At 38.8% G+C, this 56,614-nt stretch carries 67 protein-coding genes (1 of these 67 cut by a window edge); 65 read left to right on the top strand and 2 right to left on the bottom strand.

Annotation, left to right across the window (positions count from 1 at the left end):
- Window positions 1-198: 198 nt before the first annotated feature.
- From PULV_RS01620 to PULV_RS01845, 46 genes are all read left to right on the top strand, one after another.
- Window positions 199-897 (top strand): replication initiation protein, encoded by a 699-nt coding sequence (locus PULV_RS01620; protein WP_193330739.1) that lies wholly within the window; start codon window positions 199-201, stop codon window positions 895-897.
- Between the two features lie 343 nt (window positions 898-1,240).
- Window positions 1,241-2,674 (top strand): hypothetical protein, encoded by a 1,434-nt coding sequence (locus tag PULV_RS01625; RefSeq protein ID WP_193330740.1) that lies wholly within the window; start codon window positions 1,241-1,243, stop codon window positions 2,672-2,674.
- 286 nt (window positions 2,675-2,960) lie between these two features.
- Window positions 2,961-3,689, top strand: coding sequence for an EAL domain-containing protein (locus PULV_RS01630; RefSeq protein ID WP_193330741.1), 729 nt, complete (start codon window positions 2,961-2,963; stop codon window positions 3,687-3,689).
- A 3-nt stretch (window positions 3,690-3,692) separates the two neighbouring features.
- Window positions 3,693-4,784, top strand: a complete 1,092-nt coding sequence (locus PULV_RS01635; protein ID WP_193330742.1) for a hypothetical protein — start codon at window positions 3,693-3,695, stop codon at window positions 4,782-4,784.
- Window positions 4,785-4,873: 89 nt separating this feature from the next.
- A complete protein-coding gene (locus tag PULV_RS01640; protein ID WP_193330743.1) occupies window positions 4,874-5,716 on the top strand; it encodes a ParA family protein in 843 nt (280 codons plus the stop codon).
- An 8-nt stretch (window positions 5,717-5,724) separates the two neighbouring features.
- Window positions 5,725-6,942 (top strand): ParB/RepB/Spo0J family partition protein, encoded by a 1,218-nt coding sequence (locus PULV_RS01645; RefSeq protein ID WP_193330744.1) that lies wholly within the window; start codon window positions 5,725-5,727, stop codon window positions 6,940-6,942.
- 127 nt (window positions 6,943-7,069) lie between these two features.
- The gene (locus tag PULV_RS01650; protein ID WP_193330745.1) at window positions 7,070-7,486 is read left to right on the top strand and encodes a hypothetical protein; all 417 of its coding nucleotides are present in this window, start codon (window positions 7,070-7,072) and stop codon (window positions 7,484-7,486) included.
- Window positions 7,473-8,285: a hypothetical protein gene (locus tag PULV_RS01655; protein WP_193330746.1), complete on the top strand. Its 813-nt coding sequence runs from the start codon at window positions 7,473-7,475 to the stop codon at window positions 8,283-8,285. The genes PULV_RS01650 and PULV_RS01655 overlap by 14 nt, the downstream gene beginning before the upstream one ends.
- A gap of 67 nt (window positions 8,286-8,352) precedes the next feature.
- A complete protein-coding gene (locus PULV_RS01660; protein ID WP_193330747.1) occupies window positions 8,353-9,321 on the top strand; it encodes a hypothetical protein in 969 nt (322 codons plus the stop codon).
- Between the two features lie 110 nt (window positions 9,322-9,431).
- A complete protein-coding gene (locus PULV_RS01665; RefSeq protein WP_193330748.1) occupies window positions 9,432-11,267 on the top strand; it encodes a DNA topoisomerase in 1,836 nt (611 codons plus the stop codon).
- Entirely contained in the window at window positions 11,264-11,695 is a 432-nt protein-coding gene (gene pilL2, locus PULV_RS01670) for a PFGI-1 class ICE element type IV pilus protein PilL2 (protein WP_193330749.1), read from the top strand. The genes PULV_RS01665 and pilL2 overlap by 4 nt, the downstream gene beginning before the upstream one ends.
- On the top strand, window positions 11,688-12,641 hold the full coding sequence (locus PULV_RS01675) for a hypothetical protein (protein WP_193330750.1): 954 nt from the start codon (window positions 11,688-11,690) through the stop codon (window positions 12,639-12,641). The genes pilL2 and PULV_RS01675 overlap by 8 nt, the downstream gene beginning before the upstream one ends.
- 229 nt (window positions 12,642-12,870) lie before the next feature.
- The gene (locus tag PULV_RS01680; RefSeq protein ID WP_193330751.1) at window positions 12,871-13,596 is read left to right on the top strand and encodes a hypothetical protein; all 726 of its coding nucleotides are present in this window, start codon (window positions 12,871-12,873) and stop codon (window positions 13,594-13,596) included.
- Window positions 13,550-14,059, top strand: a complete 510-nt coding sequence (locus PULV_RS01685; protein ID WP_193330752.1) for a lysozyme family protein — start codon at window positions 13,550-13,552, stop codon at window positions 14,057-14,059. The genes PULV_RS01680 and PULV_RS01685 overlap by 47 nt, the downstream gene beginning before the upstream one ends.
- Complete coding sequence (locus PULV_RS01690; protein WP_193330754.1) at window positions 14,034-14,537, top strand: DUF2859 domain-containing protein; 504 nt, start codon at window positions 14,034-14,036, stop codon at window positions 14,535-14,537. Before PULV_RS01685 ends, PULV_RS01690 begins: the two co-directional genes overlap by 26 nt.
- Window positions 14,534-16,642: a type IV conjugative transfer system coupling protein TraD gene (gene traD / locus PULV_RS01695; RefSeq protein ID WP_193330755.1), complete on the top strand. Its 2,109-nt coding sequence runs from the start codon at window positions 14,534-14,536 to the stop codon at window positions 16,640-16,642. The genes PULV_RS01690 and traD overlap by 4 nt, the downstream gene beginning before the upstream one ends.
- Window positions 16,632-17,333 carry a DUF4400 domain-containing protein gene (locus tag PULV_RS01700; RefSeq protein ID WP_193330756.1) on the top strand — a complete coding sequence of 234 codons (702 nt, stop codon included), beginning with the start codon at window positions 16,632-16,634 and terminating at the stop codon, window positions 17,331-17,333. The genes traD and PULV_RS01700 overlap by 11 nt, the downstream gene beginning before the upstream one ends.
- Window positions 17,334-17,461: 128 nt before the next feature.
- Window positions 17,462-17,749, top strand: a complete 288-nt coding sequence (locus tag PULV_RS01705) for an RAQPRD family integrative conjugative element protein (protein WP_193330757.1) — start codon at window positions 17,462-17,464, stop codon at window positions 17,747-17,749.
- 6 nt (window positions 17,750-17,755) lie between these two features.
- Complete coding sequence (locus PULV_RS01710; RefSeq protein ID WP_193330758.1) at window positions 17,756-17,986, top strand: DUF3262 family protein; 231 nt, start codon at window positions 17,756-17,758, stop codon at window positions 17,984-17,986.
- 2 nt (window positions 17,987-17,988) lie between these two features.
- Window positions 17,989-18,360 (top strand): DUF2976 domain-containing protein, encoded by a 372-nt coding sequence (locus tag PULV_RS01715; protein WP_193330759.1) that lies wholly within the window; start codon window positions 17,989-17,991, stop codon window positions 18,358-18,360.
- Window positions 18,360-18,773: a DUF3487 family protein gene (locus tag PULV_RS01720; RefSeq protein WP_193330760.1), complete on the top strand. Its 414-nt coding sequence runs from the start codon at window positions 18,360-18,362 to the stop codon at window positions 18,771-18,773. The genes PULV_RS01715 and PULV_RS01720 overlap by 1 nt, the downstream gene beginning before the upstream one ends.
- Window positions 18,763-19,386: a DUF2895 family protein gene (locus PULV_RS01725; RefSeq protein ID WP_193330761.1), complete on the top strand. Its 624-nt coding sequence runs from the start codon at window positions 18,763-18,765 to the stop codon at window positions 19,384-19,386. Before PULV_RS01720 ends, PULV_RS01725 begins: the two co-directional genes overlap by 11 nt.
- Entirely contained in the window at window positions 19,379-20,158 is a 780-nt protein-coding gene (locus PULV_RS01730) for a DUF3438 family protein (RefSeq protein ID WP_193330762.1), read from the top strand. The genes PULV_RS01725 and PULV_RS01730 overlap by 8 nt, the downstream gene beginning before the upstream one ends.
- Window positions 20,159-21,610, top strand: a complete 1,452-nt coding sequence (locus tag PULV_RS01735) for a hypothetical protein (protein ID WP_193330763.1) — start codon at window positions 20,159-20,161, stop codon at window positions 21,608-21,610. It begins immediately after the preceding gene.
- Between the two features lie 61 nt (window positions 21,611-21,671).
- Window positions 21,672-21,926 (top strand): hypothetical protein, encoded by a 255-nt coding sequence (locus tag PULV_RS01740; protein ID WP_193330764.1) that lies wholly within the window; start codon window positions 21,672-21,674, stop codon window positions 21,924-21,926.
- A complete protein-coding gene (locus tag PULV_RS01745; protein WP_193330765.1) occupies window positions 21,926-25,021 on the top strand; it encodes a TraC family protein in 3,096 nt (1,031 codons plus the stop codon). The genes PULV_RS01740 and PULV_RS01745 overlap by 1 nt, the downstream gene beginning before the upstream one ends.
- Window positions 25,022-25,160: 139 nt before the next feature.
- Entirely contained in the window at window positions 25,161-25,898 is a 738-nt protein-coding gene (locus tag PULV_RS01750; protein WP_193330766.1) for a hypothetical protein, read from the top strand.
- Window positions 25,898-26,371 carry a hypothetical protein gene (locus PULV_RS01755; protein ID WP_193330767.1) on the top strand — a complete coding sequence of 158 codons (474 nt, stop codon included), beginning with the start codon at window positions 25,898-25,900 and terminating at the stop codon, window positions 26,369-26,371. Before PULV_RS01750 ends, PULV_RS01755 begins: the two co-directional genes overlap by 1 nt.
- The gene (locus PULV_RS01760; protein ID WP_193330768.1) at window positions 26,361-28,184 is read left to right on the top strand and encodes a hypothetical protein; all 1,824 of its coding nucleotides are present in this window, start codon (window positions 26,361-26,363) and stop codon (window positions 28,182-28,184) included. Before PULV_RS01755 ends, PULV_RS01760 begins: the two co-directional genes overlap by 11 nt.
- Window positions 28,185-28,192: 8 nt before the next feature.
- Window positions 28,193-29,200, top strand: coding sequence for a type II secretion system protein (locus tag PULV_RS01765; RefSeq protein ID WP_193330769.1), 1,008 nt, complete (start codon window positions 28,193-28,195; stop codon window positions 29,198-29,200).
- A gap of 39 nt (window positions 29,201-29,239) precedes the next feature.
- The gene (locus tag PULV_RS01770; protein ID WP_193330770.1) at window positions 29,240-29,848 is read left to right on the top strand and encodes a type II secretion system protein; all 609 of its coding nucleotides are present in this window, start codon (window positions 29,240-29,242) and stop codon (window positions 29,846-29,848) included.
- A gap of 24 nt (window positions 29,849-29,872) precedes the next feature.
- Window positions 29,873-30,670 (top strand): hypothetical protein, encoded by a 798-nt coding sequence (locus tag PULV_RS01775; RefSeq protein WP_193330771.1) that lies wholly within the window; start codon window positions 29,873-29,875, stop codon window positions 30,668-30,670.
- Window positions 30,671-30,672: 2 nt separating this feature from the next.
- The gene (locus PULV_RS01780; protein ID WP_193330772.1) at window positions 30,673-32,568 is read left to right on the top strand and encodes an ATPase, T2SS/T4P/T4SS family; all 1,896 of its coding nucleotides are present in this window, start codon (window positions 30,673-30,675) and stop codon (window positions 32,566-32,568) included.
- The gene (locus PULV_RS01785; RefSeq protein ID WP_193330773.1) at window positions 32,565-33,563 is read left to right on the top strand and encodes a type II secretion system F family protein; all 999 of its coding nucleotides are present in this window, start codon (window positions 32,565-32,567) and stop codon (window positions 33,561-33,563) included. The genes PULV_RS01780 and PULV_RS01785 overlap by 4 nt, the downstream gene beginning before the upstream one ends.
- Window positions 33,564-33,565: 2 nt before the next feature.
- Window positions 33,566-34,816 carry a hypothetical protein gene (locus PULV_RS01790; protein ID WP_193330774.1) on the top strand — a complete coding sequence of 417 codons (1,251 nt, stop codon included), beginning with the start codon at window positions 33,566-33,568 and terminating at the stop codon, window positions 34,814-34,816.
- Complete coding sequence (locus PULV_RS01795; RefSeq protein ID WP_193330775.1) at window positions 34,813-35,358, top strand: hypothetical protein; 546 nt, start codon at window positions 34,813-34,815, stop codon at window positions 35,356-35,358. Before PULV_RS01790 ends, PULV_RS01795 begins: the two co-directional genes overlap by 4 nt.
- Window positions 35,355-35,885 (top strand): hypothetical protein, encoded by a 531-nt coding sequence (locus tag PULV_RS01800; protein ID WP_193330776.1) that lies wholly within the window; start codon window positions 35,355-35,357, stop codon window positions 35,883-35,885. The genes PULV_RS01795 and PULV_RS01800 overlap by 4 nt, the downstream gene beginning before the upstream one ends.
- Window positions 35,882-36,451 (top strand): hypothetical protein, encoded by a 570-nt coding sequence (locus PULV_RS01805; RefSeq protein WP_193330777.1) that lies wholly within the window; start codon window positions 35,882-35,884, stop codon window positions 36,449-36,451. The genes PULV_RS01800 and PULV_RS01805 overlap by 4 nt, the downstream gene beginning before the upstream one ends.
- Before the next feature lie 7 nt (window positions 36,452-36,458).
- The gene (locus PULV_RS01810; protein ID WP_193330778.1) at window positions 36,459-37,307 is read left to right on the top strand and encodes a hypothetical protein; all 849 of its coding nucleotides are present in this window, start codon (window positions 36,459-36,461) and stop codon (window positions 37,305-37,307) included.
- Between the two features lie 95 nt (window positions 37,308-37,402).
- Window positions 37,403-38,122 carry a complement resistance protein TraT gene (locus PULV_RS01815; RefSeq protein WP_193330779.1) on the top strand — a complete coding sequence of 240 codons (720 nt, stop codon included), beginning with the start codon at window positions 37,403-37,405 and terminating at the stop codon, window positions 38,120-38,122.
- A 94-nt stretch (window positions 38,123-38,216) separates the two neighbouring features.
- Window positions 38,217-38,711: a hypothetical protein gene (locus tag PULV_RS01820; RefSeq protein WP_193330780.1), complete on the top strand. Its 495-nt coding sequence runs from the start codon at window positions 38,217-38,219 to the stop codon at window positions 38,709-38,711.
- Entirely contained in the window at window positions 38,704-39,150 is a 447-nt protein-coding gene (locus PULV_RS01825; RefSeq protein WP_193330781.1) for a DUF1525 domain-containing protein, read from the top strand. Before PULV_RS01820 ends, PULV_RS01825 begins: the two co-directional genes overlap by 8 nt.
- Entirely contained in the window at window positions 39,134-40,120 is a 987-nt protein-coding gene (locus tag PULV_RS01830) for a TraU family protein (RefSeq protein WP_193330782.1), read from the top strand. The genes PULV_RS01825 and PULV_RS01830 overlap by 17 nt, the downstream gene beginning before the upstream one ends.
- Window positions 40,114-41,481 carry a hypothetical protein gene (locus PULV_RS01835; RefSeq protein ID WP_193330783.1) on the top strand — a complete coding sequence of 456 codons (1,368 nt, stop codon included), beginning with the start codon at window positions 40,114-40,116 and terminating at the stop codon, window positions 41,479-41,481. Before PULV_RS01830 ends, PULV_RS01835 begins: the two co-directional genes overlap by 7 nt.
- Complete coding sequence (locus PULV_RS01840; protein WP_193330784.1) at window positions 41,478-41,825, top strand: hypothetical protein; 348 nt, start codon at window positions 41,478-41,480, stop codon at window positions 41,823-41,825. Before PULV_RS01835 ends, PULV_RS01840 begins: the two co-directional genes overlap by 4 nt.
- Entirely contained in the window at window positions 41,822-43,561 is a 1,740-nt protein-coding gene (locus PULV_RS01845; RefSeq protein WP_193330785.1) for a conjugal transfer protein TraG N-terminal domain-containing protein, read from the top strand. The genes PULV_RS01840 and PULV_RS01845 overlap by 4 nt, the downstream gene beginning before the upstream one ends.
- Before the next feature lie 34 nt (window positions 43,562-43,595).
- On the opposite strand, the gene PULV_RS01850 is transcribed toward PULV_RS01845, so the two are convergent.
- A complete protein-coding gene (locus tag PULV_RS01850) occupies window positions 43,596-43,745 on the bottom strand; it encodes a hypothetical protein (RefSeq protein ID WP_193330786.1) in 150 nt (49 codons plus the stop codon).
- Window positions 43,746-44,486: 741 nt separating this feature from the next.
- Here PULV_RS01850 and PULV_RS01855 point away from each other — a divergent pair.
- The 19 genes from PULV_RS01855 (at window position 44,487) to PULV_RS01945 (ending at window position 55,861) form a co-directional block, all read left to right on the top strand.
- Window positions 44,487-44,903 carry a hypothetical protein gene (locus tag PULV_RS01855; RefSeq protein WP_193330787.1) on the top strand — a complete coding sequence of 139 codons (417 nt, stop codon included), beginning with the start codon at window positions 44,487-44,489 and terminating at the stop codon, window positions 44,901-44,903.
- 133 nt (window positions 44,904-45,036) lie between these two features.
- On the top strand, window positions 45,037-45,381 hold the full coding sequence (locus tag PULV_RS01860) for a hypothetical protein (RefSeq protein WP_193330788.1): 345 nt from the start codon (window positions 45,037-45,039) through the stop codon (window positions 45,379-45,381).
- Window positions 45,382-45,522: 141 nt separating this feature from the next.
- Complete coding sequence (locus PULV_RS01865) at window positions 45,523-46,491, top strand: adenine nucleotide alpha hydrolase family protein (protein WP_193330789.1); 969 nt, start codon at window positions 45,523-45,525, stop codon at window positions 46,489-46,491.
- 118 nt (window positions 46,492-46,609) lie between these two features.
- Entirely contained in the window at window positions 46,610-47,044 is a 435-nt protein-coding gene (locus PULV_RS01870; protein WP_193330790.1) for a hypothetical protein, read from the top strand.
- Between the two features lie 117 nt (window positions 47,045-47,161).
- Window positions 47,162-47,467, top strand: a complete 306-nt coding sequence (locus PULV_RS01875) for a hypothetical protein (RefSeq protein WP_193330791.1) — start codon at window positions 47,162-47,164, stop codon at window positions 47,465-47,467.
- A 103-nt stretch (window positions 47,468-47,570) separates the two neighbouring features.
- Window positions 47,571-48,020 carry a hypothetical protein gene (locus PULV_RS01880; protein ID WP_193330792.1) on the top strand — a complete coding sequence of 150 codons (450 nt, stop codon included), beginning with the start codon at window positions 47,571-47,573 and terminating at the stop codon, window positions 48,018-48,020.
- 31 nt (window positions 48,021-48,051) lie between these two features.
- Window positions 48,052-48,333 (top strand): hypothetical protein, encoded by a 282-nt coding sequence (locus tag PULV_RS01885; RefSeq protein WP_193330793.1) that lies wholly within the window; start codon window positions 48,052-48,054, stop codon window positions 48,331-48,333.
- 153 nt (window positions 48,334-48,486) lie between these two features.
- Complete coding sequence (locus PULV_RS01890) at window positions 48,487-49,602, top strand: hypothetical protein (RefSeq protein ID WP_193330794.1); 1,116 nt, start codon at window positions 48,487-48,489, stop codon at window positions 49,600-49,602.
- Window positions 49,603-49,728: 126 nt separating this feature from the next.
- On the top strand, window positions 49,729-51,096 hold the full coding sequence (locus tag PULV_RS01895; protein ID WP_193330795.1) for a DUF3560 domain-containing protein: 1,368 nt from the start codon (window positions 49,729-49,731) through the stop codon (window positions 51,094-51,096).
- On the top strand, window positions 51,096-51,692 hold the full coding sequence (locus tag PULV_RS01900) for a methyltransferase type 11 (RefSeq protein WP_193330796.1): 597 nt from the start codon (window positions 51,096-51,098) through the stop codon (window positions 51,690-51,692). Before PULV_RS01895 ends, PULV_RS01900 begins: the two co-directional genes overlap by 1 nt.
- A 116-nt stretch (window positions 51,693-51,808) precedes the next feature.
- Window positions 51,809-52,231: a hypothetical protein gene (locus PULV_RS01905; RefSeq protein WP_193330797.1), complete on the top strand. Its 423-nt coding sequence runs from the start codon at window positions 51,809-51,811 to the stop codon at window positions 52,229-52,231.
- Between the two features lie 117 nt (window positions 52,232-52,348).
- The gene (locus PULV_RS01910; protein ID WP_193330798.1) at window positions 52,349-52,891 is read left to right on the top strand and encodes a hypothetical protein; all 543 of its coding nucleotides are present in this window, start codon (window positions 52,349-52,351) and stop codon (window positions 52,889-52,891) included.
- 47 nt (window positions 52,892-52,938) lie between these two features.
- The gene (locus PULV_RS01915; protein ID WP_193330799.1) at window positions 52,939-53,118 is read left to right on the top strand and encodes a hypothetical protein; all 180 of its coding nucleotides are present in this window, start codon (window positions 52,939-52,941) and stop codon (window positions 53,116-53,118) included.
- A gap of 24 nt (window positions 53,119-53,142) precedes the next feature.
- Window positions 53,143-53,547, top strand: coding sequence for a hypothetical protein (locus PULV_RS01920; RefSeq protein WP_193330800.1), 405 nt, complete (start codon window positions 53,143-53,145; stop codon window positions 53,545-53,547).
- A 23-nt stretch (window positions 53,548-53,570) separates the two neighbouring features.
- Complete coding sequence (locus PULV_RS01925; RefSeq protein WP_193330801.1) at window positions 53,571-53,792, top strand: hypothetical protein; 222 nt, start codon at window positions 53,571-53,573, stop codon at window positions 53,790-53,792.
- Between the two features lie 54 nt (window positions 53,793-53,846).
- A complete protein-coding gene (locus tag PULV_RS01930; RefSeq protein WP_193330802.1) occupies window positions 53,847-54,107 on the top strand; it encodes a hypothetical protein in 261 nt (86 codons plus the stop codon).
- An 11-nt stretch (window positions 54,108-54,118) separates the two neighbouring features.
- The gene (locus tag PULV_RS01935) at window positions 54,119-54,418 is read left to right on the top strand and encodes a hypothetical protein (RefSeq protein ID WP_193330803.1); all 300 of its coding nucleotides are present in this window, start codon (window positions 54,119-54,121) and stop codon (window positions 54,416-54,418) included.
- Window positions 54,419-54,431: 13 nt separating this feature from the next.
- Entirely contained in the window at window positions 54,432-55,655 is a 1,224-nt protein-coding gene (locus PULV_RS01940; RefSeq protein WP_193330804.1) for a hypothetical protein, read from the top strand.
- 17 nt (window positions 55,656-55,672) lie between these two features.
- Entirely contained in the window at window positions 55,673-55,861 is a 189-nt protein-coding gene (locus PULV_RS01945; protein ID WP_193330805.1) for a ribosome modulation factor, read from the top strand.
- Window positions 55,862-55,946: 85 nt separating this feature from the next.
- Here PULV_RS01945 and PULV_RS01950 read toward each other — a convergent pair whose 3' ends face one another.
- Window positions 55,947-56,614, bottom strand: partial view of a tyrosine-type recombinase/integrase gene (locus PULV_RS01950; protein ID WP_193330806.1) — the 3' portion only. The gene runs 31 nt beyond the window's last position; 668 of the gene's 699 nt are visible here — the last part of the coding sequence; its start codon lies beyond the right edge, outside the window — the gene reads right to left on this strand; it ends in the stop codon at window positions 55,947-55,949.

Below are 56,614 nucleotides of genomic sequence, written 5' to 3' on the forward strand. Positions count from 1 at the left end.
CCCACGTTGTAGCTCTGCAAGCGTCCTGATTCAATTGCTACATATCGCCCACGTTGTAGCTCTGCAAGAGTCCGGATTCAATTACTACAAATCGCCCACCAATTAAGTGCTACAAGAGTAAAAAAAGTGTAGTAATAGGTTTGTTAATATGAAATACTACATGAAACAAATGATTTGTAGTAATAAAAAGGTATGACCATGAGCGAACAGGTACTTTATAGAAATCCATTAATATCACAAGAGATAGGCGATTCTAAGGCGTTACTTCATTCCAGGCATACCATGTCTAAAGACGAAGGACGCATTTTGTTAATGTGTTTAGAGCGAATGAACAGAGATGGTGAAAGCGCTAATGGAGAGTATTGGTTCAATGCATCGGATTATTGTGAAATTTTTGATATTTCTAGGAGGGAGGCTGTCAGAGATATAAAAGCAGCGATTGATAACTTAGCTGAGCGTTGGGTGCATATTAAGGATGGCGATCACGAAGTTTCAATGCGTTGGATTGGTAAGAAGATGAAAAATGTAAAACAAGGAAAGTACGGTGTTGTCTTTTGGCCTGAAATACTTCCCTATTTACATGATTTATCAGACCAGTTAGCTGCTCCACTTCCTTGGTTGGCTGCAATGAGTAACATCAACAATCAGCGTATTCTTCGTTGGATAAATGAGGCTCGTAGTAATGACCTGCAGTGCCTAGAAATGACGCTGGATGATATAAGGTACGGCCTTGATATTAGAGAAGTAAAATCGTATTCAATTTACAACAACTTGAAGAGACGAATAGTTGAGCCAGCTATTGAAAATATTAATTTGGGAACCGGCATTGAATTGACATTTGAAGAAATTAAAGAATCAAGGAAAGTGGTTGGTTTAAAATTTTACTGGGAAAAATAGTAAATACTACAGATTGCCTCATTAAATCGTGGGTGAAAAGTAGTATTTAATGGATCCGTATTGATCTCCTATAGCATCTATTATTAATCTTGTATTAAATAGGATAAGGATTGGAAAAAGAATAAAAAATAGTAATCAATAAAAAACAAAGCCTCGCGCTAACGAGGCTATTTGTTCGATAAGCAACATACCGTTAGAAACCGATAGGTAATTGGTAAGTAACTAATCTAAGTTTGACACCTCAGATTTTAGACTTCCACAACCTAGCGGTCAAGTTTCTTTTACCTAAAAAAAGAGAATGACATGACTAGAATAATCATGCGCTCTTACTCTATGGAAATGAGTGAAAGTGCTAAATACAGGTAGCGTATTAAATCAAACAACGCTTTATAAGCGTTGTTCACCTACAAACTTTAATGCATCAATGGGAATAGGCCAAGAGGCCAATTGCCGGTATGTGTGGTCATATAGGATCAAAGAGGGGAATTCCCCTTGGAGAGCCATTGGTCATAGACAGTCGGGCAAAAGTACCACCACCTTATCTAAATTTTACCTCGATGCATCGATAGGTAGAGATTGCTCGATTGATTGTTTTATTTCACCTAACCAATTTTTTGACTGGAGAAATACGAAGCAATTAGCGTCTTTACATGCAAATTGGTTGGAAATAGATATAAACAGTCCTGCCGGTGTAACTAGAGAAAATAAGAAATCACTGACTCCTGAAGAAGAAAGCGAAGTTATAAAAGAGGTCTTTGGCCAATTACAGTTGGCAGAAGTGCCTATGCCTACTGGCTATGTGTTATCAGGTTCTGGAGGTGTGCATTTATATTGGATGTATCCAGGTGTTGAGGCATATAAATGGAGAATAAATTCGTGGAGAGATATTACTTCAAAACTGGTAAGTAAACTGAATGGTGGAAAAAACTGGCATGTTGATTTGGGAGCCAGTAAAGATCCGGCTCGTGTTTTAAGAATGCCAGGAACAAAACATGGATCTACAAGGAGAACGGTCGAGTATTATGATGGTGGCCATACCTATGATTTCGAAGATCTGGCAAAACAGCTTGGGGTTAAAATAACCAAGCCAACGCACTTAAAGCTAGTTACGCAACCAAAAAAAGAAACTCAAGCAAGAAAGGCTAAGACTCCAAAAGCAAAATCGGATAACCCCCCCAATTCTGGAAAGCATACTATAGGTCAGTGGTGGTTCAAGATATACACTAATGTTCTGCAGCACATCCAAAAAAATCCCGTAAAAGAAGGTATGAGGGATAGCGCAGCCTTTATAATTTACGTGGCTCTAAGGCATATTCAAGATGCCGACTCTGCATTTAATCGAGTTCGCCAAATTAATGAGAGGTTGATAGGCCTTACAGACGATGAACTTGCTAGATATTTAAAAACTGCCCAAAACACACTCTATAAATATAAAAAGGATTCAATTTCAGAATACCTTTCAAGGCAATTAGGAATGGATACATCCTTCCTATACCAAAGCAAGACCAAACTAACTCCCGAAGAAGTAGCTATCGCAAGGAAAGCCTCTGCATTAACTACAGCTAAGAGAAAAGCAGAAGGGACTCTTTCACGCATCTTGAAAGCGGCGAGAGAGCTTCTGAGCGACCAATCACCACTTACCCAAACCTCTGTTGCCGCGATTTGTGGTCGGAGCGAACGGACAGTGCGTCGTTATTGGAAAGAGTTATTGGATCATCCGGTCATTAGGTGCGCTTCTATATATTCCCCCCCAAAAGAATGTCCGGTAGCTGTGTAATGAGACTAAAAAATAAAGATCTACAAAAAAGATTGTTATTACTTTGGGCCTGTGGAGTTAGTGGTTTAAAACGAGAGTGTGGTCATGGCATGTGGGTAACTTAGTGGTAGGCTTGCCTTCCACAAGTTATCCATGTGTCTGTCCATGCGGTAGTTTGTTACGCGAAGCGGAAAACCACAAATCCATAGGTCTTCTTTTTCTACATGTAGAATTTTTTTCATTAATACTTTGAGTCTATTTGTAGTGGTAAAATTTTCATCATTATAAATAGGGTGGTTAGTCAGGTATGGCGCTAGACAATATTGAAAAATTACAAGTAGGATCGTTTGGCTATGTCTTTCAACCTATCGTTAACTCTAATAAGTGCATTGTTGGGTTTGAGGCTTTGGCTCGTTGTAGTGCCGCTATGAATATGTCGGTATATCAAGGCTCTGCTAGTTTAATTTCATTAGTCCCTTTTAAAACGCAGTGTCATGAGTTCTTTAGGTCTGTTAGTCAATTAGTTCAGCTTTACGGGTCTTCTTATCATTATGCCTTTAATATTGAACCAAGTGACTGTAAAGAAGATAGTATCTGGTTACTTGTTAAGTTAGCACAGGCTTACGGTGTTCCTTGTTCCTGTATCGAGCTTGAGATTATTGAATCTTCTAGAACTTCTCTTTCCATTCCAGCTTTAAAATTAGCTAAAGAATTTGGTTTTACATTGGTTTTAGATGACTTTGGGGTAGGTTACTCAAATGTTGAGTCTTTGTTAGACTATCCTTTCGACAGAGTTAAGTTCGACAAAGTATTTACTTTAAATCAAGGTGAACGCTTACCAAGTCAATTATTAAGCGCGGTTCATAAGGTAGTACAGGCTTGTGGATTTAGTACTGTTATTGAAGGTGTTGAATCTAAGAGCCTAATGGATTTTGCTGTAGGACTATCTGCTGATTTTTACCAGGGCTTTTTATTTGGTCGTGGTGATAGCCTGGAAGATATGTTAAACGTACCCCTTAATATAGAGTGTAAGTAATCGATGGAAAGTAATAAAACATTTAAAGAGTGGATAGCTGAGCGTTATCCTTCACTTAATGACAAGGTTGAAGCTTGTTATAAAGAATTGGTAGACGGTGCCAACGTCGTTGATATCGATTTTGCAGGTTGTTCATTGAGTCCTGGTAAGCTACGGCATAAAGATATTGCTGTGAATAGCGCAGATTCAAAAGGACGGTGTAGGGTATATTTCAATATTAAAGATTACAATGGGGATCAGTTTCCTCATTTTGTATTCCAAAATTTTCGAGCTTCTTATTCGGATCCATCATCCGGTAAATCTATTCCATCGGTTGTGAATACAGTTGGTATTTTGTTTGAACAATATCAGTCAGGTTCCTCCTTGCGAAAAAATAGTTATAAAGCTGCTATTCATAAAGCAAAACCTGCAGTTAATCGTATGACTCTAGTAAATGAACAGCGGCGCTGGTTCTCTAAACTGTTTAAGTACGGTGAAAAGGGTCGTGAAAGTATGTACTTTCACAAAAAAGGTATTTTGAAAGAATGGATTTTAGAAGATCCTCTGTTAGATTTTAGACTCGGTTATTCTCGTCGCTACGGCCAATATTGCGCCCTCCCATTTAGGTATTTGCATCAAGATACTTTCATGGGGTTTCAACGTATATATGATACCGGTGAAAAAATTATGATGAAGGAATTTGATCCTACCGGACTTTGCTTTTACTTCCCTTCAGATGAATTGGCGATTGAACCATCTACTTTAAAAACAGTTATCCTTCAGGAAGGAGGTGCAAACGCTTTATTGGCCCATTTTATGAGTAAGCAATTAGGATTAAAAGCGCTTGCGAATGTTGGTGGTTTGTATGCTGATAACTTACCCGTTCTTGCTGAAATATTGGCTACTGAATTGCCTAATGTAGAAAAAATACTGCTTATTTACGACAACGATGATAATCATAAAGGGCAAGTTATCGCTAATAGATGTAAAGAAATATGCCCTAGGATTCATATTGATACTTTCGAAAGAAATGATATTGCGGCTATGGTTGCTGGTTTTAATTATGAATACGCCAAGAAAGAGTTCGTTCTGATGCTTAAAAAAGCATTTAGTTGATGAAAAATGAAAAAAGGACTTTTAATAGGCTATAAATTCATTATAATGAATAAAGTAAAATTCTACATGAAGAATTTAGAGGAACTTTCATGGCTGGGAAAATAACTAATATCGGCTTCCAGAAGGGAGGCGTAAATAAGACAACTTTAGCTGTACAGTTGGGGTTGTATACCGCTGAACAAAACAAAACCGTATTGATAATCGACGGTGATGCTCAAGAAGATTCTAGTCGCTTACTTGGTAAGCCTGATAATTATGATGGGTTGTGTTCTGACTCCTTGTTTACCATGAGTCCTGAAGAATTTCAGGCAAGTTGGGAGCGAGGCGAGCGTCCTATTTTACCAGTCAGAAATTGGGGGTGTAGACTTCCGGAAGATGTTGAGAGTATAGGTGAGTTAATGCATTTTGTACCTGCCAGTGCGGGTGCTATGGCTAATATTAACGAAAGTAAAGATAAGTCTTATGTGTCAAACTTTAAGGCTAACGTTGCTTTTCTGGCTACCCAATATGATCACCTATATGTTGATACTCCCCCGCAATTAGGACTTGTTCAATATGCGAGTTTATGTGCGTGTACAAGTACTGTGATGCCTCTTATTTGCGATTTTGATACTTGTGGCAAAGATAAAGTGACTAAATATTTCGCTCTCTATAACGCTGCTAAAAAATTGCACAACCCGCAACTTAAGTTGCCGGTTGTTGTGCTTTCGTCAGTTGATGCCCGAGGTAAAATCGTGAAACGTTTTATTGATTGGGCTAGGGCTTCATTCAAAACAAACCTAACAAACAAATATATCGAATATTCAACGGCGTTGAATAATGCGAAAGATGAGCGTCGAGCTATATGGTTTAAACCAGCCAGCGGCAATGACAGAACGAAAGGTGCGGCGTATCGTCGTGTCATTACAGATATTTATGAAAGATTGGTCTAGGAGGTATTATGGCTGGTGTTAGTAACGATGCTGATGCATTAGATTTTGATTCGCTTTTGGCAGAAGGTGAAGGAATGATGGGATCCTCGGCTGAGAAAGATCAAAGTGAGCGAGTGTTGGATATTGAGCTTGGTCGTATTCGTCCTTTCGAGCTGAATAGGGCCTTAACTGAAGAGCAGGTTAAAAAAGCTGCTGAAGAACTGGCTGCTGAAGACTGGGTATTATTGCATCCGGTAGTACTTGTTCCTGATGATTCGGGAAAGGCCGATTATGTTGTTATTTCAGGTGAAAAACGATGGAGGGCATTCCGTCACGGCGGGATGGAAACTATTAAAAGCCGTATTTTTGAAGGTATGACAGCAAGGGAGCTTCACCGTAAAAATATTAAAGCTAATACTGAGATAGAAGAAGAGGATTTACCTACTCTTGCTGTTCGAATAAAGGTGTATAAAGAGACACATAATCTTAGTAACAAAGAAGTTTCTGAAGATTTTAAAAAGTCTCAAGGCTATATCAGTGACTATATCAATCATTTCAGTCAACTTAGGGAAATACCATTAGTCAGAGATATCTATGATGTAGATGGTGTGACAGACATGCTTCTTTTGAAACACTTGATAATGATCCATAAAAAAAGTGATTCTGCCGCCCGAAGCATTGTAGGGTTCGGAAAAGCCAATGGTTGCTTCAATCGTGATTTTGTCCTTGGTGCTTATAAATTAGATTTGTATGGAGATATCGAAGCACAGCTTAGAACTTGGTTGGCCAACGGGCTAACTAAAGAAGCTTTAAATCAAGCGATGAATGAAGAGGGGGAGTTGACTAGTCCTAGCTCTGCTATTGATGATAAATCAAGCGCTAATATTTCGCCAGGTAAGCAGAAAGACGAAGAACAGTTAGATATTGAAGATGCTATTAATTCAGATATTGAAGGTATACATAAAGGTGGTTCTGGTGATGAGTATGAAGAAGAGCCTCAAGGTGATGATATAGGTGGGTCTGAAGATGACGACTTTGATGAGCATGAAGAAGATGTTGAAAGTGGAAGTCCGGTTAAAAAACGAGCTTTATCCAAAGCGGAGATAAGCGTTCAATATGAAGGTGATAATTATTTTCTTGCCTTAGATCTTGTTGCCGATGAAGAAGATAAAATAGTCATACGTTCAGTTTCGGGAAAACTCAGCGTTGTTGATCCTGCTTTAGTCAAAATTAGCTATGTAAGTTAATTAACATCATCAATAACTGTTTAGCCCCGTCGGATTACGGGGCTTTTTTTTATTTCTGGCTCCAACCTATTGAACTAAGCGGTCTATATTAGATCATTCTTAATTTATCGGTGGTAAAAAGGGGCGCATGTTAATTTCTAATCGTGACTTAGCTTTTGCAGTACTTGGTTATATTCGAGATATAGATGCATATCTACTTGGAGAACACGAAGTTGAGTTTAGTCGGCTGATAAAAACATTACCGTATAGAAGTGATGTTAGCGCTAATCGTATTTCAAAATTAATTTCAGATAGCCCGTTGTCTAGGTATCGGTTCAAATTGTTAAAAATGAATAAGGTTGTTGGTGAGTGGAAACCTTTTGTAAGTGAGCAAACCTTCAATAGCATTAGAGATAATTTTAATGTTGAAGTTTCTTATATGGGTGATAGTGGATGTGTTACAAATCAAAACATCATGGCTTTTAACTGTGTAAACTGGTGTAGAAAATATGTGGTTAGAGGTGTGAATAGTGATATTCAGGGGTTGGTAAATGTCGTGGGCTGATAAAGTATTTTGGCGTAAATCTAAAAAAGATATTAACGCTAATAAAGAAAAGTTAGTAAAGCTTAGAAGGCAGTTGTTGAATTTAAGCGGTATATCTGATTCTACGTTTGATAAATTACTATCTGGTGTGCTCGAAGATATTATTGGCCATGTAGATTTAGATAACTTTCACCATATGCTTTCAGATATAATCGCTGATGAATATTTTTATAAAGAAAGCCGAAAAGCAAGTTTTTATCTCGCGGTGTGTTTAGTAGGTAGTGAAGCGGCTGCTAAATCCAAAATCGAAAAAGATGGTGTGAACGGGGTTAAACATCATGTTGAAATACTGACTATTTCTTTATTTCACACTATTATTTCGAAGACGCCCGAAGGTTACAATTGGATTGGTCAATATACTGGGCTAATGAAAGAAGTCTGGTTATATCTAAAAGCAAAGCGCGGCAGGTTCGTGTCGTATATGGAAATTCTACATGTAGAAAGTGGCTCAACAATGGAAGTTGAGATCGATAAGGAAGTTAATCATGGAGGTGATGATAACGAAATAGATGACGATTTCAGCGCTGAAACAGATGATGAAATCGGTTCTCTGTTGTCTGGTGGTGATGTTATGGCTGAAACCGATGAAGATGTTCTTAATCAAATTTATGACGATAGAGAAGATGTCGGTACTGAGTCAAACATAGAGCCTGAACCAAGTGTAGAGCCGGAAGTAACTATTGATGAAGAAGAACAAGAAGATGACAAAACTGAAGGTGAAATACCTGATGTATTGGATGTGTCATCGCTGCTTAAATAATCAAAATAATTATTTCCATTCCTCATCAAATTCATTATAATGAATTTGATAAAGATGGAGTGTAGCTATGTCACATGCAAGTTATAGTAATTTAGATATTAAATTTGGAGCCGCAAGCCTTTTGGTTTCTGGTGTTCCTGAGCTTATATCCGAATATGGAAATAAAATCGATGAGGTAATACAGACCCTTGGCATTAGTCGTCAAGCGGCTTTGGCTATTAGAGACATGTCTGCTTACGATATGCCTGATTTTTGCAAAAAGGTCGAGGGTAGGAAAGCGGCGTGGCTGGTTATCGATTACAAAACAACTATTGAAATTGCCGAGATACTTGCAAAATGTAGTGAAGGGCAACTGGATAAGCTTCGCAGTTCTACAGAAAAATACATGAAGTCCCTAAGTGTAGGTGAGGCAACATACAAAACTATCATTGTAAGTAAATTTATTTCATATATATCACGAATGATGTATGAGGTTGAACAAAAGCCAGGTGATTCAAACATTGGTAATATTCCCCCTAAATTATTTTCTGCACTGCAAGAATTAAAGCAGGGTGTAATGCATCTTTATACTCGATTATTAGTTCAACGTAATGTTATTAATGTTGAAGTAGATAAAGTTGCGATGGATACTGTTATAGCTGGTTTTAAGGCGCATGTACGGGGCCGGAAATTGTTACATGATTTGATTAAAGCGGGTGCTCATTTAACGTTTATAGAACAGTACAACAATGAGAGATATATAGATGTAGAGTACTATCGTCAATGGCGGCGATTTCATTCGGTTGGTAGAAATTCTGAGAAAATAACGCCTTCTGTTGGTGTGGATATTTATCAAATGTTTAATCAACTGATGGCAACGAATATTGAAGTAATTGACGTTTATTTCGAACTTCATCGTAAATTTAGATTTCGTATTGAAACGCTCTATACCTATATTCAAAGCACCTTGACAGAAGTTTTAGATGATGACGACGATGATGATGAAGAGTTGTTTGGTTCTGTAATGAACATAATCAATCATGTTAACGAGAAGTAATGTTTATTCATTACTAATGAGTAACCTATAAATTTAATTTTTTCCTCGAAAAAATAGACCTCTAAGGTCTGATAATATTCTTGCCATCTATTTAAACCGAGAACGTAGTGATGGCAGAGCGTAAACAAGTTCAAACACTTCTATTTGAGAAACCTTCTCAAGCCGCTGATTGGGCGCGGTTTCTGGGCTTTAAACCTGCAGATAAAAAGCGCAATTATTATTTCAGTAAAGAAAAAAACATCTATCTTATTAATGCTGTTGGCCATTTGTTTGGTTTGGCTGGCCCAGAGCACTATGTTCCTGAGTTGTCTAAGTCGTGGCAACTGAAACACCTTCCTGTTTTTCCTGAAAAGTACGAAGTAAGTCTTGCTGACGATAAAAAAGTAATTTTTAACACGATTAAAACAGTGTTAGGAAAAACTGATGTTCTTTATATAGCAACTGATCCAGATAACGAGGGGGAGCTTATCGCGAGGGATATTATTCGGTTTGCAAATTATTGCGGACAGTTGAAGAGAGTTTTGTTTTCAGCTACCGATAACGGATCTTTGAAAAAGGCTTGGGATAACCCCGTTTCAGAAAAAACGACACGTTTTATGGCTAAGGAAGCAGATTTAAGGCGTCGATTGGATTGGATGGTAGGGATGAACCTTACTATGGCCATGACCACATTGCTTAGAAAAAACAATGAAATTAAAAAAGGTGCATTTTCGGTTGGTAGAGTAATAACTGCTGCCTCTTTAATTGTTTATCAAAACACAATGGCCAGAAAGAATTTTAAACCACAAACATTTTACAGTGTTAAGTTGAAATGCAGGAAAAGTTCAGGAGAAGAGTTTTTCGTTACTTTGGATGTACCAGATGAATATCTGGATAAACAATCTGGAAGGTTATTGTCATCGAAAGTAGCAACATCTTTTGCTAGCCAATTGAAGGGCGTCGAATTTAAAGCAGATACCGTTGAAGTCAAGCGTAAAAAAGTTTCACCACCGCTGCCTTTTGATTTGTCAAAACTACAGGTGGCTGTTGACCGCTTTGATATTGGTGCTAAGGAGACTCTAACGCTTCTTCAAACTTTATATGATCAACCATTAAGTGCTGTTACATATCCAAGAACAGATAAGCGACACTTACCAGAAAGTATGCTTGATGATGTAAAAGTGATTGTAAATCACCTTAATGCATTAAGTCAGATAAAAAAACTTGATTTGGATTTAGATAAAAAGCCAAAAGCATTTGATGATAAAAAAGTTAATGTACACCACGGCATTATTCCATCACGTAAGCCTGTAAATTTACGCCGACTTACTGAAAAGCAAATTGCAGTTTATCTAACAATAGCACTGCGCTATGTAGCTCAATTTATGAAGGATTACGAGTACGATTCTCAGCAAGTTGTATTAAAAACACTTAACGGGAAAGTTAGTGCTGGAGTTCGTGCGACTAAGGTCGTGGAGCTTGGCTGGAAAGAAGCAGAGAGAGTGATTAGTGGCAAGGAGGATTCTGAAGACCCAGTTCTTGAGATTAAAGAGGGGGAAGTTGTAAAGGTCGTAGGTTCTGAGGTTGTTGAAGGTAAGACTAAAAAACCTGCATTAATGTCAGAAGCGAAGCTAGTAGAAGCTATGGAAAACCCATCACAATACGTTACTGATCCTGATTTAAGAGCTTTGTTGGCTGAAGGGGATGGTATAGGTACTTCCGCTACGCGAAGTGACACTATTGATCGTGCAATCAAGAAAAATCTCATCAAAAAAGCAGGAAAAGGCTTAGAGAGCACAAGGCTGTTTGAGCAGCATGTTAGCAAATTCAAAAATATGGATGCCGGTTTAACTGCCCTGCTTCAAAGAGCAGTTAAAGCAGCATCTGAAGGTCGGGTGGATGAACGGAACGTTATAGTTCAACACCAAAATTTTGTAACTAAAATGATGAGTGATTGGGCTGTATGAAAAAATTAGTCATTTCTCTATTTTGGGTTGCTAGTTTAGGTGTGTCTGCTAGCGACTTCAAAACGATTGATACGGATAGGTACACTGAAGTTGTTCTAAAACCTACTGTAGAGCAAGTAAATCCCCTAAAAGATGTTGTACAAATTAGGTTTCCTGTTCAGGTGTCTTCTGTATATGACGCAATTATTTACGTTCTCGACGATAGTGGATTCGCATTAGTACCAGAAACTATTTGGACTGAAGAAATGAAAATTATGCTTGAGTCGAAGCTTCCCTTGGTGCAAAGAGACTTGGCTGATAATCCAATGACTATTTTGAATGTCATTGAGGTTGTTGCAGGAGAGCCGTTTCGTGTCGTTATGGATCCATTAAGACGCCGCTTATCCTTTGAGTTGAAAGATGAATACAAGGGGTTGATCAATGGCTGATGAACAAATTATCGATGATGAAATTGAGACAGATGAGCCTCAATTTTCACTCCCTGAAAATAATGAAAATAATGAAAATAATGAAAAAAACGAAGGTGAAAAGAAAAAGCCAGGATTGTTACCTGTCATCGTTATGTTGATTGTCGCGCTTAGTCTACTTGGTGGTGTTATATATTTTATATTTACGGGTGGCTTTAGTGATCTATTAAACAAAAAACCTCAAGTTAACGGTGCTACTAGGGAAATTGTGGTTGATACACCGGATTCAATGAGTTCCGAGTTAAATGGAGATTTGCCGACAATTCCAACATTAACAGCACAGGAACAACAGCGAATTGATGACACTTATGATGTATTTGAAGCAGGTTCAAATGTTGTTCAAGAATCAGGTGATTATGAAATAGCCCCAAATGATGAATCCCCTGATAATACTAAACCGGTTAACGATGGCCTAGCACAATCTACTGCTGCAGATGTAGGTGTAACAGCAACAGTGTTGCGTGAACTACAAAGCATTAAAGCTTCTCTATCTACAATTAATAGCGATGTTAATGCTTTGAAGGGGGAGTTGATGTCGGTGCATCGAGCGCTGGGACAGCAAAATGTCGATACACAAGGAAAGATTAATGGCCTTGGCCAAGCCTTGAAAGGTGTTGATGTAGGGGTTGGTGAAAACGGTCGTAGATTGGAAGCTGTGCTTTCAGGAGTGTCAGGTTTTAAGAGTGAAGCAGAACAAAAAAGAAAAGCCTTCACATTTAAAGTACTTCACCAGGAAGTATATGGCGGTAAAAAAAGGTTAGTTGGGTTTGATGTTAATAGTCCATCTACACCAATGAAAGTATATGAAGGTGGTGAGATTGGATTCTGGCGTTTAGTAGAAATAAAGGGGAATGAAGCCGTTTTTAAGCATAGGGATGGGGAATCTCACGTAGAGTCACTGTTATGAAAAATATATTAGTTAGTTTTTTATTGGTCGCAATATGCGGCTGCAGTACAACCAATAATGTTGATAGCGATAAAAGGTATTCAGTTATTCATACATCGGACGGAGTAAGAACCATACCTGCAGTTGTTGACAATCCTGCTCCGGACTGTTCGAAAGCAGTCAATATTGCTCGATTAGATAGAGCGCCTGAATTACAAGTTAAGGTTGATATTGAGAACGGGGGGAATACATGCAAGTAATTATTTTCATTATAGGTTTGATGTTTTCCTGTGTAATTCAAGCTCAGGATATTAAACAAGATAACGTGGACTCTTTCGATGTTGAAGGTCTTCAAGTAGATAATGGTTTTTTAGAGGCGTGGGGTATAGATAAATCTGAGTATCGTCGGTTTATGTATCTAAAGGAGAATACACCTAGAGGTATATTAACCCCTTCAGCGAACCCTCTTTATTATCTTGGCATGGAAGCGAGAACTGATGTTGAACGAAAAAAATATGCAAAGCTTATTGCGAAAATGGAGTTCGAAAATGTGCAAAAAATGCAGATGTTAAATAGGGAAATATTGTTAGCTTCAAAGCAAATGTTCGGGGCTGGCCAAGCGGTTGATTTAAGTATTGGTGAGTCATTGAAAAAAGAAATGGATCCGTTAGGTTCTATATTGGGGAATAAACAACAAAACCTTACGTTAGGCTCTGGAAGGGATCTGTTTGTTTCTCTGGACTGTGACGATTGTATAAAGCAATTTAAAGGATTGATGGGTCAATTATCAGTTGGGACTATTAAGACAATTGATATTGTTTTCCCTGCTTCTGTTGATGATATTGATATTAAGCGCTGGGCTTTTAAAGCGGGTGTTAGTCCGGAATTAAATGACAGGAAAGTTATAGGTTTGCGTCGAGCTGGTGAAAATGAAACGGTTGATAAATATCCTACTGTTCGTATTAGTCGTTTGTAACTCAAGAAATACTTTCGCTAATACGTTAAACGAGATCATAGAAGGGGAATGTGTTTCTGTTCCTGTGTGGGTAATTAAAAAGATAATAACTCACGAATCTAAATCATTTAAAAATGGTGAACCACAACCTTGGCCCTGGACTTTAAATATAGATGGTAAAGGGTGGTATTACAGAACCTATAATGAAGCGTTAGTTGCGGCGACGTTTGCGTTTGAGAACGGTGCTGATAGGTTAGGTGTTGGGTTTGGTCAAATAGAGTGGAAATGGCATTCAAAGCGCTTTGAAGGGAGCTTTGCAAAAGCTTTAAACCCAACTAAAAATATTAAAGTTGTTTGTGAAATTTTAAGGGAGTCCTGGCAATCCAAAAAGGTTAATAGCTGGGAAGATGCGATAGCCTACTATCACAGACCGGTCATGGATAAAAAAGCGAGGTTATATGCAGAAATTGTTCTTTCTTTGTAATTGCATTTTCTTGATGCTTGTTAGTTGTTTTGCTTCTGCTGAAACATTTGTTGTATTTGATAGTGGTAAAGCAAGGGATATTGAAGTTTATTATGGTAAAGGTGAGCAATACGTGCCTAAAAAGCCTTTTACTAATGACGATGTAAAAAAAGCGTTGGACGCTCAATTTCCTCTGGTGTCTCATTTGCCTATGGAGTCCTTTAATTCTTACAAAATCGAAACTAAGCTTCCATACAACATTGCAGTTGTAGGTACTGATGAAACAAGTCAAAACTGGCTTCAAAGAAACTTTAAAAAGATTAAAGACTCAAGGGCTGTTGTATTAGTTATTGATGCAAAGACCTTGAGCGAGTTTACCGCATTTGAGAACGTTTTGCGTAGAGCAGGACTTTCAGTTGGTAAAGTGGAAAGTAAGATGTTTGATTCTGTATTAAACGCTTATCCGGCTCTAATTATTAATGGGGAAGTGTCGCAATGATTAGATCAGAAACACCTGCAGAGGGACTGTTGCGGCCTATTGGAGAATGGTATGTAGCATTCACCTGCTTTTTAGCTGCCTTCATATCTTGGGCTTGTTACGAATACTTATTTATGAGTAAGTCGCTTTCCTATGTGTCTGTAGCCGTATTTTCTTTTATGGGTGCTGTTTACATAAAAGACGGTAGGCGTTTAGCTCTCTATCAAAGAAATATAAAGCGGTTACGCTTTTATCAAATAAATCCTGCAGACATTCCTTTTGATCCTAGTTACGTACCGTTAGGGAAAGGTTTTCGTTGGCTACCAATCCACACACAACGCTTGCGCGATACTTTTAAATCTCAGAATAAGGATTATATTGTTGATGGTGAGCTGTATACAAACGTTCGGCACTTTTGTATAAAAAATCAAAACACACCTGTTATAAAACACTTGGTCAAATTATTAGAAAGTAATAACCCTCTAAATCCATTTAGACCTTTACCTGACATTGGTGGCAATCCTGCAATTCATGGTATTGAACCAAACGAAAAAACATTCCTTTGGCGCTATGATGAGCGTGTTGGCCATACTGGTATATTTGGTCAAAGCCGTGTTGGTAAGACAAGAGCTGCAGAACTAATTATTAGCTCTGATATTAGAGCTGGAGCTAAAAAGTTACGCGATAAAATTAACGATGGTAACGTTGTTATTGTTATTGATCCAAAGGGCGATGGTGAGTTATTGCGTCGTTGTGTTGTCGAATGTATTGAAGCAGACCGACTAGATGATTTTTATATGTTTCATCTTGGTTTTCCTGAACATAGTTGTGAGTACAACCCCGTTTCAGATTTCCAGAAAATAACAGAGGTAGCTGGTCGAGCTACTAACCAGTTAGCCGGTGAGGGTAACAGTGCTGTATTTAAAGAGTTCTCATGGAGATTTGTAAACATTGTTTCTCAAGCTGTTGAAATGGTTGGTGAAGAGGCTAGTTATGAACGCCTTAATGTATATATCAACAATCCTGAAGACATACTATCAAAGTACCTCGATAAAATTCTACATGTAGAAGATCCGGATTGGGAACAAAGTATTGTTGATATGGAAGCGGAAATTGATGATAAAGACGCATCCTTCAAAGGGCGCAGTAAGAGAACGCTAGCAATGATTGACCTGGCTCGTGATCTACTTGCTAAAAAACATGATCCTATTATTCGTGGTTTGGTTAGTGCGCTTGAATATAATAAATCCCACTATGACAAGATAGTAGCGTCACTCTTACCGTTCCTCGACAAAATGACAACTGGTAAAACAGCAGAACTGTTAAGTCCTGGGTTAAAACCAAAAAAAGGAAAAAAACGTTTACGCTGGCGCGATGTAATATCTCGAAGGGGGGTGGTTTATATTGGGCTTGATGCACTCACGGATCCCGTTGTTGCGGTAGCTGTGGCGAGTGCAGCTTTATCTGATTTGGTTTCTGTAGCGGGTGAGATATATAAAACAGGTAGTGATTTCGATGAACCTGAATTTAAGCAGCACAAGAAAAAGTTAGCTAAACCTTGGCGTGGTAATGTACCTATTTTGGTTCATCTTGACGAATTCAATGAGTTGATAACCGGTGATGAAATTATTCAGTTTTTAAATAAAGCCGGTGGTGCAGGTTTAATGGCGCATGTTTATTCTCAAACAGTTAAAGATATTGAAGCTAAAATAGGTAGTGCTGCAAAAGCCGCACAAATTATTGGTAACTTACAAAATCTGATTATGATGCGTGTTGCTGAAGAAAGTACCGCTGAACTTTTGGTTAGTAAGCTCCCTATGGTAGAAATAGAAAGTAATACAGGAGTAAGTGGCAGTAAAGACTCAGGCGATTTATTGCAGAATATGACTGATAATCAAGACCGTTTAACGACTAAAGAAGATTTTATGCTAAGGCCTAATGACGTTATGAGTCTACCCAAGGGGCAAGCTTTCTTCCTTAAAAATGGTGGTGAGCTTTGGAAAGTAAGGTTCCCGCTTTTTGATAAAGATAGGGTTGAACTACCTGTGGAAGTTAACGATATGGTGGCTCAAATGAAAGCTAATTATCAAACTAGCGATGGATGGGCTGAAACACATGCCGCGTAATGATGATAAGAGAACTGAAAAAAAAGAAGAGGGGAGGAAAGGGGTCATTCATGCCCTTTTCGTATGGCCTATCGCAATAGTATCAGCGTTGTTTATAAGTGCTTTAATATCTTACTTGATCGAAGTGTTAGGTATGTTGTTCGATTGGTGGGATTTACCAGGTGTATTACATAGTCAACAAATGGTTGAACAAGAATTAGTACATCTTAATGACCGGTTAGATAAAAGTGTTATTGAGTGGGCTTCAGGAGTTACTGTTAAAGAAATATTCGACAATACTATTGGTTATGTTGAAGATGGGCTTTCTTGGCTTGGTTTAATGTCATTCGCGAAAAGCAGTGCTACAGGAGGTTTTGGAGCATATCTTGGTGCAATGGCAAATATGATTCTATTGACTGCTATGCGTTTTATGGTTTTTGTCTTTGCTTTGCCGCTGTTTGCTATTTGGGGGTATGTTGGTTTTATCATTGGTGTTTTTGAGCGAGATAAACGTAGAGCAGGTGTAGGGCGGGAATCTGGTGCTATTTTCCAGGCGAGTAGAAAATTGGTTCCTTTGAGTCTTGCTATACCGTTTTTTGCTTATTTGGCTTGGCCAAACAGTATTGACCCGTTGTTTATTATCTTCCCGTTCGCTGTGTTTTTGGGTATTGCATTAGCATATACAGCAGCAAGTTACAGGAAGTATATGTAACGTCGTTCCTTTATAAAAAGGGCCATGATTGGCCCTTTTTTTGTGGCTGTAAATTATTTTTTTTCGCGAAAAAAATAAAGCCTTTTAAATGGGTATTATAAGCGCAGTGAATTTATGGGGGTTTTATTGTGCGTTTTAGAATATTGATACTTCTATCGCTTTTGTTTTCGCAAAATACTTTTGCTCTAACTGAGTTGGAAAAAGAGAAGCTTAAACAAGCATTAGATACTTTGGAAGTTGCTAAGCAAATAATCAGGGAGGCTAAGAAGGAGTCTTCAGAAACCGATCCTGTGCGTTTGAAGTATGAGCGACTGTTGTTCGATATAGGCGAAGTTCAGTCGGCGGTTAAAAGACATGTCGTGTCTCCGTCTAGAGTTCCGCGTGAATTGAAAGAACTTCACTTGGATTATAAGTAGGTTTACGTGTCAGAAGGAGGGTTCGAACGCGGAGCAGGTATTAGTGAGTCGGCAGTAGCCGCCGGATTTGATTGGTTGCTTGTCATTATCATGATCGTTGCTGCGGTCATGATTATTTTAGGGGCTTGGGGGGCATGGTCTTCTGGGCAGTTGAAAACTGAGAAGTTGATGTTTTATTCAATTAGAGCGTTAGTGCTTTTAGTTGTAACGGTAGTTTTATTTGGAGCTGTGGTGTGATTATGAAATTTAATATTAAGAAAAAAGTATCTTCGTTGTTATCAATGGTGACACTGATATTTGTTCAATTTCAAGTGTGGGCTGAAACTGATTTGCCTCTTGCTGATGAGGTAGCTGAACAGGCCGAAGATAAAAGTGTGTTTGAGTTTGCTGCATACATTATTGGTGGTGCTATTGGTGTTGTTCTTTTAGCGTTGACAGGCTTTGCATTTGTTCAATCGCTCAGTTCGACGTTAACTGCTTTTAAAGAGTGGCAAGACGGTAAGGGTAATCTTCAGGAACTCGGTATGAAGGTTGGTGTATCTGTTCTGTTGCTCGTTATTTGTATTGTGATAATTGGCTTTGGTTACGCGGCGTTTGAAGAGTACCTTTAATGGATGAAACTGATTTTACCGACCAGTTTGTACCTACCTTTGTAAATCAAGAGCCGGAGGTTATCAAAGGTCTAACCCAATTAGAACTAATGTTTTGCTTAGGTTTTGGATTTGTTTTTGGTGTGGTTTCAGCGGTGCTGATTGGTATTTTTGTTGGCTTGATTGCGGGTTTAATCTCAATGATATTCTTAGGAATTTTGTCGGGTTTTATTCTAGCTAAAAAAATCAAAAGTATTAAGGCTGGTAAACCTAAAGGGTATATGAGCGTTGCTTTAAGAAAAAGAGCAATTAGCTGGTTTGGTAATTCAGTTAATAAAGAAGGTTTTTACCTTTTCGATGAGCGTCTAACTATTGGGCGCTCGGATATTCCAATGTTTGAAGTTGTGGAGCGTAGGGAGGAAGATGATGAGTAAATCAGATAGGATGCTTGATGAAAAAAATAAAACTATCCGTTGGCTTACGATTATCATCGGTTTATTGATAGCTGGTTTGATCCATGCACATATGATGGTCGCTAACATGCCTAAAGAGTGGTCTTTTTGGACTCCCCCGAACATCGATGCAGGGGGTAAGTCGAAAATAGGGCTTATTCCCGATGTGGAGGCATATAATTTTTCTTTTTTAATTTTCGCAAATATTAATACTTGGCTAAATGATGGAGATAAAGAATATCCCAAAAAGCTTCAGCAGTTTAAGTATTACATGTCTGAAACCTACGCTAGTAAGTTGAAGAAAGAGTATGAACAAGATCAAGGTAGTTATCGCAATCGCCTGCGTTCGGTTGAATTTGTGCCTAAAGCAGATGGTACTCCAAAATATTCAGTGCGACCTATAGATAGAAATAAATTTGAAGTTGAAGCTGTATTAAGGGTTAAAGATAGTATCAGTGGTACTGTTATTTTTGACGAAGAACGACGCTATTTTTTCACTGTGAGAAGTGCTTATGTTCCACGCAGAAACAATCCTTGGCAGATGAAGATTGTTGGTGAGTATCAGCGTTATACTTTGGAGAAGAAGCGTGTTTAGGTTGTTCATTGTTTTGATGATGTTTGTAAGTGTTGTAAATGCTGAAACATTTGTTGAGGCTAACGATGGTGATGAGATCCGCGTTGTTGTACCGTTTGTTAAGAACCTTGACAAAAAAATAATATTTGAAGAGCCAGTGGCTATTGGTGCTACTGGTGCTTTTAAAAATGTTATTAGAACGCAATCTATCGGTAATACAGTTTACTTTACAGCTAAGACTACTTCTGACAGAAGGTTCAGAATTGTAGGAAAGGGTCAACAATCCAAGAAAGTCTATACCCTTTTGGTTTCTATTAGCGAAAGAGCAGATGATGCAGATGGTATTAGAGTTGTTTCCCCTGGTAAATCATTTGGATTAACAAGAAGCGCCGGTAAAAGTGAAGTGACCCCTATTGAGTTAGTTCGTTTTGTCTCACAAACTCTGTTTTCCCCTTCGTATGCTATTGAACCTTTATCTGGGGTGAGAATGGTTGGTCATTCGTTACCAGATGATCTCGATTTTCTATATGAAGGAGCCAGTTTAGATATTGCACCAATAAGAGCATACAGGGCTGGTAAATGGACTGTTACGGCATTAAAAGTCATTAACAAAAGCCAATTTGAAGAACATTCATTAAGCCCTGATAACTTAATGAAGATATATCCCAGAGTTAATGCGGAGGGTGTTGTTGCTCAACATGAATATTTAGGTGTAACCGAAGATGATAATTCTTCTGTTATATATGTTGTTTCTAAGGATGCTCTTGCAAAAAACTTAAAGGTGGGTCGTTAGATGGCAGGTAAATTATCAAGCTCACCTGCTTTAAAGTTGAGTGGGTATGTCGGCGCTGCTGTTTTGCTTTTTTTTGGCGGTAGTTATTTGTTTACCAGTGAGCCAGAAGTAGGTAAATCAACAAATGGTAGCCAGTCGAGCCAAAAAGATACTGATGTAGATCAAGGCCCGACTGCTGGTAGTGAACCTGGCGCTTTAACAAATGATGTTAGACAGCTCTATGCTCGTTTTAATGAGCTTCAATCTGAAAACAATCAATTAAAAGATGAACTAAAGGATTTTAAAAAAAATGGTGTTACTAACAATACACCAGTAGAAGGACAAAATAATATCAGTGAAGAGCAGATAGAGAATATGGTAGCGAAGCTGGTAAGTGAACAAGTAAAAGGTGAACTTGGTACCAGCAATATGAATGTAGATCAAACTACTGATGATGCATTATTGGATTTCGGTTCATTGAACGACGAAAATAAACGCAAAGGCGCGGGTGTCACCTTGAATGGTTATAAAGTTTCTACACAGTCAAATGGTGTTGGCCAAAAAAGTAGTAATGAAGATTCAATCGAATGGATTGTACCTGAAGGTGTGGAGAGTTCTGAAGAGGGTGGCTTGTCAGGATTTCTTTCTGAAGCAAAAGACACTATCCCTTTTAACAATGCCAAATCTGAAGAACAGCGGCGTAAAGAGCAACTAATTCAATACGCGACTATCGATGCTGACGCGATCTTGTTCGGTGCTATATCATTAAATGCCTTAATTGGCGTAACACCTACAGATGGAAGCGTTCAGTCTCCATTTCAATTTAAAGTTGAGTTGGGTCAGGAAAACTTAGCTACATCTGGTGTATATATGCCAGATATTGCACTTATGCGTTTTTCAGGTTATGCGGTAGGTGAATGGGCTACCGGTTGCGTTGAAGGACGTATTACTAGCGCTACATTTGTTTTTAATGATGGTGCTATCGCTTCCATTACGCCCGTTGACCCAATGAAGGGAGGGGGTGGCGGTAAAAACAATTCCATCGGTTATCTAAGTGATCGTCATGGAACACCATGCATAAAAGGTGAGAAGCATTCAACACTGTTAGAGTACGCTTCAATCACTGGCTCACTTTCTGGTTTGAGTGCTATTGGAGAAGGTTTGTCTAATGCACAATTTGATATCGATAAAACATCAACTGGTTTAACCCAAGCCTTTACAGGGAATCAATTAGAACTTGCGGTAGGTGATGGTCTTAGCGGTGGTATTAACGCTATAAATCAAGTGGTAGCACAACGTTATGCAAACGTTAGGGATATCGTCGTAGCACCTGCAGGTGAATATGTTTTAAATATGACAAAGCAATTAAATATTGATTATGACCCTAACGGTAGAAAACTGATTAATGATGATTTTGATTCTGAATTGGAGGCATATCGTGAAGAACAACGTATTGTTACTGCTACTAATTAGTTCCATTGTTGGTTGCTCTAGTAGGTCGGATGACCTTTTCAATAATGAAGGTAAGCCGACAATGCTAGAAATGCATGAAAAACACAAACAAGGCCTCTACGGAAATCGTATCGAAGAAGCGCGTAAACAATTCAGTGTGATCGATAACTATAAAGAACAGAAAAGAGTGACGTTTAATGATGACCTTCGTTTACCTAACCCAGAATTAGAATTTGTCGTTTTCCCTAAAAGAAATCCAGATGGTTCAGTTAGCCCACAAACGGTAAAGCGTTTTAGTATGTATCGTCAAGTCCATTACCAGACTGGAGGTTATTAATGAAAGTGTTAGATCGCATTAATGTAGTAGCAGATAACTTTATGGATGCATTTAGAATTCATGACACATCGCCTTCGGAAATGGTTACATCTGCAGATTTGAAAGCACAATATCAAAGGCCAACGTCTTTTACGGATAAATTACCCTTTATTGAGTACCTGCCTTCAGAAGAAATGTTTTTAAAACATGACTGTTTTAGCGTAGCTGCTGGGTTTGAAATAAAAACCATAAATACAGAAGGTTTTCCATTAAAAACTAAAGCCGCATTTAGGGATCAGTTAATGCGTGTTTTAAGAGATAATGTCCCACAAGAAGCTGATAATCCGTGGGTGGTAGAAGTTTTTTTCTCAAATACATACAGCTTAGACAGAGTTGCAGATTCATTTGTTAATTTTTCAAGTAAAAGCACTATTAGGGATGCGGTAAAAGAGTCATTAGATCAGATCTATTCACGACACCTCAAAGGTGTTGCCGGTGAAAAAGGTATTTTTGTTGATGAGCAAGTAACCAAGTTACCGTTCGGTGGCAAAGAAACTGTTGGCCGTATGTTTCTTTATCGTCGTAGAAACCGTAAGCAGGTGCTCGATGAAACGCCTGTTGATGAGCTTAATATAGTAAGAGACAGACTTGTTCAATCCATTAAAGATATTGGCGATGGTGTGGCCATTACTAATATGACTGGCGAAAAATACTATGAATGGATGTTTAGATGGTTTAATCCTAACCCTGATATCACAGACGGTGATGTTGATAAAGCATTGAAAATGTTTGCCTATCCAGGCGATGATAATGTACCTGTTGGTCGCGATTTTTCTGGAATGCTTACTTTAACACCACCTAAGTCTGTTGTTGATAAAGGGATGTGGGAATTTGATGGTATTAAGCATAAATATATGCCGGTAAATGTTATTCGTGGTGCACCTAAAATCGGGGCCTTTAGCGCCCCGACGGAAGGAGTTTCACTTTTTGATAAGTTGCCATCCGGTACAACATTCGCAATGAAAATCACATTCATTGATAAAGATTCGGTGGAAACTGATATTAGCCGTATTGAGAAGTCAGCTATTGGTGATGGTGCTGTTGCTCAAGAGGCAAGAGAAGAAGCCGCACATGTAAAAGAAATATTGCTAAAAGGTGGTACGCTTTTACCTGTGGAAATGGGATTTTATGTTAGAGCAAAACATGAGAATGGATTGCGTCGAGTATGCAATAAAATTAAAGGAGCTGCTGCAGACGTCCAATTGCAAGTGTTGGATGATAAATTTGATTTAAAAGCCTGTGATAATTATTTCAGAATGATGCCAGGTAACTACAGACCTGATTTGAATAAGACTAGAGCTACTACGGTGAAGTGCTCATTAGAACATGTAGCCAATTATTTTCCTTTACTTGGTCGCGGTGTGGGTTCTGGAACGTGTGTTCAGATGCAGTTCAATCGCGGTGGTGAAGTGATGGCATTTGATACAATTGGAGATCGATTATCAAATTCACACAAGGTAATTATCGGGGGTTCAGGAGCCGGTAAATCTGTGAAACTTGTTGAAGAGTTGTTCGAGTATGTGGCCCAGTATAATGCGCAGGTTTTCATTATAGAAAAAGGCGACTCATTTAAACTTGCTGTTGAATACCTTGAGCGTTTAGGTAAATCAACTAATCAGATAAAACTTGACTCCAAAAGTAAAACTGTATTACCTCCTTACGCAAATGCTTATAGAGCACTTGATGCTGAAGAAGACTTCGAAGAGGCTATAAATAATCCTCGCGATGTATTCAAAGATACATACGCAGAAGTTGAAGCTATGGCAGACCCTAGTGTTCCACCTCCAGACGATCTTGAGCAATTTGGTGTTGATGTTGAGGATGAAGATAAGGATTATCTGGGTGAAATGGAATTAATGACTCGAATTATAGTTACAGGTGGTAATGCTGCAGAAAATGCAAAGCTAAAACCTGCAGATCAGTCATTCATTCGGAGAGCAATTCTTAACGCTGCTAGAAAATGTTTAGCACAGTGCGAGTTTGTTTCGGTTAGCGACACTAATCAATTGGTGGGTAAGTCTGGAGCTGTAATAAAGAACAAAGAGGGGGAGTTTTACTGGCTCGACAGGGAAAGCAATACAGTAATAACAGGTAAAGATAAGGAAAGCGCCGTCCCTTCGGTAAAGTTTTTCGCTAACAAAAGTGGTATTCAATTAAACGTTAATAAATTTAAAGGAGATAATGGTCAGCTAAAAGATTACAAAGGGAATATGGTCTTATTCCTAACCAAACCGCATCCATTAATTTCAGATGTTGCTTTAGAAATGAAGCAGCTTATGGAAGATGATAAGTTTATGCGGGAAGAACAAAAGAGCAGGGTTTATGAGTTTGGTGAAGGTATGAACAACTTCACTATGGGTCTTGCTGGTAAGCTTTTTAATAAACACGGCCAATTATTCCCTGATGTAGATATTACTCATATTGATATGGGTGATACAGTTAAAGCCGGTAAAGAGGCTGAGTTAGCTGTTGCGTACGCTTCTGTTCTAAACTCAGTTACAGATTTAGCTGAAGCTAAACAATACTCAGGCCGTCCGATCCTTGTTATTACTGATGAGGGCCATAACTTTGTATCTAAAACCTCTAAAGCATCTGAAATTTTAGTACCTGCAATTGTTAAGATCGTAAAAATGATGCGGAAATTAGGTTGTTGGTATTGGATTGCTACGCAAAATATTAAAGATTTTAGTGATGAAGCTGCAGCCCTACTCAAGCTTGCTGAATGGTGGGAGGTGTTGTTAGTGCCTGAAGGTGAGGATGAGGATATAGCTAGGTTTAAACGACTTAGTGATGACCAAAAGGCAATATTATCTAGCGTAACAAAAGAACCCAGGAAATATACTGAAGGGTTCATTATGTGCGCGAATAAAAAGATTAATAATCAGATATTTAGGAATATTCCGCCTTCAATTATACTGGCTCTTGCAATGTCAGATCCAGATGAGAAGAGGGCTAGAGCATCTATAATGAAACAACATAACGTTTCAGAACTGGATGCAGCGCTGATTATGGCAGATGAGCTTGACCAGGCAAGGGGATTTGCTATGGCTGCTTAGATAATTTCTACATGTAGAAAAAGGCTGGCTTTGTGCTGGCCTTTTTTCGTTTTTGTCACTTATAAACTTTATTTTTTTCGAGGAAAAAATATCGAAATTAAATCATTAGAATAGCTTGCATAGATTAAGAGGCGATTTAATGAAGCAGTTATTCACATTATTAACAATTGGTACTTTGTTGGCAGGTTGCCAATCTACGCTACCTGAACCTATCGAACATAAGCGTGAGCCTAATGCAGTAATTCAATTTGCTGCTAATCATTCGTATTTCAATAATGCTGAAGGATTGAAGCAGGTTGTGGCAGGTAACCCAGCGTTGATAGTTGTTAATGCCACTGACAGTAATGTAGGTGTGGCTAAAAGTCGTGCAGAACGTATTGTGAAGTTAATGGAAGCGCATGGTGATTTATACGCGGCCTATCGTTACACGGTTCATCCTGAAGATGCTGATTTGGCCGAAGTCTTTGTGCTTGATGAAAATGAATCACTTCAAAGTTTATTAGCGGTCGTTAATGGCCAGTCTCTTGATCGTACATTGGGTAAGTATTTCTCTGAAGATAAAGTGCGTTTGTTGGAACGTGATATTTCAAGATCGAAGTTCGTTGTTGAAAAAGAAGATTCGTTAGACGTTCAGCTTAAAAAGTTAATTAAACAATTTGGTTGGAGCGTTTCGGCGTTGCCTGATTTTAGAGGGGAAGATGGTGTCGTGGTTAAGTCTGTGGCATTTGAAATGGATTTGGTAGTTGGGGATGTTAGCCAGCTAACCGGTAGTGAAATCACTGAGGTTATCAATCGGTGGTTTGGTGTTTATTCAGCGGTTGAGGGTGATTACAAGGTTGCCGTGGACTCTGTAAATAAAGGTGTGGTGATTTACTAATGAAAAAAACGTATTTAGCCCTGTTGTTGGCAGTGGCAACCAGTGTTTCGGCAGAGCAAAGTGCTGTGTTGGGGGTTCAAGTTTTAAGTGAGCCTACTTCAAAAGAGAAGGAGTTACTTGCGGAGCTTGAAGCTGAGCAGGAAAAAAGTGAACAGCAACAACAAGAGAGTCTTTTAGCTCAACGTTCTTATGTGTACCAGGGCGGTTTTAGAGAGAACTTTGAGAGACTTGCTACACAATGGGACTTTGCTCCTGTTATTTGGGATGAAAAAGTCAATAACTGTGTTTGGGAGCAAGTCACAGAGTATGAAATTAAGGACACTAAAACGGGTGAGCCATTTTTCGACTCGCGTGATGTGCTTTTTTTCTATGCGGATACATTGGATTTCGTTCCACGTTTTAATGATATCGATAAGTCGGTGGTGATGATTTACCAAGGGCCGGAAAATAGGGTGAGTGATTGTGCATATTAAATTTATAACTGCAGCGTTAGCGGCTGCTTTAATGGTTGGATGTACTTCTATCGAGCTTAAAGGTGATCCTACGATAGATGAGTCATTGGCTAATGCAGAAAGAGAAAAAGCAGAAGCCATTAAAAAGCAAAAGTACATTGTTTCTCAAAAACCTTACGCGAAGGTAAAGCCTAAGAGTAAAGATGATGTTGCAGAAACATGGTTGTCATCTATTAAGTTGTCATTAAACAACGATGTAGATAACCGCTATGGAGTTTCATTAAAAGAGATTCTTCGTAGCTTTAATGAGGCAGGTATCAATATTGTTACTAACTTGCCGGTTAATGATTATTACTACCGTGGATTTCCTATTAAAGAGGGCACCGATGCACTTTCAGCACTCCATATTCTGACAGAGCAACTGGGTCTAGATTATATTGTTCGTCATGACGGTAATGATTCAGGTTATGTCTCGATCATTGAAATGGGTACCACTGAGTATCGTCTTTATGTGCCTGATGTTGTCGCTGCTTTATCTATCGTTTCACAAAGCGAAAGTAGCCAGGGCGGTCAAGGCAGTCAAGGTGGCTCTAGTAGTCAACAAGGTGGTCTTTCTGGTGGGCTAAATAGTTCTAATTCATCGTCTGGTGACAGTCCTGAAGGTGGATCTTCGCAGGTATCTTCAGGTGGATCTGGTAATTCTGGTCAGGGTAGTCAACAAGGTAACGGTAGTACGATGTATTATCAAAATGCCTTTTGGTCTAAATTGGAAACTGAACTTGAAAGTATGATGACAGTTCTTATGCCTAAGCAGGAGCGTCTAGTTGGCCCAGATGGTTTAAACGGTGGGAATAACACTGCTGGAGAAAATGCTGATAACCCTTTTGAGAAGGTGGAAATTGGTCAAGTTACGGTAAACAGTTTAACTGGTCATATTAGTATTTCCGCTCCACGTCATATTCGAGATCGTGTTGTTAAATATCTTGAGCACCTAGATGATGAAGTAAACACTAGAATGGTGGTTGAAGCTAAGATTATTGCGGTTAATCGTAATAGTGAGAGTTCGCGAGGTCTAGATATACGTGCTTTTGCTGAAATAGGTTCAAAGTACGGTCTTAATTTGATGAATAATGGTCTTGGTAATCTAAGTTTTTCAGATGTTGATGGAGGTGGTTTCTTTGGTGTCGCTGCAGATAATGCTTTAGCGCAATCTTTGATTGGGATTACAAAAGCAGATCGTACATTTTCAGCATTCGCTGCCTTCCTTGAAAGTTATGGTGAAACAAAGTCTGTTGGTGAGTTACGTGGTAGCTCAAGAAGCGGCAGAACATTAAATCTTTCTGTTACTTCAAATGATCCTCGACTTCGTTCAAGTGTGCAAACAGCTACCAACGAACAAGGCACTACAACTGGGGGATCATCTTCGGAACGAGATGAGAACATTACAGGTACAGAAGCTAAAATAACGCCGTCATACGATGCTAAGCGTGGTGTCGTTCATAGTCTAATTGACATTCAGTTGGTTCTTGACGCTGGTGAGAATATTGATCAGGAAGTAATTGTTGCTGGCACTAATATCCAATTGCGTGATGTGCGTCTTCAAAGGACGGCACAGGTAACGGTTCAATCTGAAACTGTAACAAGAGCGGGTGAGGTCGTTTTAGCGGGTGGATTCAGAACCGTTACTGAAGTAAGTGACGAGTCTGGTGTAACTGATTTACGCAATACTGCAATTGTTGGTGATGTTTTTGGTAATAAAGCCAAGCGCACAAAAATAACTGATTACTATGTTTTGTTGACTGTCGATAAGCGTAACTATCGGGATCTCTACTAATGCGCAATATGAAAACTATCAAGGGACAAAAAGGGTTTACCCTTGCTGAACTGGTGATAGTAATGATCGTTATCGGCATTATGTCACCTGCACTCTACTCTTATTTTGCTGCTGCGAACGCAAAGTCTGAGCAAGTGTATCAACTTAATGTCATGAGCGAAAACCTGACAATCGCCCAGGCACTCAGGGCTTTTGCAGGGCAAGAAAATAATGGTCTACTACCGGCTCCTTATACTGGTGGTGGCTATCAAAATGCTCCTGTTGATGTAGCTAATGCTACGTTAACTGAGTATTTATCGAGGGGTAATATTGGGTCAGATCGTTTTAATGATGACGGCTCAACTAACCAAAACGTTCGGTATTTAGAGTTATTAAACCCTAAGCCTACTTACCAAATGCCTATTGTGGGTAACGCTGCTGAAACAGTAGCATTGGTTTATGACAGAGGGGTTTTATATCAAACAGCATGTGGTTTAAGTGATGTTTGCAATGATGGTACACCTGGTACATCTGCTGCCTATGCTGCAGTTGGTTGGGAAGTTACCGGTACTGATGTGGCTCCTGTTCAAATTAGTACTTTGGATATTCAACAAGGCCTATGGCGTGAAACGTGGCTTAGGCTATCGGAGGTTCGTACAAAAATAAGAAACGCATTTAATGCTCAGGTGGCCGCATCTGCTGCCGGTGATCCTACAAACTTTTTCTTTAGACCGGACTTAGGTACGTCTCCTGATTTATCAGGAGCTGACCCCGCAACAAATCAAGGGTGTCGTGATGGCTGGTATCAGCTTAATAGTAACGATGTCAATGTACTTCAATTTTATGGACTTGAGCCTGTCAGTATCTATGCGGAAACGTCATGGGGTGGCAGGGTAGAGTATTGTCCGGACTACGACCCTAATGATGGAGGTGTTGATGCACTTCCACATATAGGGGCTATCAGAATCAATCGTCAAGTGACGACTGGTAATGCGCCAGGTGGTGCAATAGCGGGAAATTTAATTCTCGTTATCTAAGTAAATAAAAAACTCATAGTAAAGAGGAATATAAAGCTTATGAATAAGCAAACAGTAAATAAAATGGGCGGTTTTACTTTGGTAGAGCTTATCGTTGTAATCGCAATTCTTGGTGTTCTGGCTGCATGGGGTGCTCCTAAACTTAAAGGTTATCTTGAATCGGCAAAAGGTACTGCTATGGGTGAAGCAATTCAAACAGTCGATGAAGAAATAACGTCATTAGCTAACACTCACCGTATATCTAACTGTGCAACTAATACTCGATTAGTTGCTGCAGGTAATAACTATTTAGACGTTATTTATAATGGCTCTGCATTTGTTCTTGCTGCAGAACAAGGGTCTTATGAGCGTCTGCCTCATGCTATTAACACGAATGCATTTTCTGAAATTACGGCTGCTGGAGCGGGTGCTGCTGGTACTTATGAAGTGCAAGGTATGCCCTTCACTATTCAGCCTTGCACAGCGACTGAGAATGTTTATCGCTTGCAAAGCGTAACATCAGATACGTTGGGTGCTTATTTGGATACATATCACCCTGCAATTGCCGCTGCATTTGACCCTGCAGTTGCTGTAAATGCGGGTGCTGTACGTTATACGGCTGCAGATGCGAACGACGAACATCAAGTTGATATTTATATTCGTCGCTAATCATTAGAAGGTTTTAGATTAACTATGGGTTATGTGGTCTTTATATTCGCAATGGTTGGGATCAGTTTAGCTGCCACTCAGGTTGATATTTACAACGTGAGTGCAGATAGGTTAATGCTTGACGAAGACCAAGCAAGGATCACAGCGGTAGGGAATGCTCTAAACCGTCACTTGATGGTTCGAGGCACCCTACCTGTCTCGCTCAATGCGTTAATTGGAACTTCTGGGTTTGAAGATGTCACCTGGGCTGTAACTGACGATATGGGTTACAGCGTGACTACGTTGAATGATGCAACAATGGATGCACGTTTTGATAGAGGTGTAGTTTTCTATAAATCCAATAGGGATGAAACGGATGCTGATTGGTTGGCTAACAATGACTGCGGTGCAGGAACATTTGCTAATGGCCTTCAATGGTGCAAGGAAGATCAATCTGTTTATGCAGTGGTAAACACTTTGGAGTATCAGCGATATCTAGCTAATGAATCGATATATAAACTGGATATTTTGGCTCAACAAATATTTGCTAGTAGAGCAAATACTGGTGATTTTCCTAATGAACACGCTGCAGGTACTTTGGCTGAAGGAGAGTTAATTACTATACCAGATGCTGTTGGTTATGTTGGAACACCAGAAGCTTGTAATGGGGTATTCAACTTTGATGGTGCAATTATTACCTGTGAAATGATGTTCAATATAGACGGCTCTGCAGTTCGATATATTTATGAAAATTCAACGAACGCTGTTATTTACGTGAATCAGCCATATTCAAATACGGCTGGTGTTACCTATCGTGTTGCAAGGCCATTGAGAGATTTATAAAAATGAATGTAATTGATTTAGTAAAAGCTTGGGGCTGGGAAGAGCCAGACGATGCGCCTAATTGGTTAAATACCTTGGCCGATGAGTACACGGATTTCACTGAACGAAAATTAAGAATGGGTGAAATATTAGTTGAACGCGGTCTTGCAAAAAAAGCAGATATTGAACATTGGTTGAGAAAGAAAAGTGATAGAGAGCAAATGGGAACGTTTTTACAGAATGATAAAAATGTACCGGCTCGTGTAAGAAATAATGTTGTACCGGCAATAGCCGCTACAGAAAGTTATCTGTTACCTTTTTTTGATAGTTTGATAGATAAAGAAGGGGTGCAAATAGCCCCGCCTTTATATGCCAATGATAGCATTCAAAAAGAGTGTATTGATATCAATGCTGTCCTACTTAAAATTGCGTCGAATGATAATTATATCCTTGTATTTGCTACGCTTGATGGGTATGAGAAATACAAACATCGACCTATGGTGGAGCGTGTTGAAAGTGCTATTGAGAAGGAAGTTGGAAGAGTTTATTTCGGTGTTTCCAATAACCAGATTGTTGCTGATGTTCTTCGTGATATTAATAGTGGAAAGCAAGTAAGTGAAGTTGACTCATTTGATTTGATTGAATCTGAAATGATGTCAAGCGGGGATCCGATTCAAAACGCAATAGCATTGATGTTCAATGCCATCATTCAAAATGGTGGCTCAGATTTGCATATTGCCCCTCAATTAAAAAATGACACTGTGCATGTTAAAGGACGATTTAAAACCCGTCTTAAAATGCTAGGTACTGAACATCAAATTGACAGACAATTATATTATGGTGTTCGGGATTATTTGGTTGCAAAAACACAAGCAACCCAGCATAGAGCGCCTGTTTTCGTGCCTGTTGATGGTGCTGCATTAACATATCATCGTAAAAATGGTGAGAAAGTGCGCCTCCGTCCTAGTTTTATGCCCGTTGGTATAGACACGATCCCAGAAAAAAATGCTGTCAGAACCGTTTTTCGTTTTTCAGCGCTTGACGCTGATGTGCGTCGTATCCGTGATTTAAACCTGCATCCAAAAGCTAAAGAGTTGTTCATGGCTATGTGCTCTAGTAAAGGAAAAATGGCTGTTATGGTTGGCCCAATGGGATCAGGAAAAACTACAACAATGTACGCCGGTTTACAGGCAATTTTAGATCTTTCTCAAGGTAGTCAGTTAATCGCTTCAGTAGAAGACCCTATTGAAGCGGTTATTGAGGGGGTAGACCAGATACAAATCAGTTACCAAGCAAGACAAAATAAATTGGGATATGACCATTATTTGAAAAGTTTCGTGCGTCAGGATACGAACGTACTTTATCTAGGGGAAATTCGTGATAGGGAAACTGCAGAAACTGCAGGGCAGTTTTCAGCTATCGGTAATAAAATTCTTACTACTATTCATGGTGCAAACGAAATGGAGGGACTTTCGCGACTGATGACTATGTTGCGACGCAAAGATGATCAGTTCCTATTGGCAAGTAATCTAAGTTACGTTTTTACACAGCGTATTGTTCCGGTGTTATGTGATCACTGTAAAAATGAAATAGAAGTTACTCCAGATATGAGAGACAGCATAATGAAAGTTGTTGGCCCTAAAGCTGGTGTAGAGTTTGAAAAGATTCAAAAAAATATACCAGGGAAAGCCTTCGCTGCAGGTGAAGGCGAGTGTGGTCATTGCAGTGGTGATCGGTATACGTCAGTAAGGCCTGTTCTGGGAGTTTTGACAATCACTCCAGAAGTGAGAAAGTTGATGCTATCAGATGATGTTAATCGAGAGGAAGAGATTGCTAAGCTCCGCGACATTACTATGTACGATCAGGTATTAGAAATGATCGTAGAGGGGGAAACTGATATTAAGGCGTTGGATTTATGAGTAAGGTTAAATCAAAAGATGTTCCTAGTGTTTTAGATTTGTTTCTCGCGTATATGGGTAGCACTGGCAATATTGCTATGTCACTAAGAGAGACAGGTGAAACATTTAAATCCTATAAGTCTGCATTTGATGCCGCAGCACAGGATGTTGAACAGAACGGTACGAGTCTTAAAAATGCATTGGAAAAGCAAGATATTTTCTCTGAAGAAGTTATTTCACTATTAAACGCTGGTAGCGTCGGTGGAAAATTAGAAACGGTGATCCCAGAAGTTTCTAAATCATTAAAATACATGCAAGAAGTTGGCTCGGGTATTCGTGGAGTCTTAATATTTCAAGGGGGTTTATTGCTTCTAATGGCTATTGCCGCCCCTTATTTGATACACCTTGTTAGTGGTCAAGTAAAAGACCCAAATAGCAGTGTAGCTATTGCAAACGCCTATATCGTGCAAATGGTTGATACATTTCCTTATATCGAATATTGGTATCCAATTGCTTTGGTTGTCGGGATTGTTGGTGCTTTTGTTAATAGCGCCATAAGAATGAAATTAGTTTCATTGTTTGCATCTTTACCTGGTCTTAAAAGTGCGATTGTTAACTTTCAAACTGGTACTTGGTGCCGCTACATGGCCTTAACTACAAGTGCCGGTATTGGTTTAGAAGATTCAGAGCGTTTACTTAGAAAATCATTAGTACCACAAATAAGTGAACCCTTTGAGATATTAATCAAATCATCTGCAAGTGGTTGGACTAAAGCTTTTAATTTTGAAAATGAAGATCCAAGAACTCGCATTCCAAGAGTTGTACTTGCTTTTATTCGGTCAGGTGCTCAAACAGGGCGTTTAGAGGAACAATTAAATCTAGCAGCTGATTATCAATTGGTGTTGGCAAAAAAACAATTTGAAGCAATGACCAAAATTATCAGCTTAATGGTTATGTTAATCACAGCAAGTGGAGTCCTAGCATTGGGCGCACAAGTATATGGGTCGAGGTTGTAAGAATGGAAAAGTTTAAATTCATCGGTGCTCCTACAGATGCTGAAGGCCTTCAGAAAAACCAACAAGCGGTTTTAACAGGTAGAGCAGCATTCGTTAAAATACAAAAAAAAGGTGAAGTTGCTAAAGATTATGAAGGTTATTTAAGGCAAACAAAGATTGCTTTACGTGGTAGTAAAAACGCTATGGTGTCGTATATTAACCAAGCGGTAGCTTCTAATTTACGTAATAGACAAGTCCTTATAAGTACTTATGCGTTGATGAAATTCTTCACCAACGAAGTGTATCGTCGAAAAATCAAAGCGCCGGTTATTTTCTTGTATGTTTATAAACTTTTAGACACTGACGGTCGCTGTCGAGAAATTAATGTTGAGCACTTCGCGTTTAAAAATGGGAAGTTGGAAACACTTGGTGAGAGTCTTGGCCTATCTGAAGGTCTTTTTCAGCAACATTTCATGAAAAAAATAGACGATTCGCGTACTGGTGATTACGTTGATTCGCAAGTCTATGTTTATAGTGCAGAGCCTTTAAAATTTAACCTTGAATCTACATACGTCACTGTGAAAGGTAATGAGCCTTTTGAATTAAGTAATAATGTATTTAAAAAAACAAGTGATGAATGGTTTGGCCGGTTCGTAACTGACAGCATTATCGGAGTTGAAAAAAAAGGGACTGTTTTACCTATTAAGGAGGTGTTCTTGCCTGTTGCTCTTTCTACTATTTGTGTTGCTGCGTTGTTTGGATATGCCGAGCTGAAAGAAAGTGAGTTTAAGAGTCTTCAGAAGAAGTACCATGCTTTCGAACAGCAAGTCGATGGATTGCCTGACCAGGGCCTTTTGAAGCGCTGGGATGATCGCCGCCTATTTTGGAATAAAATGGCATCAAAACCGAATCCAGTTATAGTTCAACGTGATGTAATTGGTTCTTTGAGTATGGTTTCTAAATCTGACCCTTCACTTGGACTTAATCTTGAACGCATGGAAGTAAAAATGACTACCCCTTTGGTTGTTCAAGAGCAAGAATTTAACGTTGAGCTAGAGCTAGCTGTATTGCCTTCAATTTATGACACTCCTGAAGAACAAGCTTCAAGAGTAGCTTCTATGTTCACTCAAGCATTGGGAACAAAACTTCAAGGGCATCTTGATGTTTGGGATGACATTGTTAGCAGGACTATCAATGGGAAGAGATTTAATATAGTAAAAATATATTTTAACCATATTGAATCTACTCAAGGCCAAAAAGGAGATCAGTTATGAAATTAGATATAAAGGCCTACGCATGGATTTTGTTTGCAGTGATTGCATACATTACATTTAGTGCATACGTTGATATTTCTAAGCAATGGGAAAGTAAAATTAAAAATCAGCGTCAGAACAACTACCAGGTTACAACAAGCCAAAATCATTGGGAAGAATTAGCCTTATTTCGCGAGGATTGGGAAAAGTTTTTTACTGTGGAAGGTGATGCTTCTGCGTCTAGGCATGAACTTTTTAAACAATTAAAGCTTAATCAAATAGGGTTAGAACCTACGCAAAGTAAAATTGTAAAAAGTGATACATCAGTCGTTGTACATGAAGGAAAGCAAATAGGCCTTTCTAAAACATGTGTGAAGAATATGCCGTCAGGATTCGGATTTAAAGGAACGTCGGTGAGTCAATTGTTGGCTTCACTTAACAGTTTGCATAAACGAAAAAGCGTTGCATTTGGCGATTTAAAATTAATCAATAAAAACGGTAAAGCAGAAGTTAGTATTGATGATTTATGTGTTTATATGCGAATTAGTGAGGTATCAGCATGAGTGCTTTAAGTAAATATCAAAAGTATGTGCCGTTAATTGGTATTCTTGTGATTTTTATCATTTCACAGATTATCAGCGACATTTATACAGGTATAGAGAAAGACGCAAAAAGGGCAAAGGTACTTGGTCAAGCAGAAGCTGTTAGCAATGAATCACAATTAGCTATTTCTGATAGTTTGCCATTGGTTCGCTATGAAGCGGCAGACAATGAAACTGACACCGAACAGTTTGATGAAGGATTATTTTCAGCAAGGGTAGTTCAGCAAACCTATGTAGCTCCAGAAATAGATGAGGCTCCTTCATTTAATGTTAATAGCGAAATTAATCGTTATTTAACGCTGGTAGGTACAGACAAGCGTGGTGCTTATATTAATGGGCGTTTCTTTATGATTGGTCAAAATATTGATGAATTTAAGGTAAAGAATAAAGAGGGGGAATTAGTATCTCCAAAGTTAGTTTCTGTTGAAAAAAAGAGTGCAAAGGTATCCGTTAGCGGTGAAATAGCAATTATTAGGTTTGGCTCATGATTGCGAGTATTAGGCATAATTTTCCGTTCCTATATAGATTTATTTTATTTGCTCTAATTTTAACCGTCATCACAGTGTTATCGTATATAGCGTTAATTGTTATTAGTCAAACGAATAACAAAATCAGCTCTTTAGCTAGTGCAATATATTGGGAAAGTAGAGCTGTTTTGTATGATGGCCCAGACAAAGTTTCTGTAACACCTGCAGAGCATTTTGTAGCAGAAATTAAAGGTCTTAGATCTGATCGTCAAGTTGTCTTTAGTAAGTGGGGGGATGGTGGTTTCGTTCTCATCGAAGCTGAACTAGCTGACCTTGATATTGTTAACTTTCAAGGCGCTAAATCTATCGTTGATAGATATAAAGGCAAAAAAATATTCGTTGATTATTACCAATATAGCGATGATGGTAAGGTCAAAGATGCAGTAGTGTTGTGGGATGAGTTCGATGCACCTATTAACGCAGAAATAGTTGAAAGACATTTTGCAAAGCCGGTTGAAACACCTCCCACAAACATAGTTAATACGTTAATGGCTAAGCATTTTTGGAAGTTATTTAAAGAAGGGTGAAATTGAAATGAAGACTATTTCTTCTATGTTGGCCGTGTGTATTATCGGATTGTCAGGTTCTGCTTTAAGTGCTGAATGGGCGCATAAAAAGGACACGTTTGACCAACGTGGTCAAGTAACCTTAAAGGATGCTGCAGGTAATACCTGGGGCCAGAATAATGACGAGGCCTATAGGGGGCTTTCATCTACATCATCCCCTACCGTTTTGAATGTTACAGTTAATATTGGTGAGGTAACTATTCCTGCTGCTAAAGAGGAAGAGGTTACTTTCAGTTCACCTGCTTCAGATAGTAATACTCTTAGAGCAAATTTATCAGAGAGCTTTATTAGCAATAAAACACTAATTGAAATAGTAAGTATGTCTGGGGGTGCTCAAAGTGATTGGTGTGATAAGCCTTATAATTCACCTGATTATACAGTAAATGGCATTTTGGCCAGGTTAGATGTTAGCGGCGGATATAGTGGGGGAAATACTACTGGTGTGGTATCTACTGCGGGAGGTGGTGTTAGGAGGTGCCATACTAATGCTGGTAGTATAAATGTTACAGCTAAAGTTATTGAAGTGGAAAGTGGAACGGTTCAGCGGTATCAGTGGACGATTGGCGCTGGTACCACGCAAACATTTAATGTAACTGGTAGTACAGACCAAAGTAAAATGGTGGCACATGCCAGTAATGGCGTTAGATGTCAGTGGAGCGCTCACCCATATAATAGCCCCACATCATATAGTGTCTATGTTGTGAATGATATGTCGTTTGACGGTTCTACCGGCGAAGCAACATTCACTACTAACTCCGCTTATGGAGGTTACAATTGTAGCAGCGCCGTTATTGTTGCGTATATATGGACTCCATAGAAAACTAAGATAGAAAAATATTTATCAAGCCCCATTAGGGGCTTTTTTGTTGGGATAATAGTGATAGCTATTAAAGTGGAACTTGAAGGACTGATATGAAAATCAATAAATTAATTAAAGCTATGAGTGTAGCAGGGGTTTTAGCGTTAAGCGGTTGTGCGGCAACTGATGGGACAGGTTTAGCAGATTCGTTGGAAGTGTCAACCAAGATGAGTAGTACTATCTGGCTTGATCCAGTGGGTTCGGATAAGAGAACGATATTCCTATCCCTTCGAAATACTAGCGATAAAGATATGAATATTGCTAATCAAATTAGTGAAGCTATCGTTAGCAAGGGTTACAAAGTGGTTACTAACCCAGATGAAGCCCATTATTGGATCCAGGGAAATATCCTGAAGGTTGGAAAATCTACTGACGAAGAAACTGACTCATTCCTAGATACCGGCTTCGGTGGTGGTGTAGTCGGTGGTGTCCTTGGTTCAACGATTGGTGGTGGCAATGGTAAAACGGCTGCTACTGTGGGGGGAGCATTGGCAGGTTATTTAATTGACAAGGCATTTGAAGATACTATGTATACGATGGTTACTGACTTGCAGATATCAGAAGCTTCAGATGAGACTGTGTTATCTAAATCTAATCACCAATTATCTCAAGGTAATTCTGGTTCAACTGTGCAAGTGTCAGAAAAAAGCGGTAATCGCAAAAAATACCAGACTCGAATTGTATCTACAGCGAGTCAATCCAATCTTGCCTTTGATCAAGCTAGACCTGAATTGGAATCCGGTTTAATACGTTCTATCTCTGGCCTTTTGTAATGAGGTTTTGGGTCGTTTTACGGCCCTTTTTTTAAAAAATATTCTACATGTAGAAATTAGATCTGTTAGTAATTGATTAAATACGTTTAAAATAATGACAAAAGAAACTATACGGAAAAACGAAGTGGTAGGGATTGGTAGAAATCCTCGATGGTGGCAACCCTTCGAAAAAGCTTTTATATGTGAACACATTACTCTTAACCAAGAGAAGCTAGGTTTATCTGACGAAAAAATGGTTGCCGCCAAAAAGCGAGTTAATGACGCTGATAAAGAAGACTTCCAAGATGTAGTCAATGACCTTTATTGGGAAAAAAATGTACGTACTACATTAATAAAATATTTAGCTCGTAAAAATAGGGAAGAGCTTGGCTGCAATAGTCAAAAAAAATATAAAACAATTGGTGTCGTTGAAAAAACGAAAGAGCATTTTGATGAACAGAAGAAGGAGCTTGGGTATTCAGGTGTGAGTCATAGCGAATTTGTTGTTGATCTTATTGCAGCTAGAGCTGTAATAAAGGAGGTGATGAATAGTAAAAACCTTTCATTTGATGATGCTATAGCGTATCTAAGTGAGTTAGCAGATGAATAAACTGTTAGTGTTAATGCTAGTGTTTTTATCCTTAGATGTTTATTCTGCGGAGTATTTAACGATTATTTACGATGCAAGATATGACAAAATAACTGGTGTTCCAAAAAATATTTACGTACACCACTATGACGTCTCTGAAGTGAGTAAAATAGAAACTCAAATTAATAGGCGTCTGGTATTTAAAGGTCAAGCTAAAAGTCAAAGTGATGTTGAAGTTTGGGCTATGAATAAAGTCAATAAAGATCCTGAAATTAAGGCTCTAATCGATAAGCTACCGCTTGCGTATGACTATCTTACTGCAGTTGACGAATTCGGGTTAACTAAAGTACCAGCCGTCGTTTACAGTGATGGTGATAAAAATTTTGTTGTATACGGCGAAACTAACATTTCTAAAGCGATTCAAAAAGTCAACGCTTACCGCTATGGTACTAAGCGCTAGCCTTTTTGCTAGCGCCCCTTCAGTACAAGCTGATTTTTCATTCGATACATTTATTAAAGCTGGCTCTATAGATACATTGAGTTGTGCTGCATTTACAGTTAAAGGTGCATGTTTTTGGATTAAATGTACCTTGATTGCGTGTAATTTCGATACAACAGCAATTATTGAGCACTATACCCCAGATGTTTTCGTTTCTGTCTATGATTCAAAATCCCCTGAGAAAATTAGCAGATCTATTACCAATACTATGACAGGAATACTTCCTTGGCATTCTGACGGTGCTGAGCAAACAAGGATGCGTGACAACAAGCGTATGGCGATCAATTACAGGATTGCTGATGTGTATGGTAGCCCTTCAGCTCAACTACTTATAAATATCCTTAAAGAGCTTCCTCTAGGATTGGCATGTGATCCTGGTAGTACTCCGTATAAACCGTATTTTGTTAGCCGCTCGAATCCTTTTTTCTGGAATACTGGGTTGATTGACGGAATTAGTAATCTAGCCGGTAGGGATAGATACATAGGTGAGAGAAAGGATGGTACTAGGAATGCGTTCATTAATAAAAATCTCTGGGGTTATTTATATCCTAGAACGGGGGTTGTTTTAAATCAAGATCACTATAAAGCAAGTGCGGTAATTGCACAGCGCTCAATCGATATAGTTTTTAATGGAGCGTTTGGTATTTATAGCGATGAACTTGATGGCTCAGAAGGCCAGTGGTATCGGCCATCAATGAGTGTTGAAGAGTGGTCTACAAAAGAGGGTAAATGGCAAATGCTTTACCCTAAATATGAAAGTGGATGTCACATATTGGGTGAAGAAAGATTGAAAAGGCCCAGTGATGCTGACATGGAAGGTTGGGGTGATAGGCGTTCAGATGACGGTGATTACATATGGCATTACTGGAGAAGATATGAGTGTTGCCAGAAACCTAGTGGGTATTCGTTTATAGGAAAAGTACGATGGTAAAAATTTCTAAAATATTTGGTGTAATGCTGTTGGTTTCTGCGTTGCCTGTTTTGGCTGAAGATGAGGGTAAAGTTGATACTGTGCTCGATAAAATGGATCCGGTATTAGATTATAAGATAGGCGGCACTAGCAGTATAGGTCGTCGTAGACTTACTCCAACTGTAGATGTCAATTATCCCGAGTTCGGGTGGAATGTTGGTGCAAGTTGTTCTGGGTGGGATGCAGGTATTTCTGTATCTGGTTTGATGAACGATGCAAAGAGTAAGTTTCAGCGTCTTCAAAAAGACGTAGTATCTTCAATTACTGGGTTTATAACTCAATATCCCATGCTTCTTATTCAGCGTGAAGATCCAGGTTTATATGAAATGCTTAATAACTCTATTTTGAATGGCGAAGATATATTTGATGTGTCTGCAGCAAGTTGTAGAGATATGTCTAAGCGATATATGGAAGGGTCTAACGGCCTTGGTGATGTTGTTGAAACAAGTGGATGGTTAGAATTTAGTTCTAACGCTTCAGAAGATAAAGAAAACAAAGATTTGATTTCTGAGGTTGAAAATGCTGATGAAAACAAAGGTGATGCAGGTGTCATCGGCATGAACGGTGAAAAGTGTGGCGGTAAAGACAGTGAGCGTTGTAAGCCTGTTAAAGACGTTATCAAAGAAGGGTTTGACAGGACTGCAGATAAAGTTACCACTAATGCTAATGGAGAGCCTGTGGTTAGTTGGATACAGCAAATATGGGATGACTACGAAGCTGCTGAAGATTGGATTGTTGATGTTGTTGGTGACACTCAATATGCCACATGCCAAGACTGTACGAAATTGATAGAAATACCTGGCTACGGTGTTTATAGCTTTATTGCAGATGAAGCAACCGAAATTCGTGATGCGTTAGCATTGATTGTAGAGGGGGATAGCGTTCCTTCGTTAGATCAACTTCGGGATATTAGCTCTAACGATGTTTTGATTAACGAGAGTGTTATTTATGCACTTCGTGATGAAATAGCGCAACGGCATTTATTTATTACTCGAATCGCTCAGGATGTCGCTTTATTAAGAACTGTAGATATGCTGCTAGCAGCTCGACGGATAATGATTGCTGGTAAGGGGGATGCGAACTTTACATCCGTTCCTAAAAACCTTGAAATTGTAGATTCTAAGATAAAAATGCTTGCTGAAGAGGTGGGTATGATCAAGGAAGAGTTGGAGCTTAAAAGGGTTGCAAGGGGGGACGCTGTGGCCTTGTTGCTTGGAAGATTCGAAAGCCGCCGTAACTTGAGACAAGACAGTAGTATTGATGGTGAAATACAACGTCGTGCAGTAGAAGGTCTTCAAAAAGTTACCGGTAGGGGTCAGTGAAAATCATGATTAAAATTGTTTTGAAGTGGGTCTTAATATCTATAGCCGTTTTAATTGGATTATCATTGCTTGGTGCTGTGCTTGCTTCTATTGGCATCGATGGTTGGAAATCTATTGACAGTACATGGAATAACTTGGGTATATATGCTTCAGCGGCAACTTACGGATTATACGCGTATGTTGCATTTCATTGGCGTGAATCGTGTCATTGGCTGGCCAATAGGGTAACAGAAGGAGAAAAAGCGGAACAGCTCGGTAATGCTCTAGTAGAGAAAAAAATATTGGCCATAAGTATTGTCCTTTTTGTTGAGGTGATCAGTTGGACGTCGAGGTATAGTTTATGACGTTTACCAGTTTATCTGACCTATATTTCATGAGTATTGGCCTATATGCGTTAAATACGCTATGGGCCATTATCGTTGATACTAAATTGATAATATTGCCGATTATCATGATAGTCCTTGAAGTCATGAAAGAAAGTACTGAATCCGGAAAGGCATTTAGTGACTCTGGATTTATGCTTAAAAAATTGGAAACCAGAATATATATCGGTATTTTTACGATCATATTTTTTGCTTGGCCAATGGTTCCTTTTGAAATTGACAATATGACGCAATACACGAAGCAATGTGAAGCAGGTGAAGAAGTTTATATCGAAGACGATATAGGGATTGGGGAAATAATTAATAGTAGTCCCAGATTGGTTGATCAAGTAAAAATAAAACCTAATAACCTTTTGGTTGAGGTATCCGGAAGCAAATTGAGAGTACCTTTGGCTATGCAGCTTGTTATGTCATACATGTCAGGTTATAGCGTTGAATCAGTAGACAAACTGCCTTGCTCCATCAATGTCGTAGCTGTTAGTAAGCAATTATTAGATACTCAAATTAAAGATACTGATTTATTGATAGAAACGAAAGAGTTCGTTAAGCAGTGTTTTGAACCGGCGCGTTCATTAGCTGTTAGAAACAAAGATAGTAACATGCCTTGGTTGGAGAATCCTGATACTGCAGATTTAGCTTGGCCAGGTCATCGATCATTTATGAACGATGCCTACTACGGAGCAGTAGGTAGAGGGTTTTATTCTCAGGTATTGCTTGAAGGTTGGCAAGGAGCTAAAACTAATCAGCAAGTACCTAAATGGATGCAAAGCAAAGAAGCTGAACAAAATGGTGAAATAGACTGTAGTAGCGGGTCTTGCCTACATCAAGTAGGTGGTTTTCCATCATGTAGAGAGTGGTGGCAGGGTATAGGTGCTGGGTATAGTGGTGTGAGTGTAAGTTCAAATGACATATCGCTTAGAAGCCGGTTAATAAAAAACCTGCCAGAAAATACCGGTAGTAACTACGGATCATTCGTCGCAATGCTGAAGGAATACAATATATTTGAAAATACTGAGTCAGAAAACGATACCCTATTAAGAATGGCCTATTTTAACCCTGTGGCGATTAACAGAATTAAAGGTGCAGAGATTAAAGATTATGCTTGGGATAGCGAAACTAACGCGATACAGGGCGTTATATCGAGAACGTTGGGTACCATAGGTACGGCGGGAGCAGCAATCGGTAATTTTGCTGGTGCTAGTATGATTCAATTAGCAGCGCCTTTGGCTAAAAGTATGGTGTTTTTGATTTTACTGACGGCCTATCCTATGGCTGTGATCGTTTCAAAGTTTGGTTATAAATTTATTATTCCATTCCATTTTTTTGTGGGTTCAGTATTTTTTTGGCCTTTTCTTTGGGATTTGGCTTTATTAGCACAACAAAGTTTAATAGAAAGTACGATGGCTAATGGCGATTTATGGATAGGGGATATAACTCGAACGAATACTATGTTGCTTGGCCAATATCTAACAGACGCATTGTTTTTGGCGTTTCCAACTTTGTTTACTGGTGTTATGACAGCGGCTGGAATGACGGTCGGTTCCCACATGAGCGGAATTTCGAGTGACCCAGGTGGAAGTGCTGGTAGCCCTGCTAGACAAGAGGGTAATAAGCAATCTGGTAATGTACGAAAAGGTGCTGAAAACGGAATTAAATCGGGAGCTAAAAGAGTGGCGTCAAAAGGAGCGAAAGGGTAGTTAAAAAAAAGGAGGATTTTTTAAATCCTCCTTTTTATTTATTTTCATAAACTTGAATCATTTCACCGTTTGGGCCTTTTGGCTTATATGAAACAACTGGCTTAGATTCAGTTTCATCTGCTGTGCCATTACCACCAACTAATGAAGCAATGACGTTTAGTGTTAAAGATAGTAGTGTGTTCATTTTAAATCCCCTCTGTCTGATTGCTCACTTAACATTGGCCGACGTGCAATATGGATGAAGCAATGCGAAGCAGCATTTCTTCCATATTGATTAGCGTCTGCCGATATATTGTACCTCATTAGATAGACAGAGGATTGTGATGCAACATAAAAGCTACTAATACTAAAATTCTACATGAAGAATTAATTTAGATGGTAGCACAGCAAGATCAAAAAGAAAGTGAATAGTCAGTTAAAAATATTATAGAGTCAAAAAATGGCTCTAAAACGATGTATTATAGTGTTGTTAAGTAAGATAAGGATTTTTAAGTAAATGGAATTTTTACACCGTGGGGTGGGGTAGAAGCAACCTGTAAATGCTAGTCGTAACTTGTTACGCATGCTGCTTTATAGCAGTGTTTTCTTACGCAACGGAATGACCGCTCTTATGAGCGGTTTTTTCTTTTAGGTTATCTAAGAATGTAGAGGGGAGTTGTGGTGGTGGTTAGTATTAAGTCACTTGTTGAGAAAGGTGATGTTAGGGCCGTCATGGAGAAGGTTTCAAAAATGGAATTACCGGATATTGTCACCGCTGCAGGTGATGCAGGTATAATTTTAAGCGGTCAACGAAAGTACGACGTTGTTATAGGGTTATATAAACAGCTTATTTCTCAAGGCGCTTATTAGCGTTTTTTTTGTGCAATAATGATTTTGATAAACAGTAAATACGAGGCATTGGCCATCGTGAATATAGGTGAAAAATATGGAATCAAAATCATTCTGCGAACAGGAGGTGTTGGCATTAATTGCTGATGCTGAAAATACGTTCTTATCTGAAGAATATGATCGCTTAAACGGTATGTGTGAGTCGTTCCTAAAGCCGCTTGATAGGTTGAGAAACGAAAGACTTTCAGATACTAGCGATTCATTGTTAAGAGTTAGTACTTATCTGAAAAAGTTGTCCTGTAACATTAATGGCCGAATCAAAGGCTTTAAAGGAAAGGATGAAGAGGCTTTTCAGCTTGGTAGCTGGTTTATGTTTTGGTGTGATAGTAAATCCGGAGAATTATCGACTGTTGGTCGGGTTAATCTCTTCCGATATTTGAACTCTAAAAGACAACCGGTAGAAATAACTAACAACGTGGTGGCGTTAGATGGTTGGAATAAAAAGGTCGCATAGCGGCCTTTTTTATTGGCTTAAATTATTTTTTGATAGATAAGGTTAGGTTGGCATTATATTGGGTAATATGATCCAGTTGAACGTAAATACGGGGCAATTGGGCCATCGTGTTAATATTTATAAGGTGTTTAATGTGAATGAATATAAAGAATGTCCTCGATGTCACTCTAGCGTCGAAGCGCGTGTAACTGTATGTGGTAACTGTAAAGCAGTGGAACACGTTGGATGGACTGATAAAGAGTTTGGGCTGTACAGAAATAAGGTTTGGGGCAGTATTGTATTGCTTTCAATCTTAGGCATGTTCTTTGTGCCATCTTACCTAAATAAAAACTTTGATCTGGAAATTGGTAATTTCTTCAGTATTGGGCCAATTGGCGTTTTGGTATTGGGTGCAGTCGCTTTTGCAATCGCACACATGGCAGCAAAATCAAAAGAAGCAAAGAATAGCAACCTGGTCAGATGGTTCTGGAATGAGTAGGTTTTCTACTTATTAATAAAACAACCGGCTAATGCCGGTTTTTTTTATGTATGTATCACTATTCAAAGAGCAGTAATGGCAAAATATGGAGGTTGATTAGTAAATACGAGGCATTGGCCATCGTGAAATTGAGGAATAATTATGACTTTGGATATGTTTGCTTGTAGTGATGACTCAGCAAAGTTAACAGTGTTATCTATGGGATTAGGGCAGGATAGTACAGCGCTTCTTTATAAGTATGTTTATGATGAGCACTTTAAAAAGCAGTACGCACCAAATGATTTTTTGGTGATTTTTTCTGATACAGGGAACGAATTCCCCCAGACCTATGAACATTTAGAAAGCATTAAGATATTTTGTGAAACTCACGGTATTGAATTTGTTCATCTAATACCTGAGATGGGATATCACACTGGAGATTGGCAATCTCTTGAGCACTTCTATGAAGTAAAAGAAGCTGTTGGATCAAAAGCCTACCCTAAAATTTGTAGTCAACGACTGAAAATTGAGCCTATTTATCGTTATTTAGAAGATTATTTAGGTCAAAAATACGGTGTTAAAGTTGGTAAGAAAAAAGGGTTTCGACAATTTGCTGTTGAGTTCGGAAAAGTACAGATGATGATCGGTATTGCAAAGAACGAAGAAAAGCGAATGAGTGATGCGGCTGATAGAAAAGAGCGCTGGTATCGTGAATCTATCGAACATATTTACCCTTTGGTTGATATGAACATGGATCGCAAAGGTTGTCAGACGTATATAAAGTCTGTTGGCCATAAGATACCAATTCCTAGTAACTGCATGATGTGTCCGTTTTTGTCTGAGGAAGAATTGGAGTATCTGCGTAGATTCGAACCTAAAGCTTTAGAAAATTGGATTTACTACGAAAAGCGTAAGCTTAATCGTTGGAGCCATTTAGAAGCTGTGCCGGTTAATAAAGGCACTGATGATGAACCGCGAATTGTATACGTCAATAAAAACCTGGGCGTATGGGGCAAACGTCGATTACCGGAAATGGTAAGTATCGTTCAAGAAAAGTTTAAAAACTGGACTGATGATATGATCATCGATTACCGAATGTCACATGGTCACTGTGTTGCTTCGGCATACTAAAAAAATCCGGCATTAGCCGGTTTTTTTTTGCCCTCTCTCCTTAATGCTTATAAGCATGGCAAAATATAGAGGTTGATTAGTAAATACGAGGCATTGGCCATCGTGATAAGGAATAAATATGAAAAAGGTAGAGGTTTATCTTAACCGTAAAGCTATGGGTAAAAGTCCTAAGCGAATTTACTCTATTAGAGACACTATAACGGATACCGTTGTTGCTTCTAATAGTTGTGTTCTGCTTGAGAATGTTGAGCTTGTCGTTCAACCCAGCGGTCGTAGAGATACGTTATCGCGTATCGAGCGAGGTGCCAAAATAACGAAAACAGTTCATGCGTTCCTTCGTGGCAATATTGTCTATCGAGGAAGAAATGCTAAGAAAGTGAGTAAAGAACGAGGTTTATTTTGTGCCGGTAAAGCCGTTGGTTATGATCCGATTAAAACGGATTCATGGCTAGAGCTGAATGGGTTAAAAATGCCTGAAATTGTCGAAGGTCTTAAATCGATAACAAGAGCTAAATATGCTGTTTTGTTTGAAGATGGGATCTACGTTTTATAAAAGCCCTTCTGGGCTTTTTTTATTTTGAAGCAAATTCAGGGTTAATTATCACGATAAACTAGAGTTGTAATTAAGTAATAACGAGGCACTGGCCATCGTGAAATTGAGGAAAATATTATGCAAACTTTAGTTAATGTAGAAAAAATCGATCCTAGTATTGCTGCTTGGATGGCTGCCCTTGAAGCTGACTTTGAATATGTTGAGTTACAAGAGCTATTTTCTGGTGAATTCGGAATTGCCTTTCAAGATGTATATTCTGTCATTACAGGAAATTTTCAACATTTAGATGATGTGTTATCTAAATGTTTATTAGCGAATGAACGTAGTGATGTAGATCATGTTATTAATACGCTTGCTGAAATAGGTGCAATAGAAACTGTTGGTGACTTTGTTGCGTTAGCACCAAGCAAAAACCTGTCGTAAGACGGGTTTTTTTTTGCTTGTCACTTCTATGTTAAAGGAGCTGATAAGCTAGAGGGGAATTTAAGTAGATACGAGGCATTGGCCATCGTGAATAGGAGTTAATATGAAACTGATTATGTGGACTAATGGTGACAAGCTTATACGTGGCGCTGTCGTTGAAAGGCGAGAGAGTCGAAATAAGTATGCAGTAGACATCATACTTGAAGATGGACGTTGGTTTAACAACGCTCCGGAACGAGCGTTAATGCTTAACATTAATTGGATCCTTACTGATCAGGATGTTGATACTAATGAGGTAAATACCTGGTTAGAGCTAAGTAAAGTACGCGAACAGTATGTGTTTAGTGCGGTAGTAACACTTCAATCTAATGGTGAGAAGGCTGGTGTAAATATTTATCGTAGAGCACCGGTTATCAAAGCAAAGAATATTGAAGAGGCTGAGTTATCAATTCGTCGTCACTATGGCGATGATTGTGTCTTAGAAATATCAGATTTAAAATTATCTGACTGCCAAATCGGGCCTATCTGGTGCGATACAATAGAAGCCTCTTAAAGAGGCTTTTATTTTTCGTGAGGTGTAATTGATGGAGCAGAACGGACAAGCTGTAATTTTGTTTTCATTTAAAGTTCAGGGAGTGGATTTCGAACAGTACTGTTACTGTAAAGAAAATGACTTTGATGTTTATGGTGTACGGCTTGTAACAATGCCGGAAGTCATCAAAGGTGTTTCTGATGATAAGTGGGAAGCTAAGGAAGATTTTAAGTTCAATTTGCTGCTTAGTAATAACAGCGAGTTACATTCTGCAGTTAGTAGTTCTACATGTAGAATTATCGAAAAAGAAGGCGGAACTATCGCCTTGAATTAAATAATTATTATAACGATATACTGCCCCCAACCATTTACCCCGCACTGCGGGGTTTTTTTTATTCAACGGCTCTACAAATGCCTGTTTGTGGCAAAATAATCATGATTTTTAGTAAATACGAGGCATTGGCCATCGTGAATAAAGGTGAAAAATATGAAAACATTAAAGCAAGCAGTAGAGTGTCTAACGTCTTTTGGTAATGCAGTAGACTTTAAAGGTTTGAAAAAACTGTATAAAAAAGCTGCGTTATTGGTGCATTCAGATCGAGCGAAAGAGCATGGTTGTTCTTACAATATGGTTGATTTGAATAATGCCTGGGGCATGATCAGCAATAACGTTGAATCAGCGTTGATGCTAATTGAAGGTAGTGAAGTTCTAGAAAAGGCTCGCGTTTTTGCGAACTCTTGGAAAGACGATCCTCTTCATGAAGCGTCAGTTCCAAGTTTTTACACTGTAGAAACTATGGCTAAGAAAGCTTGGAACATTGTTGAGGATGGTGAAGACGGTAACTTCGTCTGGTTTAATCCTAGTAAGCATGTTACTTACATTAAGGATTCTAATCTGGAGTATCGCTACTATTACGGTGGTGATGTTATCAGCTTTTATGATCTTGAAAACTCATTTAAAACGGGCAAAGAGTGTACCGGCTTTCGTGTATGCCATGACCGTTTAACTGATCGTAGTTTTATGGAGATTTGGAGTGAAATTCTGAATGAGTATTGCGAGACTCCAACACCCAAAGGTGTGTGGACTTGGCTTACAAGTTTAGAAATGGTTGATAATGGTCGTTATCACGGTAAATGCGCTGAAATTAAAGTGGGTGATAGTTCAGTACGGGTATATGAAGACAATGTATCCGGCAACAAAAACTTCTCGCCATTTGTGATTAATCGCGTTAAGCCAGTTGCATCGATGCCAAAAAAATGGACGGTAGTACAGCTTAGAAAAATATTGGCTAATGGTCAATTTTCAAAGTATAAGCAGGACTACTATATGACCGATGATTATGCTGGAGATGCGGCAAGTAACTTTCGCAAAGGGTATTACCAAAATCCTCTTGATAGTTATGCTGATATCCTTACGTGTAATCACATGCGGGTTTGGAGTAACCAAAATGAAGACGGTACAGTAGTTCTACATTTGGGTGCTCATAGCAATGACGGTCGCTCTTTAATTGTTGATTTAAATAATCGGTATCCAATAGTTGATATGGAAGCGGAAGAGGCTCAATACCTTACCGGTGATATAAAGCTTATAGATGCTGCCTAAAATAGAAAACCTCGCTTAGCGGGGTTTTTTTATGTCTGTCGTAAAATTCATTGCGTTAAATGGTATATTGATCCGGATTTTAAGTAATAACGAGGCATTGGCCATCGTGTAAATGAGGAAAATAATATGACTATTGTACGTGCAACATACAGCCCAGAAGACAACAAATTGCGTATCTACACTAACGGTGAACGTGTTAGTGATGATGTTTATGCTTTGTTAAAAGAGAAAGGGTTTAAGTGGGCACCGGTTCAAAAGCTTTTTGTTAAACCAAGATGGACGCCAAGTTGTGAAGACTTGTGTATTCAATTGGCCGGTAACATTGTAGCTGAAGAAACTACCTTACTTGAACGTGCTGAAGTGAAAGCTGAGCGACTTGACTCTTTAGCTGAAAAGCGTTCGTCACAGTCAGATGCATTTGTTTCTGCAGCTATTCGTTTAGCGGAAAGAATGAGTTTTGGCCAACCTATATTGGTAGGACATCATTCAGAACGTCGAGCGAGAAAAGATGCAGAGCAGGTAGAGCGATTACATGAAAAAGCGGTAGAAGCTGCTGACGCGGTATCTTATTGGCTATACAGAGCTGAAGGGGTAGAACGTCACGCTAACTACAAAAACGATCCAGATGTTCGAGCAAGAAGGATTAAAACACTACTTGCTGAACTACGTGATGATCAAAGAACGCTTAATCATGCTCAGATATGCATTAAGCTTTGGAGCGACATCGATGCAATTGAAGATGCAGAGAAGAAGCCTAAGTATGTTCGTCATTATGCCGGTTCGATGTTAAAGACTGGCTCCACTACACCTTCGGGTTTTTGGAGTGCTTTGGATCGAGCTGAAATGACTGAACAAGAGGTGATTGATAAATCACTTCAATGGGCTAACGGTATTGCTAACAGTGTTTTTTATGCAAGACGTATTCAACATACATTGAATCGACTTGGTTATGAACGCTTCATGTTGGGTGATACTGTTCGTTTCGAAGATGCGCTGACGGCAACCATAATCAAGGCATTTGCTCGTGATAATGGTGCTCATAAACCAGAGTGCAAGAAAGTAGAGGGGAATTGGAAGTTAACTTCTAGTGTTCCGTTACCTCTGCATATTGGAGAAGGTGAAGTGTTGTCGTTGTCTGATGTTGAATGGAAAGACCTGATGCAATCGTGTGGTTATGAAGTACCTATTAAGAAACCGGCTAAGCCGCCGATTCTTAACTTCAGAGCTGAATCGATTAAAGGGGTTGTTTTTCGCAATGTGACTACGTTGCGCCAAGTGGTGATGACTAAAGCTGAGTATTCAGATATTTATTCTGATTATCGCGGTGTAAAAGATTCATCATGTGGCCAATTCCGTTTTAAGATGTGCAAGGATCCTAATCACAAGGGGCCAGGTTATTCAGCTGAATGGGTAGCTGTTTTCTTGTCGGATTCTAAAGAACATCCTATGCCGGAAAGTGACGCAATTATCAAGGTAGAACAGGATGCAGCCTAATGGATGCATCTATTTACGTTAGACCCGATAAGCCATTGCGAAAACCCGTTCAACGTCGTAACTGGATAGATGTAAAAAGGCCTAGCTTTGATACACCTAAACCAGTGGTTGTTGATTCTGCAACTGAGTGTCATGTATCACCGCCTAATGTGGCTAGTAGAATGGTTGATTACCTTGAACCAGGTAACTGCTCCATTCTTGAACCTCATGGTGGTACAGGCGCTTTAATACAGGCGTTGTTAGATCATGGTGTTTGCATTGAGCAAATAACAGCGGTCGAAAGGCATGTAGCATTAAGCCAACATATTGAAGGGCGTTTTGATCACCGGTTAAAGGTGATTAACAATTGTTTTCTTGAATTTGGTTTAAATACTAAAGATAGGTTCAAGCATATAATCTTGAACCCGCCATTTAAGACATGGAAAAAACATGTGTTAATGGCAAAATCTTTGCTTTGTGATAGTTCAGGTAGCAGCTTGGTTGCACTGGTTCCTGCTTCGTTCGATTTGGAAGGTTTTGAGGTGATGGAAACATTACCAATTGATACGTTTCAGTGGGCGAAAGTGAGGACTAAGATAGTGCTTTTCCAACGATAGAAAAGGCCGTAAGGCCTTTTTTTATGCCCGTAACTAAATTAAGTGCCATCTTGTTATACTTATTAAGAATTTTAGAAAGAGCGAAGCATAGGCTATCGCGTATATTGGAGATAATTATGGCTATTACAAATATTATGAACCTACAGCGTATTTCTGGTACCGGTGAGGGAGAAATTCAGCCTTCAGAAATAGTGGTTGGTTTTGAAGTTTATGGGCCAGCAGTAACAGCAGGTGTATGGCGTTATAAGTGTGAATATCGTGATTCAGAAAAAGCGATATTCAAATGTTTGGATCCAGAATGGAAAGGACACACTTGGGATTTGGTAATTGAATTCGACGCTCCTGATTTCAGTGACGAAGATATGTTCGCATTATCAGATGCTTTAAAAGCGTTTGATAGCATGTCAAAAACACCTTCGGCTGAAGATAGGGCTTTGGTGATATCTGCAGAAAAATATGGACTGGCTGTGTTAAGAAGTTTTACCCAAGCTCATTGGACTGAACGAGGGATAGAACGTATAAGAGCACTTAGAGCATAAGTCATAGAAAAGAGCCTCCTTAGAGGCTTTTTTTATGGCTGTAATTTCAACTGGTGTTTTGAGGTATAGTTGTAATACAAAATCAATTACTGAAAAAAGAAGATTAAAGGCCATTGTATGACTATGTACCAAGTGGGGCAAAGAGCTTTTGTTAAACATCTGCACCATCAACACAGCATTGACAAAAAGCAGACGTTCTTAGGCCGTGTAGTTATAGTTGTTAGTAGTAATACTTATAAAGCTGGTACTAGATATTTCCTACGTTTAGCTGCTTCACCGAACCGAACCATTTTCTTAAATGAGCAATATTTAGAAGCGTTGGATGATCAACCACTTCACATAAGTGATGCTCATTATTTCGATGTTGATTCTGCTAATGATCTTAATAATTTTGAGCCACAATTAAAGGTTATTCACTCAATACCTTTGCACTTGGGTAAAGTAGAAGCGATTGAGATTGACAAAGGTGAAGATTTTAAATCTTGTGAGTGGAGATATCTAGATGATGAAGGGATTTTAGTTTATCAGTCAAAAAACCAGTATGGAAATCCTATGGCGGCGATACGGGACGGTTTAGTAACGGTTATTGGTTTGCCAAATGAATTTCGGATGCGTGAAATTGAGCGGGTTCGTGACAAAATTACCACCCATTTTAGATAGTTGGGATGCGTGGTTCTAAAACAACTTTACCAGGCGAGGAATTAATTATGGAAAATGAATGTATTGGCTGTGGCTGCACAGACTCTAAGGCTTGCACTCATAGTGATGAACCTTGTCACTGGTTGTTGTTAGATCAAACATTAGGTTTAGGTGTGTGTTCAAATTGCAATGAACACATTGAAGCTTTTAAAAAGCATCAAAAAGAAATGGCCGAAGCCTTTTCTTAGTAATTGGAAATCACAGGAAATATCATGAGTCGTATATTAAGTAAAATTGCCTATGCTATCGGGGTTGGTGGAAAGATAGAAGATGCCGATACTACATATATTGGTCAAGGCTTTAATAAAGGTTTGGTTGATAATGCTCGTCTAACTCCAGAGTACGAATACTTTGAGCTAATTACAGAAGGCGATCATAAGGGTAAATATAAGCCCGTATTTACCTTTGGTTATCAAAGCGACCTGCGCAATAAAAAACAAGAAGCTGAGATGGTTGTTATTTATAAATCAGGTAAAGAAATTTACGCGCCAGATCCGAAGGCTGATCCGCAAGATTATACTGAAGAGGCATTAGCTAAAAGAGTGCAATTTATAAAAGAACAAGGTCGGGATAATGACTTTATGCTCATAGGTTCTCACCGTAACCCTAATCATTAATCAGGTATTGGAATAAGTTTGTAATGAACACGAACGCATTGTCAAAAGAAGGTTTTACTCTAATTAGAAATGCTTTGGAAGTACGTAATAGCGGTGGTCAACAATTGGCTATCGATATTGCTGAAGCATTGCATAATTTACCAGATGATAATAGCAATACATTTTTGATAGATATGACTGAGGAAAGAGTTAAAGAATTGGCATCTAAATATTCAGAATGTGAGAAGCTATTGGCTTACCTTTAATTAGTACAAAATATGCCCTATCGGACATCATAAATATTATGGGATAAATAAGTAATGGAATTAAGCGTTGATTTTACAGATTTACGCCTATCTGCAGCGAAAATGGAAGGGCTAGATGCCTTTCTCCTCGCATTAAGAAACGCGGGTGAAACCTATCATTCAGGATTAATGAAGGCGAAGAAGTATGTCATTGATAATGGTGGAAGCGTACTTGACGAAGGTCAGGATGGGGTTACTGTGCTTAAATTGTTTGATGATGAAGCTCATTGTTTTCAGCCTTACGCTGATATAGATATGTTTTATTTTGAGATTTAACCGGAGGAAAAATGGAGCAAAAACACAATGTTAAATATATGGGAGAGGCTTTACGCCTCGATGTCACTGGTAGGTATAAACTAAATCCTTCCCAAGTGATAATTCAAGCCTTTGATTCAAATAATGAGCCATTTGCTACGTTGACTAAGTGCCTTCCTGATTATCAAATACTAAATGATGAAACAATTATAGATGAGCCTAATATTCCAGGTATTTTAGAAATATTAGTGAATTCGGGCTTTGTTGAAAAAACCGAACATGTAGTTGAAATGGGCTTTAATATTTATCCAATTGTAAAGTTAAGAATTTGAGGGAATGTTAGTAATGAAAAAAGTAGTTATTTTTGCAGGACTCAGTTTGTTAATGTCCTCAATTGCTATGGGCGATGAGGTTAAATTGTCCTCTAGTAAGTTTAATATGCAAGCGTTTACCACTGAAGCGTCGTTAATAGGGATAGATAAAAGTGACTTTAATGACTGGAAAAACAAGATAAATCGTTTTGGTAATCACAATGGCGATATAGGTGTATTACTTGAGGTTCAACAAGAGATAGCCCGTTTTTCATCAGGTGTTAGTAAGTATGAGCTACAAGATTATGATTTTGATAAAAGCGTAGATGACGCTATTAGAAATGGAAAAATAAAGGTTGAGACTGTTGAGTCTGAGTTGCTAAAAGTGACCGCTGAACTGAACGATGTCAATAGTGCTATTAATGACTATGAAACCAAGCAGAAAGAAAATGATGATGCCATTGCTCAAGCAAAAGCAGATTATGAAAAATCGAAAGTGACTTTTAGGGAGCAATTTTCTCCTACAGATCTAAAAGCTAAAAAGAAATTTGAAAAAAGCTTGGGAAAAGACTCTATTTTTAAAGTGGTAAAGGTAAAAGAGGCTCAAAGTACAGATTGCAGTAATGCGCTCTATCTGGATGCAGGAACATCTAAATCTAAACTGAAAAAATTGAACGAAATGTTTATTGGCCAAGGGAAGCAATTCGATAAGTATTTATATTGCCCCACGTTGGAATTCAAGTGGATAAGATCAAAAGACAGGAGTGCGTATAAGTCGCACCTTTCTAAAGGGCAGGTAGAGTTGGCTAATTCGATACTTACTCATTACCTCAGAGCTGAATACTCTAAACTTGCCAAAGTTCATCTTGATGTTGATGATAAAGAGGACAAAGGACAGTATGCGAAAAGCAAGCGTTCTGCAGGTGAGCTACAAAGAAAAATTGATCAACTTAATAGGGATAAGCTTTATTTAAGTAATCTTAGTCGTGATGATCTGGTTGTTGCCGAAAAAAAGAAGTTAATAAAGGTCGTTAATAATGCGTTATTCACACTAGCAGAGCTAACCTTTTCAGAGTTAGATAGAACTACTTCTGCTATTTCTGCTGATGGCCATATTAAATATGAAAGAGAAAAAGATCTTTATTTCGTTGTGTATAAGAGTGGCGCATATCCAGCATATTATGCCAAGTTGCATGAAGATATGACAGATATTAATATCGATAACTCTGTAGATGTCATTGGTTTGTTGAGATTGTGAATAAAGGAATAAGTAACATGGATAAGCTTCCATTTGATGAAGGACGTGAGGCTTTTATGCAAATGAAATCACCAGACAGTAATCCATACGAGGAAGGTGACTGGCGGCATGATGAATGGTATCTGGGTTGGTCGCATGAGGAAGAGTGTGATACTACTGATTCGTGGGATTGGTCTACGGACTCTTTTAAAAATAAAGCAGTATGAATATTATCTAGGCGAGTTATCCATCATGCAGCCACTACAGACCGGAGGAACAATCTGTCGTGGCAATTGTGGGTAACTTGCTCACTCACCTAAATTTAACCCCGTCTAATAAAAACGCCATATCAATATCCAAAAGCTGCATGTAGATCAGTGTGGACTCGATACGCTTATGGCCCATTAAGCGCTGAATTAAAAATACATCCCGCCGATGCAGTACCAGGTTACAGGCGAATGAGTGCCTTAATACATGGGCGCTGGTTGGCATTAAATTCAATTTGTCTGCAGTCGAACGAATGGCATTATCAAAAGCTTGCCGAGAACAAGGAATAAAGAGGGGCGTTTCTCTTGATCGACCTGGCATTGTATCGATGCGTCTTTTAAGTGTCAGTGCATAATCATGATCACGAATGGGAATGTCTCGGGTTCTATCTATATCGGTGGCTTTGGGTTTACCCCGTTGTTTTAATGTCCGCAGCGTCACAATGGCCCGTTGTTCGCCACGTTCTTCATAAAAGGTCAGTGCTTGTTTTTTGATGGCCAGTGCTTCAGAAATTCTTGCACCGGTGCGCCAGATAAATTCGGCTCTGGCAAAATGCTCCCCACTCATTGCATCGAGTAATTTATTCACTTCCGGAAGCAATAAGTAATTAGGTAGATTTTTCTCGGTGATCAGGGTTTGACGATATTGTTGGTGAAAGTGCCAATCAATACCGTCATCGAGGGTGAGGCTCGGTCGATGAGGTTCCTCGTATT

It is taken from the genome of Pseudoalteromonas ulvae UL12 (assembly GCF_014925405.1).
Lineage (GTDB): Bacteria > Pseudomonadota > Gammaproteobacteria > Enterobacterales > Alteromonadaceae > Pseudoalteromonas > Pseudoalteromonas ulvae.

What these genes read in the sequence shown, in the direction of transcription:
- PULV_RS01915 (WP_193330799.1), top strand. Translation starts at nt 52,939, where the DNA reads ATGGAAAATGAATGTATTGGCTGTGGCTGCACAGACTCTAAGGCTTGC.
- PULV_RS01750 (WP_193330766.1), top strand. Translation starts at nt 25,161, where the DNA reads ATGAAGCAGTTATTCACATTATTAACAATTGGTACTTTGTTGGCAGGT.
- PULV_RS01885 (WP_193330793.1), top strand. Translation starts at nt 48,052, where the DNA reads ATGGAGCAGAACGGACAAGCTGTAATTTTGTTTTCATTTAAAGTTCAG.
- PULV_RS01655 (WP_193330746.1), top strand. Translation starts at nt 7,473, where the DNA reads ATGTCGTGGGCTGATAAAGTATTTTGGCGTAAATCTAAAAAAGATATT.
- PULV_RS01930 (WP_193330802.1), top strand. Translation starts at nt 53,847, where the DNA reads ATGGAATTAAGCGTTGATTTTACAGATTTACGCCTATCTGCAGCGAAA.
- PULV_RS01875 (WP_193330791.1), top strand. Translation starts at nt 47,162, where the DNA reads ATGCAAACTTTAGTTAATGTAGAAAAAATCGATCCTAGTATTGCTGCT.
- PULV_RS01800 (WP_193330776.1), top strand. Translation starts at nt 35,355, where the DNA reads ATGAGTGCTTTAAGTAAATATCAAAAGTATGTGCCGTTAATTGGTATT.
- PULV_RS01660 (WP_193330747.1), top strand. Translation starts at nt 8,353, where the DNA reads ATGTCACATGCAAGTTATAGTAATTTAGATATTAAATTTGGAGCCGCA.
- PULV_RS01635 (WP_193330742.1), top strand. Translation starts at nt 3,693, where the DNA reads ATGGAAAGTAATAAAACATTTAAAGAGTGGATAGCTGAGCGTTATCCT.
- PULV_RS01900 (WP_193330796.1), top strand. Translation starts at nt 51,096, where the DNA reads ATGGATGCATCTATTTACGTTAGACCCGATAAGCCATTGCGAAAACCC.
- PULV_RS01820 (WP_193330780.1), top strand. Translation starts at nt 38,217, where the DNA reads ATGACAAAAGAAACTATACGGAAAAACGAAGTGGTAGGGATTGGTAGA.
- PULV_RS01940 (WP_193330804.1), top strand. Translation starts at nt 54,432, where the DNA reads ATGAAAAAAGTAGTTATTTTTGCAGGACTCAGTTTGTTAATGTCCTCA.
- PULV_RS01685 (WP_193330752.1), top strand. Translation starts at nt 13,550, where the DNA reads ATGAAACGGTTGATAAATATCCTACTGTTCGTATTAGTCGTTTGTAAC.
- PULV_RS01805 (WP_193330777.1), top strand. Translation starts at nt 35,882, where the DNA reads ATGATTGCGAGTATTAGGCATAATTTTCCGTTCCTATATAGATTTATT.
- PULV_RS01790 (WP_193330774.1), top strand. Translation starts at nt 33,566, where the DNA reads ATGGAAAAGTTTAAATTCATCGGTGCTCCTACAGATGCTGAAGGCCTT.
- PULV_RS01785 (WP_193330773.1), top strand. Translation starts at nt 32,565, where the DNA reads ATGAGTAAGGTTAAATCAAAAGATGTTCCTAGTGTTTTAGATTTGTTT.
- PULV_RS01865 (WP_193330789.1), top strand. Translation starts at nt 45,523, where the DNA reads ATGACTTTGGATATGTTTGCTTGTAGTGATGACTCAGCAAAGTTAACA.
- PULV_RS01890 (WP_193330794.1), top strand. Translation starts at nt 48,487, where the DNA reads ATGAAAACATTAAAGCAAGCAGTAGAGTGTCTAACGTCTTTTGGTAAT.
- PULV_RS01850 (WP_193330786.1), bottom strand. Translation starts at nt 43,745, where the DNA reads ATGAACACACTACTATCTTTAACACTAAACGTCATTGCTTCATTAGTT.
- PULV_RS01630 (WP_193330741.1), top strand. Translation starts at nt 2,961, where the DNA reads ATGGCGCTAGACAATATTGAAAAATTACAAGTAGGATCGTTTGGCTAT.
- PULV_RS01920 (WP_193330800.1), top strand. Translation starts at nt 53,143, where the DNA reads ATGAGTCGTATATTAAGTAAAATTGCCTATGCTATCGGGGTTGGTGGA.
- PULV_RS01910 (WP_193330798.1), top strand. Translation starts at nt 52,349, where the DNA reads ATGACTATGTACCAAGTGGGGCAAAGAGCTTTTGTTAAACATCTGCAC.
- PULV_RS01795 (WP_193330775.1), top strand. Translation starts at nt 34,813, where the DNA reads ATGAAATTAGATATAAAGGCCTACGCATGGATTTTGTTTGCAGTGATT.
- PULV_RS01905 (WP_193330797.1), top strand. Translation starts at nt 51,809, where the DNA reads ATGGCTATTACAAATATTATGAACCTACAGCGTATTTCTGGTACCGGT.
- PULV_RS01735 (WP_193330763.1), top strand. Translation starts at nt 20,159, where the DNA reads ATGGCAGGTAAATTATCAAGCTCACCTGCTTTAAAGTTGAGTGGGTAT.
- PULV_RS01895 (WP_193330795.1), top strand. Translation starts at nt 49,729, where the DNA reads ATGACTATTGTACGTGCAACATACAGCCCAGAAGACAACAAATTGCGT.
- PULV_RS01755 (WP_193330767.1), top strand. Translation starts at nt 25,898, where the DNA reads ATGAAAAAAACGTATTTAGCCCTGTTGTTGGCAGTGGCAACCAGTGTT.
- PULV_RS01690 (WP_193330754.1), top strand. Translation starts at nt 14,034, where the DNA reads ATGCAGAAATTGTTCTTTCTTTGTAATTGCATTTTCTTGATGCTTGTT.
- PULV_RS01945 (WP_193330805.1), top strand. Translation starts at nt 55,673, where the DNA reads ATGGATAAGCTTCCATTTGATGAAGGACGTGAGGCTTTTATGCAAATG.
- PULV_RS01725 (WP_193330761.1), top strand. Translation starts at nt 18,763, where the DNA reads ATGATGAGTAAATCAGATAGGATGCTTGATGAAAAAAATAAAACTATC.
- PULV_RS01815 (WP_193330779.1), top strand. Translation starts at nt 37,403, where the DNA reads ATGAAAATCAATAAATTAATTAAAGCTATGAGTGTAGCAGGGGTTTTA.
- PULV_RS01825 (WP_193330781.1), top strand. Translation starts at nt 38,704, where the DNA reads ATGAATAAACTGTTAGTGTTAATGCTAGTGTTTTTATCCTTAGATGTT.
- PULV_RS01720 (WP_193330760.1), top strand. Translation starts at nt 18,360, where the DNA reads ATGGATGAAACTGATTTTACCGACCAGTTTGTACCTACCTTTGTAAAT.
- PULV_RS01935 (WP_193330803.1), top strand. Translation starts at nt 54,119, where the DNA reads ATGGAGCAAAAACACAATGTTAAATATATGGGAGAGGCTTTACGCCTC.
- PULV_RS01810 (WP_193330778.1), top strand. Translation starts at nt 36,459, where the DNA reads ATGAAGACTATTTCTTCTATGTTGGCCGTGTGTATTATCGGATTGTCA.
- PULV_RS01830 (WP_193330782.1), top strand. Translation starts at nt 39,134, where the DNA reads ATGGTACTAAGCGCTAGCCTTTTTGCTAGCGCCCCTTCAGTACAAGCT.
- PULV_RS01770 (WP_193330770.1), top strand. Translation starts at nt 29,240, where the DNA reads ATGAATAAGCAAACAGTAAATAAAATGGGCGGTTTTACTTTGGTAGAG.
- PULV_RS01835 (WP_193330783.1), top strand. Translation starts at nt 40,114, where the DNA reads ATGGTAAAAATTTCTAAAATATTTGGTGTAATGCTGTTGGTTTCTGCG.
- traD (WP_193330755.1), top strand. Translation starts at nt 14,534, where the DNA reads ATGATTAGATCAGAAACACCTGCAGAGGGACTGTTGCGGCCTATTGGA.
- PULV_RS01780 (WP_193330772.1), top strand. Translation starts at nt 30,673, where the DNA reads ATGAATGTAATTGATTTAGTAAAAGCTTGGGGCTGGGAAGAGCCAGAC.
- PULV_RS01680 (WP_193330751.1), top strand. Translation starts at nt 12,871, where the DNA reads ATGCAAGTAATTATTTTCATTATAGGTTTGATGTTTTCCTGTGTAATT.
- PULV_RS01640 (WP_193330743.1), top strand. Translation starts at nt 4,874, where the DNA reads ATGGCTGGGAAAATAACTAATATCGGCTTCCAGAAGGGAGGCGTAAAT.
- PULV_RS01645 (WP_193330744.1), top strand. Translation starts at nt 5,725, where the DNA reads ATGGCTGGTGTTAGTAACGATGCTGATGCATTAGATTTTGATTCGCTT.
- PULV_RS01845 (WP_193330785.1), top strand. Translation starts at nt 41,822, where the DNA reads ATGACGTTTACCAGTTTATCTGACCTATATTTCATGAGTATTGGCCTA.
- PULV_RS01665 (WP_193330748.1), top strand. Translation starts at nt 9,432, where the DNA reads ATGGCAGAGCGTAAACAAGTTCAAACACTTCTATTTGAGAAACCTTCT.
- PULV_RS01775 (WP_193330771.1), top strand. Translation starts at nt 29,873, where the DNA reads ATGGGTTATGTGGTCTTTATATTCGCAATGGTTGGGATCAGTTTAGCT.
- PULV_RS01855 (WP_193330787.1), top strand. Translation starts at nt 44,487, where the DNA reads ATGGAATCAAAATCATTCTGCGAACAGGAGGTGTTGGCATTAATTGCT.
- pilL2 (WP_193330749.1), top strand. Translation starts at nt 11,264, where the DNA reads ATGAAAAAATTAGTCATTTCTCTATTTTGGGTTGCTAGTTTAGGTGTG.
- PULV_RS01700 (WP_193330756.1), top strand. Translation starts at nt 16,632, where the DNA reads ATGCCGCGTAATGATGATAAGAGAACTGAAAAAAAAGAAGAGGGGAGG.
- PULV_RS01740 (WP_193330764.1), top strand. Translation starts at nt 21,672, where the DNA reads ATGCTAGAAATGCATGAAAAACACAAACAAGGCCTCTACGGAAATCGT.
- PULV_RS01675 (WP_193330750.1), top strand. Translation starts at nt 11,688, where the DNA reads ATGGCTGATGAACAAATTATCGATGATGAAATTGAGACAGATGAGCCT.
- PULV_RS01715 (WP_193330759.1), top strand. Translation starts at nt 17,989, where the DNA reads ATGAAATTTAATATTAAGAAAAAAGTATCTTCGTTGTTATCAATGGTG.
- PULV_RS01880 (WP_193330792.1), top strand. Translation starts at nt 47,571, where the DNA reads ATGAAACTGATTATGTGGACTAATGGTGACAAGCTTATACGTGGCGCT.
- PULV_RS01925 (WP_193330801.1), top strand. Translation starts at nt 53,571, where the DNA reads ATGAACACGAACGCATTGTCAAAAGAAGGTTTTACTCTAATTAGAAAT.
- PULV_RS01765 (WP_193330769.1), top strand. Translation starts at nt 28,193, where the DNA reads ATGAAAACTATCAAGGGACAAAAAGGGTTTACCCTTGCTGAACTGGTG.
- PULV_RS01870 (WP_193330790.1), top strand. Translation starts at nt 46,610, where the DNA reads ATGAAAAAGGTAGAGGTTTATCTTAACCGTAAAGCTATGGGTAAAAGT.
- PULV_RS01650 (WP_193330745.1), top strand. Translation starts at nt 7,070, where the DNA reads ATGTTAATTTCTAATCGTGACTTAGCTTTTGCAGTACTTGGTTATATT.
- PULV_RS01620 (WP_193330739.1), top strand. Translation starts at nt 199, where the DNA reads ATGAGCGAACAGGTACTTTATAGAAATCCATTAATATCACAAGAGATA.
- PULV_RS01745 (WP_193330765.1), top strand. Translation starts at nt 21,926, where the DNA reads ATGAAAGTGTTAGATCGCATTAATGTAGTAGCAGATAACTTTATGGAT.